This is a genomic window from Streptococcus sp. 544, from assembly GCF_013277385.1.
GTDB classification, from domain to species: domain Bacteria; phylum Bacillota; class Bacilli; order Lactobacillales; family Streptococcaceae; genus Streptococcus; species Streptococcus mitis_BA.
In genome coordinates this window covers 45,883-103,553 of the sequence record NZ_VMMU01000002.1, presented here as the reverse complement: position 1 = coordinate 103,553, position 57,671 = coordinate 45,883, and the positions used below count along the sequence as shown (strand labels likewise).

Annotated in this window: 56 protein-coding genes, 1 tRNA gene, 4 pseudogenes and 1 other annotated feature (1 of these 62 running past the window's edge); of the genes and pseudogenes, 11 read left to right on the top strand and 50 right to left on the bottom strand. The window is 40.8% G+C overall.

Going from position 1 to position 57,671, the window contains the following annotated elements:
- Both HT728_RS01535 and yidA read left to right on the top strand, forming a co-directional pair.
- Positions 1–153: the final stretch of an HD domain-containing protein gene (locus HT728_RS01535; protein WP_173226992.1), read on the top strand. The gene continues 1,152 nt to the left of window position 1, outside the view; the window shows 153 of its 1,305 coding nt (coding positions 1,153–1,305); its start codon lies off the left edge, out of view; the stop codon is at positions 151–153.
- 12 nt (positions 154–165) lie between these two features.
- Positions 166–972, top strand: coding sequence for a sugar-phosphatase (yidA, locus tag HT728_RS01530; protein ID WP_173226990.1), 807 nt, complete (start codon positions 166–168; stop codon positions 970–972).
- A 55-nt stretch (positions 973–1,027) separates the two neighbouring features.
- Here the strand turns inward: yidA and HT728_RS01525 are convergent.
- The 6 genes from HT728_RS01525 to HT728_RS01500 form a co-directional block, all read right to left on the bottom strand.
- Positions 1,028–1,099, bottom strand: a tRNA-Arg gene (locus HT728_RS01525).
- A 42-nt stretch (positions 1,100–1,141) separates the two neighbouring features.
- Entirely contained in the window at positions 1,142–1,489 is a 348-nt protein-coding gene (gene rplS / locus HT728_RS01520; RefSeq protein ID WP_001068669.1) for a 50S ribosomal protein L19, read from the bottom strand.
- A gap of 118 nt (positions 1,490–1,607) precedes the next feature.
- Positions 1,608–1,937, bottom strand: coding sequence for a fluoride efflux transporter CrcB (gene crcB / locus HT728_RS01515; RefSeq protein WP_173226988.1), 330 nt, complete (start codon positions 1,935–1,937; stop codon positions 1,608–1,610).
- Positions 1,931–2,305, bottom strand: coding sequence for a fluoride efflux transporter CrcB (gene crcB, locus HT728_RS01510; RefSeq protein WP_173226986.1), 375 nt, complete (start codon positions 2,303–2,305; stop codon positions 1,931–1,933). The genes crcB (HT728_RS01515) and crcB (HT728_RS01510) overlap by 7 nt, the downstream gene beginning before the upstream one ends.
- The gene (locus HT728_RS01505) at positions 2,302–2,568 is read right to left on the bottom strand and encodes a chorismate mutase (RefSeq protein WP_173226983.1); all 267 of its coding nucleotides are present in this window, start codon (positions 2,566–2,568) and stop codon (positions 2,302–2,304) included. Before HT728_RS01505 ends, crcB (HT728_RS01510) begins: the two co-directional genes overlap by 4 nt.
- A 115-nt stretch (positions 2,569–2,683) precedes the next feature.
- Positions 2,684–3,127 carry a flavodoxin gene (locus HT728_RS01500; protein ID WP_001162128.1) on the bottom strand — a complete coding sequence of 148 codons (444 nt, stop codon included), beginning with the start codon at positions 3,125–3,127 and terminating at the stop codon, positions 2,684–2,686.
- 103 nt (positions 3,128–3,230) lie between these two features.
- Between HT728_RS01500 and HT728_RS01495 the strand changes: the two genes are divergently transcribed.
- From HT728_RS01495 to HT728_RS01480, 4 genes are all read left to right on the top strand, one after another.
- Entirely contained in the window at positions 3,231–4,166 is a 936-nt protein-coding gene (locus HT728_RS01495) for a bifunctional oligoribonuclease/PAP phosphatase NrnA (protein ID WP_173233399.1), read from the top strand.
- Between the two features lie 95 nt (positions 4,167–4,261).
- Positions 4,262–4,504, top strand: coding sequence for a type B 50S ribosomal protein L31 (locus HT728_RS01490; RefSeq protein WP_000710764.1), 243 nt, complete (start codon positions 4,262–4,264; stop codon positions 4,502–4,504).
- A gap of 177 nt (positions 4,505–4,681) precedes the next feature.
- Entirely contained in the window at positions 4,682–4,966 is a 285-nt protein-coding gene (locus tag HT728_RS01485) for a type II toxin-antitoxin system RelB/DinJ family antitoxin (RefSeq protein ID WP_173214141.1), read from the top strand.
- Positions 4,956–5,309, top strand: a complete 354-nt coding sequence (locus HT728_RS01480) for a type II toxin-antitoxin system RelE/ParE family toxin (RefSeq protein WP_173233397.1) — start codon at positions 4,956–4,958, stop codon at positions 5,307–5,309. Before HT728_RS01485 ends, HT728_RS01480 begins: the two co-directional genes overlap by 11 nt.
- Before the next feature lie 341 nt (positions 5,310–5,650).
- Here the strand turns inward: HT728_RS01480 and HT728_RS01475 are convergent.
- Together HT728_RS01475 and HT728_RS01470 are read right to left on the bottom strand one after the other, a co-directional pair.
- Positions 5,651–6,094: pseudogene (locus tag HT728_RS01475) on the bottom strand (EfeM/EfeO family lipoprotein); the annotation flags it as partial.
- 167 nt (positions 6,095–6,261) lie between these two features.
- On the bottom strand, positions 6,262–7,659 hold the full coding sequence (locus HT728_RS01470; RefSeq protein ID WP_173233395.1) for an N-acetylmuramoyl-L-alanine amidase: 1,398 nt from the start codon (positions 7,657–7,659) through the stop codon (positions 6,262–6,264).
- Between the two features lie 382 nt (positions 7,660–8,041).
- On the opposite strand from HT728_RS01470, the gene HT728_RS01465 reads away from it, so the two are divergent.
- Positions 8,042–9,301: a CAP domain-containing protein gene (locus HT728_RS01465; RefSeq protein ID WP_173233393.1), complete on the top strand. Its 1,260-nt coding sequence runs from the start codon at positions 8,042–8,044 to the stop codon at positions 9,299–9,301.
- Positions 9,302–9,465: 164 nt separating this feature from the next.
- Here HT728_RS01465 and HT728_RS01460 read toward each other — a convergent pair.
- Positions 9,466–9,946 (bottom strand): annotated as a pseudogene (locus HT728_RS01460) (transposase); the annotation flags it as partial.
- Between the two features lie 169 nt (positions 9,947–10,115).
- On the opposite strand from HT728_RS01460, the pseudogene HT728_RS01455 reads away from it, so the two are divergent.
- A pseudogene (locus HT728_RS01455) lies at positions 10,116–11,422 on the top strand (transposase).
- A 55-nt stretch (positions 11,423–11,477) separates the two neighbouring features.
- Here the strand turns inward: HT728_RS01455 and HT728_RS10555 are convergent.
- A pseudogene (locus tag HT728_RS10555) lies at positions 11,478–11,658 on the bottom strand (hypothetical protein); the annotation flags it as partial.
- 203 nt (positions 11,659–11,861) lie between these two features.
- Here HT728_RS10555 and gdhA point away from each other — a divergent pair.
- A complete protein-coding gene (gene gdhA, locus HT728_RS01450; protein WP_173233391.1) occupies positions 11,862–13,208 on the top strand; it encodes an NADP-specific glutamate dehydrogenase in 1,347 nt (448 codons plus the stop codon).
- A 172-nt stretch (positions 13,209–13,380) separates the two neighbouring features.
- Here the strand turns inward: gdhA and rplL are convergent, their stop codons facing one another.
- The 27 genes from rplL to HT728_RS01315 form a co-directional block, all read right to left on the bottom strand.
- Positions 13,381–13,749, bottom strand: coding sequence for a 50S ribosomal protein L7/L12 (rplL, locus tag HT728_RS01445; protein WP_001196965.1), 369 nt, complete (start codon positions 13,747–13,749; stop codon positions 13,381–13,383).
- A gap of 72 nt (positions 13,750–13,821) precedes the next feature.
- Positions 13,822–14,322, bottom strand: a complete 501-nt coding sequence (gene rplJ / locus HT728_RS01440) for a 50S ribosomal protein L10 (RefSeq protein ID WP_001287278.1) — start codon at positions 14,320–14,322, stop codon at positions 13,822–13,824.
- A 38-nt stretch (positions 14,323–14,360) separates the two neighbouring features.
- Positions 14,361–14,496, bottom strand: a sequence feature (ribosomal protein L10 leader region).
- A gap of 75 nt (positions 14,497–14,571) precedes the next feature.
- The gene (locus tag HT728_RS01435; RefSeq protein ID WP_173233389.1) at positions 14,572–15,831 is read right to left on the bottom strand and encodes a TRZ/ATZ family protein; all 1,260 of its coding nucleotides are present in this window, start codon (positions 15,829–15,831) and stop codon (positions 14,572–14,574) included.
- A 114-nt stretch (positions 15,832–15,945) separates the two neighbouring features.
- On the bottom strand, positions 15,946–17,694 hold the full coding sequence (locus tag HT728_RS01430) for an ABC transporter ATP-binding protein (RefSeq protein WP_173233386.1): 1,749 nt from the start codon (positions 17,692–17,694) through the stop codon (positions 15,946–15,948).
- 1 nt (position 17,695) lies between these two features.
- Positions 17,696–19,420, bottom strand: a complete 1,725-nt coding sequence (locus tag HT728_RS01425) for an ABC transporter ATP-binding protein (protein WP_173233384.1) — start codon at positions 19,418–19,420, stop codon at positions 17,696–17,698.
- 60 nt (positions 19,421–19,480) lie between these two features.
- A complete protein-coding gene (msrB, locus tag HT728_RS01420; RefSeq protein ID WP_173233382.1) occupies positions 19,481–20,419 on the bottom strand; it encodes a peptide-methionine (R)-S-oxide reductase MsrB in 939 nt (312 codons plus the stop codon).
- Positions 20,420–20,632: 213 nt separating this feature from the next.
- The gene (thrB, locus tag HT728_RS01415; RefSeq protein WP_173233380.1) at positions 20,633–21,502 is read right to left on the bottom strand and encodes a homoserine kinase; all 870 of its coding nucleotides are present in this window, start codon (positions 21,500–21,502) and stop codon (positions 20,633–20,635) included.
- Position 21,503: 1 nt separating this feature from the next.
- Positions 21,504–22,790 (bottom strand): homoserine dehydrogenase, encoded by a 1,287-nt coding sequence (locus HT728_RS01410; protein WP_112444064.1) that lies wholly within the window; start codon positions 22,788–22,790, stop codon positions 21,504–21,506.
- A 150-nt stretch (positions 22,791–22,940) separates the two neighbouring features.
- Positions 22,941–23,678, bottom strand: coding sequence for an adaptor protein MecA (gene mecA / locus HT728_RS01405; protein ID WP_173233377.1), 738 nt, complete (start codon positions 23,676–23,678; stop codon positions 22,941–22,943).
- 199 nt (positions 23,679–23,877) lie between these two features.
- Complete coding sequence (locus HT728_RS01400) at positions 23,878–24,912, bottom strand: prephenate dehydratase (protein ID WP_173233375.1); 1,035 nt, start codon at positions 24,910–24,912, stop codon at positions 23,878–23,880.
- Positions 24,905–26,374: an O-antigen polysaccharide polymerase Wzy family protein gene (locus HT728_RS01395; RefSeq protein WP_173214126.1), complete on the bottom strand. Its 1,470-nt coding sequence runs from the start codon at positions 26,372–26,374 to the stop codon at positions 24,905–24,907. The genes HT728_RS01400 and HT728_RS01395 overlap by 8 nt, the downstream gene beginning before the upstream one ends.
- A gap of 15 nt (positions 26,375–26,389) precedes the next feature.
- On the bottom strand, positions 26,390–27,376 hold the full coding sequence (locus tag HT728_RS01390) for a glycosyltransferase family 2 protein (protein ID WP_164226464.1): 987 nt from the start codon (positions 27,374–27,376) through the stop codon (positions 26,390–26,392).
- Between the two features lies 1 nt (position 27,377).
- Positions 27,378–28,481, bottom strand: coding sequence for a glycosyltransferase (locus HT728_RS01385; RefSeq protein ID WP_173214124.1), 1,104 nt, complete (start codon positions 28,479–28,481; stop codon positions 27,378–27,380).
- Positions 28,471–29,316 carry a phosphorylcholine transferase LicD gene (locus HT728_RS01380; RefSeq protein ID WP_173233373.1) on the bottom strand — a complete coding sequence of 282 codons (846 nt, stop codon included), beginning with the start codon at positions 29,314–29,316 and terminating at the stop codon, positions 28,471–28,473. Before HT728_RS01380 ends, HT728_RS01385 begins: the two co-directional genes overlap by 11 nt.
- 128 nt (positions 29,317–29,444) lie before the next feature.
- Entirely contained in the window at positions 29,445–30,719 is a 1,275-nt protein-coding gene (gene psr / locus HT728_RS01375) for a polyisoprenyl-teichoic acid--peptidoglycan teichoic acid transferase Psr (protein WP_164226467.1), read from the bottom strand.
- Complete coding sequence (gene pheA / locus HT728_RS01370) at positions 30,716–31,564, bottom strand: prephenate dehydratase (protein WP_173214122.1); 849 nt, start codon at positions 31,562–31,564, stop codon at positions 30,716–30,718. The genes psr and pheA overlap by 4 nt, the downstream gene beginning before the upstream one ends.
- Complete coding sequence (locus HT728_RS01365; protein ID WP_173214120.1) at positions 31,561–32,037, bottom strand: shikimate kinase; 477 nt, start codon at positions 32,035–32,037, stop codon at positions 31,561–31,563. Before HT728_RS01365 ends, pheA begins: the two co-directional genes overlap by 4 nt.
- Positions 32,030–33,313, bottom strand: a complete 1,284-nt coding sequence (gene aroA, locus HT728_RS01360) for a 3-phosphoshikimate 1-carboxyvinyltransferase (protein ID WP_173214118.1) — start codon at positions 33,311–33,313, stop codon at positions 32,030–32,032. The genes HT728_RS01365 and aroA overlap by 8 nt, the downstream gene beginning before the upstream one ends.
- Before the next feature lie 91 nt (positions 33,314–33,404).
- Positions 33,405–33,743 carry a YlbF/YmcA family competence regulator gene (locus HT728_RS01355; protein WP_000065980.1) on the bottom strand — a complete coding sequence of 113 codons (339 nt, stop codon included), beginning with the start codon at positions 33,741–33,743 and terminating at the stop codon, positions 33,405–33,407.
- A 53-nt stretch (positions 33,744–33,796) separates the two neighbouring features.
- Positions 33,797–34,084, bottom strand: a complete 288-nt coding sequence (locus tag HT728_RS01350) for a hypothetical protein (protein WP_173214116.1) — start codon at positions 34,082–34,084, stop codon at positions 33,797–33,799.
- Positions 34,085–34,228: 144 nt separating this feature from the next.
- A complete protein-coding gene (locus tag HT728_RS01345) occupies positions 34,229–34,378 on the bottom strand; it encodes a hypothetical protein (protein WP_173214114.1) in 150 nt (49 codons plus the stop codon).
- 10 nt (positions 34,379–34,388) lie between these two features.
- Positions 34,389–35,492 carry a prephenate dehydrogenase gene (locus HT728_RS01340; protein ID WP_112444086.1) on the bottom strand — a complete coding sequence of 368 codons (1,104 nt, stop codon included), beginning with the start codon at positions 35,490–35,492 and terminating at the stop codon, positions 34,389–34,391.
- A gap of 9 nt (positions 35,493–35,501) precedes the next feature.
- Entirely contained in the window at positions 35,502–36,668 is a 1,167-nt protein-coding gene (aroC, locus tag HT728_RS01335; protein WP_173233371.1) for a chorismate synthase, read from the bottom strand.
- 9 nt (positions 36,669–36,677) lie between these two features.
- A complete protein-coding gene (gene aroB / locus HT728_RS01330) occupies positions 36,678–37,745 on the bottom strand; it encodes a 3-dehydroquinate synthase (protein ID WP_173233369.1) in 1,068 nt (355 codons plus the stop codon).
- A gap of 18 nt (positions 37,746–37,763) precedes the next feature.
- Entirely contained in the window at positions 37,764–38,618 is an 855-nt protein-coding gene (locus HT728_RS01325) for a shikimate dehydrogenase (protein WP_173233366.1), read from the bottom strand.
- The gene (aroD, locus tag HT728_RS01320; protein ID WP_173233364.1) at positions 38,608–39,285 is read right to left on the bottom strand and encodes a type I 3-dehydroquinate dehydratase; all 678 of its coding nucleotides are present in this window, start codon (positions 39,283–39,285) and stop codon (positions 38,608–38,610) included. Before aroD ends, HT728_RS01325 begins: the two co-directional genes overlap by 11 nt.
- The gene (locus HT728_RS01315; protein WP_173233362.1) at positions 39,282–40,445 is read right to left on the bottom strand and encodes a class I SAM-dependent rRNA methyltransferase; all 1,164 of its coding nucleotides are present in this window, start codon (positions 40,443–40,445) and stop codon (positions 39,282–39,284) included. Before HT728_RS01315 ends, aroD begins: the two co-directional genes overlap by 4 nt.
- Positions 40,446–40,594: 149 nt before the next feature.
- On the opposite strand from HT728_RS01315, the gene HT728_RS01310 reads away from it, so the two are divergent.
- Complete coding sequence (locus tag HT728_RS01310; RefSeq protein WP_173233425.1) at positions 40,595–42,712, top strand: LTA synthase family protein; 2,118 nt, start codon at positions 40,595–40,597, stop codon at positions 42,710–42,712.
- A gap of 223 nt (positions 42,713–42,935) precedes the next feature.
- On the opposite strand, the gene HT728_RS10755 is transcribed toward HT728_RS01310, so the two are convergent.
- The 3 genes from HT728_RS10755 to HT728_RS01300 all read right to left on the bottom strand — a co-directional run bounded on the left by HT728_RS10755 (position 42,936) and on the right by HT728_RS01300 (position 45,632).
- Positions 42,936–43,196, bottom strand: a complete 261-nt coding sequence (locus tag HT728_RS10755; protein ID WP_316043869.1) for a hypothetical protein — start codon at positions 43,194–43,196, stop codon at positions 42,936–42,938.
- Between the two features lie 71 nt (positions 43,197–43,267).
- Positions 43,268–44,902 carry a hypothetical protein gene (locus tag HT728_RS01305; protein ID WP_112444099.1) on the bottom strand — a complete coding sequence of 545 codons (1,635 nt, stop codon included), beginning with the start codon at positions 44,900–44,902 and terminating at the stop codon, positions 43,268–43,270.
- Positions 44,883–45,632 (bottom strand): ABC transporter ATP-binding protein, encoded by a 750-nt coding sequence (locus HT728_RS01300; RefSeq protein ID WP_173214098.1) that lies wholly within the window; start codon positions 45,630–45,632, stop codon positions 44,883–44,885. Before HT728_RS01300 ends, HT728_RS01305 begins: the two co-directional genes overlap by 20 nt.
- A 179-nt stretch (positions 45,633–45,811) precedes the next feature.
- Here HT728_RS01300 and HT728_RS01295 point away from each other — a divergent pair, with 179 nt between their 5' ends.
- Positions 45,812–47,266 (top strand): alpha-amylase, encoded by a 1,455-nt coding sequence (locus HT728_RS01295; protein ID WP_112444103.1) that lies wholly within the window; start codon positions 45,812–45,814, stop codon positions 47,264–47,266.
- Between the two features lie 89 nt (positions 47,267–47,355).
- Here HT728_RS01295 and alaS read toward each other — a convergent pair whose 3' ends face one another.
- From alaS to budA, 10 genes are all read right to left on the bottom strand, one after another.
- A complete protein-coding gene (gene alaS, locus HT728_RS01290; protein ID WP_112444107.1) occupies positions 47,356–49,974 on the bottom strand; it encodes an alanine--tRNA ligase in 2,619 nt (872 codons plus the stop codon).
- A gap of 21 nt (positions 49,975–49,995) precedes the next feature.
- Complete coding sequence (locus HT728_RS01285; protein WP_173233360.1) at positions 49,996–50,481, bottom strand: LURP-one-related/scramblase family protein; 486 nt, start codon at positions 50,479–50,481, stop codon at positions 49,996–49,998.
- A 274-nt stretch (positions 50,482–50,755) separates the two neighbouring features.
- Positions 50,756–51,007, bottom strand: coding sequence for a hypothetical protein (locus HT728_RS01280; protein ID WP_173233358.1), 252 nt, complete (start codon positions 51,005–51,007; stop codon positions 50,756–50,758).
- 140 nt (positions 51,008–51,147) lie between these two features.
- The gene (locus tag HT728_RS01275; protein WP_000737952.1) at positions 51,148–52,218 is read right to left on the bottom strand and encodes an ABC transporter substrate-binding protein; all 1,071 of its coding nucleotides are present in this window, start codon (positions 52,216–52,218) and stop codon (positions 51,148–51,150) included.
- A complete protein-coding gene (locus HT728_RS01270) occupies positions 52,215–52,988 on the bottom strand; it encodes an ABC transporter permease subunit (protein ID WP_000712740.1) in 774 nt (257 codons plus the stop codon). The genes HT728_RS01275 and HT728_RS01270 overlap by 4 nt, the downstream gene beginning before the upstream one ends.
- Positions 52,985–53,791: an ABC transporter permease gene (locus tag HT728_RS01265; RefSeq protein WP_000753801.1), complete on the bottom strand. Its 807-nt coding sequence runs from the start codon at positions 53,789–53,791 to the stop codon at positions 52,985–52,987. Before HT728_RS01265 ends, HT728_RS01270 begins: the two co-directional genes overlap by 4 nt.
- On the bottom strand, positions 53,772–54,929 hold the full coding sequence (locus tag HT728_RS01260) for an ABC transporter ATP-binding protein (protein WP_173233355.1): 1,158 nt from the start codon (positions 54,927–54,929) through the stop codon (positions 53,772–53,774). The genes HT728_RS01265 and HT728_RS01260 overlap by 20 nt, the downstream gene beginning before the upstream one ends.
- Positions 54,930–55,088: 159 nt before the next feature.
- Entirely contained in the window at positions 55,089–55,994 is a 906-nt protein-coding gene (gene murB / locus HT728_RS01255) for a UDP-N-acetylmuramate dehydrogenase (RefSeq protein WP_173233353.1), read from the bottom strand.
- Between the two features lie 113 nt (positions 55,995–56,107).
- The gene (locus tag HT728_RS01250; protein ID WP_173233351.1) at positions 56,108–56,860 is read right to left on the bottom strand and encodes a YhfC family glutamic-type intramembrane protease; all 753 of its coding nucleotides are present in this window, start codon (positions 56,858–56,860) and stop codon (positions 56,108–56,110) included.
- 9 nt (positions 56,861–56,869) lie between these two features.
- Positions 56,870–57,601, bottom strand: coding sequence for an acetolactate decarboxylase (gene budA / locus HT728_RS01245; RefSeq protein ID WP_000360295.1), 732 nt, complete (start codon positions 57,599–57,601; stop codon positions 56,870–56,872).
- Positions 57,602–57,671: the final 70 nt, after the last annotated feature.

The following is a 57,671-nucleotide window of genomic DNA, read 5'->3' as shown; positions in this document are numbered from 1 at the left end:
CCTATTGTCCAATCCCTTGCTGGTAGCCGTCACGGAGATAATCGTTTTTATTTCCCGAAAGAAATGTTGGACCAAAACAGTATCTTCGCAAGCATTACCCAACAATTTCTACACTTGATTGAGAACGATCATTTTAACTCAAATAAAAACTAGAAGAGGAAATTTATGAGTATTAAACTAATCGCCGTCGATATTGACGGAACCCTAGTCAATAGCCAAAAGGAAATTACTCCTGAAGTCTTTTCTGCCATCCAAGATGCCAAAGAATCTGGTGTCAAAGTCGTCATTGCAACTGGCCGCCCTATCGCAGGTGTTGCCAAACTTCTGGACGACTTACAGTTGAGAGACGAGGGTGACTATGTTGTGACCTTCAATGGTGCCCTTGTCCAAGAAACTGCTACAGGGCATGAGATTATCAGCGAATCCTTGACTTATGAGGATTATCTTGATATGGAATTTCTCAGTCGTAAGCTCGGTGTCCACATGCACGCTATTACCAAGGACGGCATCTACACAGCCAATCGCAATATCGGAAAATACACAGTGCACGAATCAACCCTCGTCAGCATGCCAATTTTCTACCGTACACCTGAAGAAATGGCTGACAAAGAAATTGTCAAGTGTATGTTCATAGATGAGCCAGAAATCCTCGATGCTGCGATTGAAAAAATCCCAGCCGAATTTTACGAACGCTACTCTATCAACAAATCTGCTCCTTTCTACCTCGAACTCCTTAAAAAGAATGTTGACAAGGGTTCAGCCATTACTCACTTAGCTGAAAAACTCGGATTGACCAAAGATGAAACTATGGCGATCGGGGACGAAGAAAATGACCGTGCCATGCTGGAAGTCGTTGGCAACCCCGTTGTCATGGAAAATGGAAATCCAGAAATCAAAAAAATCGCCAAATACATCACTAAATCTAATGATGAATCTGGCGTTGCCCATGCCATCCGTACATGGGTACTGTAAAAGGGAAAAATATACGAAAACCGCTCAGCTGAGCGGTTTTTAGTATCTAATTACATGCCCCCTGCCGGAATCGAACCAGCAACTACTCCTTAGGAGGGAGTTGTTATATCCATTGAACTAAGGGAGCTAGATAAAAACTCTGCTAAATGAGCAGAGTTTTTTAGTCGAATTAACGACGGATTTCTTTGATACGAGCTGCCTTACCTTGAAGAGCACGCAAGTAGTACAATTTCGCACGACGTACTTTACCGTAACGAACAACTTCGATCTTTTCAACACGTGGAGTGTGGATTGGGAAGATACGCTCAACACCTACACCGTTAGAGATTTTACGAACTGTGTAGTTTTCAGAAATGCCAGCACCTTTACGTGCGATAACAACACCTTCAAAAATCTGGATACGTTCACGGTTACCTTCGACAACTTTCGCGTGTACACGAACAGTGTCACCAGGACGGAATGATGGGATATCAGTACGAAGTTGACCTTCAGTCAAGCTTTGGATTAATGGATTCATTTTATTCTCCTATCTTTGTCAATCTTGAGGAATCTTCCTCAGCGGATAAACTGTATTTTTGTGCGTCCATTACACACAAGATACAGTTTACCAAATTTCCACAAAAAAGTAAAGAAATTTATAGCAGAATTCCTAAAAAAATCGCAACTAAACCACCTAGGTAAGTCAAAGTCAGGTAAGAATAAAAAACCTTCTTATCACTTAGCAACCTTTGGAGTTCGTCATTCAAGGTCGAAAAAGTTGTCAAACCTCCGCAAAATCCTGTTGCTAGAATAGCATAGACTTCCTTAGACTCCACATGATTGTAGAATAATCCAATCAAAAAACACCCTAAAAGATTTGCTATAAGCGTTCCAAGTGGCAATTTAGAAGATTGATTATAGCGGGAAAAGAAATAGCGCACTAAAGCTCCGCAACCACAAGCAATTGCAAGATAGACCATTACCATTTCTTCCTCCCCAGACAATAGGCTAAGAGCAGGCCACCACCAATGCTTAAAATGAGATACAAGACTAAGCTAACATAGCGCCCTGTATCAAGCAGTTTTACAACATCAAGCATGAGACTGGAAAAGGTTGTTAGACCTCCGCAAAAACCTGTACCTAGTGCTAAAACCAAGCCCTTACTGGTTCCTTTATAGACCAGATAGCCCTTGACAAGATAAACCAAGCAGAAAATACCTAGATAGTTAACAAGAAGGGTTCCCCAAGGAAAATCTGGACTGGCTGGTAACCAAGTGGAAACTAGATAGCGGACAAGTCCGCCCAACATAGCAGCTAGAAAAATCCCTAGCGGATAAAATTGTTCTTTTTTCATTTGATATTTTTATCCTGATAATCACGCGAACGTTTGAGTATGTCCGAAAAAGTCGCGACAATAGTCTCCTGATAGCGCTTGTCCTCTACACGACTTCTAACCTTTTCAAAAATAACCGCTTCTCTCTTAGTATCTAAAATCGGTTTACCTGAAGCTTTCTTATAGGCAACTACACCCTCAACCAAATGCATTCGTTCTTCTAAGAGCTTGACGATTTGGTCGTCGATTTGATCAATTTCTTGACGAATACTATCTAAATCCATACAGTCTCCTCCTTTATTTGAATTATTGTATCAAAAAGCCACTAAATAGGCTAGTAAAATCCCAAGTCACGATAAGAAAAATGCACTGATTGATTGCATCAGCGCACGTTTATGCTTATCCTACTTTAGCAGCCAATTCTTCTGCGAATTGTTCTAAGCGTTCAATATCTTCCTCCTCGGCAGAAAGATCAACTTTAACACACTCTGAACCTTTTTCTGCTCCTGTTGACACAAAGACACGATCAAAGTCATCAACAGCCTTACAGAATTCATCGTAGAAGGTGTCACCTGAACCAACCACTCCGTAGATTTTACCATTCAAATTGAGATCAGCTAGGTCTTCGTAGAAGTCCATCATCTCATCTGGCAATTCTCCATCACCATAAGTATAGGTCGCAACGATAGCGATGTCTGCTTCCAAGAAGTCTGAAGCGTCAACAGTTGTACATTCATCAACATCGACATCCAAGCCCAAGTCACGTAATTTGTCTGCTACAATATCTGCAATTTCTTCGGTATTACCGGTCATACTGGCAAATACAATTTTTGCTAATGCCATATCGTCCTCCTCAATTTATCTTTCTCCATTATATCACATCTTTTTCATTTTAAAAATAAAAATTCTTGTGCTACAATGAAATGAGAAAGAATTGAGGTTATTTATGGACATTTGCCATCAAATTTTAGAAAAAATTAAAGAATACGACACGATTATCATTCATCGTCATATGAAACCAGACCCTGATGCCTTGGGAAGTCAGGTGGGATTGAAAGCTCTTCTCAAACATCATTTCCCAGAAAAAACCATCAAAGCAGTTGGTTTTGATGAACCAACTCTTACTTGGATGGCTGAGATGGATCTTGTTGAAGATAGTGCCTACCAGGGAGCACTTGTCATCGTCTGTGATACGGCGAATACTGCTCGTATTGATGATAAACGCTATATTCAAGGTGATTTTCTCATTAAAATTGACCACCATCCAAATGATGATGTATACGGTGACCTATCATGGGTGGATACTAGTTCAAGTAGCGCTAGTGAGATGATTACCTTATTTGCAGAAACAACTCAACTGTCCTTGTCAGATCGCGCTGCTGAGTTGCTCTTTGCAGGAATTGTTGGTGATACAGGTCGCTTCCTCTACCCTTCTACGACTGCACGGACTCTTCGCCTGGCTGCTTATTTGAGAGAACATAACTTTGACTTTGCAGCTCTCACTCGCAAAATGGACACTATGAGCTACAAAATTGCAAAACTTCAAGGCTACATCTACGACCATCTGGAAGTGGATGAAAATGGTGCTGCTCGCGTTATCCTGAGTCAGGAAATCTTAAAACGGTTCAATGTCACCGATGCTGAAACTGCGGCCATTGTTGGAGCTCCTGGTCGGATTGACAGCGTCAGTCTCTGGGGAATTTTTGTAGAACAGGCTGATGGCCACTACCGTGTTCGCTTACGCAGTAAAATCCATCCTATCAATGAAATTGCCAAGGAACATGATGGTGGAGGCCACCCTCTAGCAAGTGGTGCTAATTCCTATAGCCTAGAAGAAAACGAAATCATCTACCAAAAGTTAAAAAACTTGCTTAAAAACTGATAAAATACTTGCCAAACTTTTCAGAATCTGATAGACTAGTATGGTAACAATCTATGGCTCGCAAAGAGACCATGGCAGAAAGGAAATATTGCAAAATGAAAAAAGATATCCATCCAGAATATCGCCCAGTTGTCTTCATGGACACAACTACTGGTTACCAATTCCTTAGCGGTTCAACAAAACGCTCTAACGAAACAGTTGAGTTCGAAGGCGAAACTTACCCATTGATCCGTGTGGAAATTTCATCAGACTCACACCCATTCTACACTGGACGTCAAAAGTTCACTCAAGCAGATGGACGCGTGGATCGTTTCAACAAAAAATACGGTCTCAAATAATGATAAAAAGACAGCTTCGGCTGTTCTTTTTTGTTTCTTGAAATTAACTGCTGTTTTCATGTTCCAAACTCAAAAAACTTTGCACTCTCGGTAGTTTCTAGAGTACAAAGTTTTCTCTTGCCTAAAAAATATAAAAGATATATACTAGCTATATATAGTATAGATTGGAGATATACCATGACGACATCACTTACTAAACAGTACAATTTTAAAATCAATGAGTCATCAATGGAACAAGCTAGAGCTATCATCAAGGAAAAAGGAATGACTATGACGGATGCTATTAGTCTTTTTATCGAGCAGATTGTTCTCGAACAAGATTTGCCAATAAAAACTGCAGAAGATTTACACCGTGAACGATTGATTCAGGAGCTACAAGCCCAATCTGAACGCGCCTTAAGAGAATATGAATCCGGACAAGGAACTCCCCTAGATGACATGAGGCTACGATATGATTTATAAAGTGATTCTATCTACTGAAGTGAGTCAGGCAATTGACAGTATCCATAACTACATCAGCACTGTTCTTTTATCACCCCAGTCGGCTAAGAATACTGTAGCCAAAATTTTAGACGGCTTAAAAAGTTTAGAAACTTTTCCTGAAGCTGGCTTTGATGCAGATGAAAAAATAGGACTAAAAATCAACAGTAAGTACCCTACGCGAGGAAAAATTATCGGTCAGTATATCTTGCTTTACTTTATCGACCAAACTCAAAGAACTGTTTTTCTTTCCCACTTATTCCACACAAAGAGCGACTACGTCACTTTGCTACAAAAATGCAATAAAAAAAGCTCAACTGATTGAGACAACTTTCATTATTTTATAAGCTCTGAAACCTTAATTTTTGGTACCTTTTTGGTACCGTCTTGGTTTAACAATACGGTATATATATAATATTTTACAGCTATATCCCCTTTAGAAACGTTGATTTAATAAGGATTTAAACACTATAGAGTATATCTTTGTAAAATACGGTCTCAAATAATGATAAAAAGAACAGTTTCGGCTGTTCTTTTTTCTTTCTTGAAATCAACTGCTGTTTTCATGTTCCAAACTCAAAAAAACTTTGCACTCTCGATAGCCACACAATGGTTTCTAGAGAACAAAGTTTTTTTATTAGAGCAGATTTACTCTTTCTTATCTTGATTTTCAGTTCCTTTAGTTGTATTGTCTTCCCAAAGGATACGCTCGATACGGTGGAAACCAGACCATCCTTCTTCAGTCTTGTTTTCGTCCATGTAGTCTGCCAAACGGAAGTCAATCTTGACATCTGACTCACCAAAACTTTCAGCAATCGGTTCTGAACGCTCATAAGACATACGAATCAGTGGATAAACCTTTTTGGCTTCTTCTAACTTACCTTCTTTCAACAGTTTGACAAAGCCTTCCGTATCTGTCAAGAGTTTATCGATTTGCTCTTGCACAAAAGTCTTATAGTCAGCAGTGGCCTTATCAAGCATTTTCTGCTTGTCTTCAGACAAGGCTGTCACCTTAGATGAATCATTTGTCTCGGTTGATTTTTCAAACCTAACAGCACAAGCTGTCAATAGCAAGACTGAAGATAAAAGGACAAAACCTAGTTTTTTCATTGTATACTCCTATCGGTTCAGGAAACCTGAATTAATTTTACCTTTCATTATACCATGTTTTCACTCATTTTTCAATAAATTTTCAGACAATTTAATGTTATGAATAGCATTACAAATGTAAAAAACTAAGCCTAGGACAATCTCCAAAGCTTAGTTTGATGTAATTCTTAATTTCCAGCGTAATATTTTTGAATTCCTTTAATAATGCCTTCAACTAACTTATCTTGGTATTGATCACTACGGATTCGTTGGTTTTCTTCTGGATTATCCATATAACCCAACTCCAATAACACAGCAGGTTTCGCAGTCTCACGAAGAACAGCGAAGGTGGCTTGCAGAAGCCCAGCATCTCTAGCACCTGTCTCGGTCAAGAGAGAGGAGTGAAGGTCAGCTGCCAAACGATTACTTTCACTCATTCGGTCTGGATTATTGTGCCAGTACTGGTTAATCTTGCTCGGGTAACCTGCATCTTCCTTATAAGAATAAGTCTGTATTCCCAGATTCAGTGTTGTGTCATTCCCAGTAGCGTTAAAATGAATACTAATAAAGAAGTCTGCATTCGTTTTATTTACCATACGAGAACGCTCTGTCACAAAGTCAACATCCACATCACTATCACGAGATGTTAAAACTGTATAGCCAAGTTCTTCTAAACGTTTCCGTAATTTACGAGAGACCTGTAGATTCAAATCTTTTTCAGCTATTCCATAATAGTAAGCGCCCGAATCACGTCCACCATGCCCAGGATCTAGGAAAATAGTCTTACTATAGCGCCCCTTTTCAAATCCTTTTGGAAGTTCTTGCACCCATTTACCATTATCTTTGAAAAAATGACTACTTCCATCAATAGTATAAGTTCCAGTGACATAAACGCCATCTTCTTTAAGATAATACCAAACTTTATAATCTTGATCATAAATCCACTCTTTGTGAGCCATGTAGCCATCAGATTTTAGATAGTAAGAGCCAACCCATTGCTGTTCAGCATAGTGCCCACCTGACTTGAGATAAAACCAGCTAGAGTAGTTAGGATCGTACACCCATTCTTTGTCTGCCATAGCCCCACTGGATTTCAGGTAATAATTTCCCTTCCAGGTATTAGCCATCATGACACCATTTTGATCAAATGCATACCATTTACCATTGATTTGACTCCATTGGTTAGACAGATATTTTCCTGAGCCATTGGCGTAGTACCACTTGTTAGCCATCTGATACCAGCTATTTTCAAGTAAGTAACCATTCTTATCAAATAGGTAGCCCTCATAGAGAGTATCTGTAAATTTGACACCCGTTTGACTATAATAAGTCCACTTCCCATCTTCTTTTACCCAACCAGTTTGTAGCTTAGACTCAGTAGGAAGAGTTGGCTTTGTCTCCTGCTTACTCGAACTAGGGGTCGTTGGCTGGTTTTCTGTAACTGCTTGAGAAGCATTTGCAGAGCTAGTAGTTGAACTACCGATAGAGTTATTCGTAGGATGACTAGTATCATTAGCTAGAACTGTTTGGCTAGTAAATCCAAGAAGAGCTAGAGCAAGAATCGTAAATTTCTTATATGATTTCATTTATTTAACCTTTCTAGGGGAATGGAATCCCTGTATTATTGAGTTATTTTACTTCCTTGATGAAAGAAGAGTTGTTCTACATCCTCTAAACTATAATTTATATGATGTCATGGAGTGTTTAGCTTATTTAAATATGTAAAACCTAAAAAGCATGGCTAAGTGGGAACCTTAAAAATTCAATCTCTGAACACCTAATCTCGCTTCAGATAGTTATCGAACAAGTCGAGTAGATTCATTAAAATCATCTATTTATATTATACACCAAATTTAAGAAAAATTTTTGCAAACATCTAAATTTAAAATAAATCTAGTCCCTAGCTATACCGAATTTTAGTTTACTCTGCCCAGTAGAGATGTTATAATAAAAATAGGAGGACACAAAATGAACAATAAAACTAAAAAGTTCACACTTGCTACAGTTTTAGTACTTTCCTTGTTAGGAGCTGGAACTCTTACATCACAATCAGTAGCTGCTAATGATAGGCTGGTTTCCACTCAAGCAATCAATGGTCAATCCTACAATATCTTAAACTCTGAGGTCACTAGTGCTTCTTCTGGTACTACTCTAGTTGGGATTGAAGGGACTTTCTTAACGCCAGATAAACAGGCTATCTTAGACCGTATCAATGCCATTCGAAAAGAGGCAGCAGATGAAGGTCTAGTTACTAGCTATGTTCCTATCAAATGGTCAACTGCACTAGAAAAAACAGCCTTCGTTCGTGCAGCAGAAGCTTCTATCACTATTGATCACACACGCTTGTCTAGTAAGGACATTTGGAGCGCTTGGCCTACAGGAAATTTCTCCCTAGCAGAAAACTTGGCTTGGAACTATGACGGATTTATGACAGCTATTAATCAATGGTATAAGGAAAAAGCAGATTACGTCAAATCTCGTAGTGGTGTCAGTGTTACAGGTCAAACTGGACACTATAAATCCTTAATTAACCCAAAATTGACCTATATGGGGCTTGCAGCTTTTGAAAATCCTGTCACCCAAAATGGATGGGTTACCGTTGCACAAAGTTTCGGAACATCATCTGGTGGCTCTGAAGAACTAGCTGGTAGTTATGGAAAGGCTATTCAATACACAGAAGCAAATTCTTCTCAGACTCAAACATTTGCGACTAAGGCGAATCTTTTTGACAAAGACTTGAAGGCAATCGGAAATCATAAAACCAAAAATGAAAATACAAATTCAAGTCAGAAACTAGACGATGAGACCAATGATCCTGCCGAATTTCTTAATCGACTAAGAAGTTGGTTCAATCATTCCCAATACTTCGGAAGTTGGATTCAATCAAACGGACGTTGGTGGTTTAAACACAATGACGGCTCATACACGAGTAATGGATGGGAAAAAATAAATAGAACTTGGTATCGCTTTGACAACTCTGGCTGGATGCAAACAGGCTGGGTGAAAGACGGTAGCTGGTACTATCTCGACGGTTCAGGCGCTATGAAGACTGGTTGGCTCAAAGATAATGGTAGCTGGTACTACCTTCAAGATTCAGGTGCTATGAAAACAGGCTGGATGAAAGTATCTGGCAAATGGTACTATGCCTATAATTCAGGTGCACTCGCAATCAATACGACTACACCTGACGGTTACCGTGTTAATTACAATGGGGAATGGGTAGGATAATTTAACACACCAAAAAGACTCTATACTATCTCACAGTGAGTAATCTTCACTTTCAGATAGTATAGAGATTTTTATTTACCTAGTATAACTCTTATCTTAGACGTTTATAACAAACTGAAACAAGAACAAGACAAAAGCACCTCGTAAAAAGTACTGCAAGTTGCTCATACCTTTTTGAGGTGCTTTTTGATATGAGCCCATGTTTTTCAATAGGATTGTACTCAGGTGAGTAGAGAGGAAGAGGTAAAAATTTATGCCCAAACTCTTCACATAAAAGTTCTAGCTTCCCCATTCTATGGAATCTTGCATTATCCATAATAATAATAACTGATGGTGTATTTAATGTTGGTAAGAGAAACTTCTGAAACCAAGCTTCAAAAAAGTCGTTCGTCATCGTCTCTTCGTAGGTCATTGGAGCGATTAACTCACCATTCATTTGTTAACCCTGCAACCAAAGAAAATCCTCTGATATCTTCTTCCAGATACTTTACCTCTTATTAACTGACCTTTTAATGAGAGACCATATTCTGGATAAAAATAAGTATCGAATCCTGTTTCATCAATATAAACAGGTGCTAGGTGCTTTAAATTATTAAATTTTTTAAGAAATAAAGCTACTTTTTCTGGGTCTTGTTCATGGATAGTATAGTACTTTATGGTTACCGAACAAGTGTCTAATGAAAAAATTCCGGCTCTATAATATTTGTAGTGGGTAAATCCCCTATAGATATTATGGAGCCTATTTTGTTGTAGAAAAAAAGTCCCATATGACCTATAATGAAAAGCGATCAAACAACTCATTAGAAAGAATCATATGGAACAATTACATTTTATCACAAAACTACTAGACATCAAAGACCCTAATATTCAAATTATAGATATCATCAATAGGGATACACACAAAGAAATCATCGCCAAACTGGACTACGATGCTCCATCTTGTCCTTATTGTGGAAGTCAAATGAAAAAATATGACTTTCAAAAACCTTCTAAGATTCCTTACCTCAAAACGACTGGTATGCCTACTAGAATTCTATTTAGAAAGCGTCGTTTCAAGTGCTATCATTGCTCGAAAATGATGGTCGCCGAGACCTCACTCGTCAAGAAGAATCATCAAATTCCTCGTATTATCAACCAAAAGATTGCGCAAAAGTTAATTGAAAAGACTTCTATGACCGATATTGCCCATCAGCTTTCCATTTCAACTTCAACTGTCATTCGAAAGCTCAATGATTTCCACTTTAAGCATGATTTTTCTCGTCTTCCTGAGATTATGTCCTGGGACGAGTATGCCTTTACTAAGGGAAAGATGAGTTTTATTGCACAAGATTTTGATAATCTCAACATCATCACTGTTCTTGAGGGTAGAACACAAGCTGTCATTCGTGATCACTTTCTTAAATATGATAGAGCCGTCCGATGTCGAGTGAAAATCATTACTATGGATATGTTTAGTCCCTACTATGCCTTAGCTAAACAGCTTCGCTTTCGAATTTCTAGGCTCAGGCTGAAACAGTCTCCCAGACTGTTTCACTCCCATGTGCTAAAATCGTTCTAGATCGTTTCCATATTATCCAACATCTCAGCCGTGCTATAAGTCGTGTACGTGTTCAAATCATGAATCAGTTCGATCGAAAATCCCATGAATACAAAGCCATCAAACGTTACTGGAAGCTCATTCAACACGATAGTCGTAAACTCAGTGATAAGCGATTTTATCGCCCTACTTTTCGTATGCACTTAACCAATAAAGAGATTCTTGACAAGCTTTTGAGCTATTCAGAAGACTTGAAACACCACTATAATCTCTATCAGCTCTTGCTTTTTCACTTTCAGAATAAGGAACCAGAGAAATTTTTCGGACTTATTGAGGACAATCTTAAGCTGGTTCATCCTCTTTTTCAGACTGTTTTTAAAACCTTTATCAAGGACAAAGAGAAAATTGTCAACGCTCTTCAACTACCCTATTCTAACGCAAAATTGGAAGCCACTAATAATCTCATCAAGCTTATCAAGCGCAATGCCTTTGGTTTTCGGAACTTTGAAAACTTCAAAAAACGGATTTTTATCGCTCTGAACATCAAAAAAGAAAGGACGAAATTTGTCCTTTCTCGAGCTTAGCTTTTCTTCAACCCACTACAGTTGACAAAGAGCCAAAATTCCGATGATAGTTCTAAATCTCAATAACCGCTTGGGTTCCATGATCCAACTCCAGCAAGACATCTATACTTGTATAGAAAATCCTGCCCTGAATAAGGAGATGTAAATATTTCTTTCCTCCAAAATGGTCATAGTTTTGCTGGCAAATCTAACATATCATGGATAAATTAACAAGTGATTTCTGAATTGCTAAACATTTTCTTTTCTTATAGCATATTTTCAGATTTTCTCTTTGAGAAAGATATTTACAAGAAAAAGGTTCGTTTTTTGTCTATTTTCAAAAAGTCTTAAAACTAAATTGAAAGAATTTTTAGAAAATTTTTGCTTTTCTCTTTACAGTTTAAAAAAATTCTGCTATAATAGCTCATGTAATAAAATATGACAACAAAAGGAGAACGATATGACATCTGCTAAAGAATATATCCAAAGCGTGTTTGAAACTGTAAAAGCTCGTAATGGGCACGAGGCTGAATTCCTCCAAGCTGTTGAAGAATTTTTCAACACTTTGGAACCTGTATTTGAAAAACACCCTGAGTATATCGAAGAAAATATCTTGGCACGTATTACTGAGCCTGAGCGCGTAATTTCTTTCCGTGTTCCTTGGGTTGACCGTGATGGAAAAATTCAAGTAAACCGTGGTTACCGTGTTCAATTCAACTCAGCTGTTGGACCATACAAAGGAGGACTTCGTTTCCACCCAACTGTAAACCAAGGGATTTTGAAATTCCTCGGATTTGAACAAATCTTCAAAAACGTCTTGACTGGACTTCCAATCGGTGGAGGTAAAGGTGGATCAGACTTCGATCCTAAAGGTAAAACAGATGCTGAAGTGATGCGCTTCTGCCAAAGCTTCATGACTGAGTTGCAAAAACACATCGGACCATCACTTGACGTACCTGCTGGTGATATCGGCGTAGGTGGACGTGAAATTGGTTACCTTTATGGTCAATACAAGCGTCTTAACCAATTTGATGCTGGTGTCTTGACTGGTAAGCCTCTTGAATTTGGTGGTAGCTTGATTCGTCCAGAAGCAACTGGTTACGGTTTGGTTTACTATACTGAAGAAATGCTGAAAGCTAACGGTAATAGCTTTGCTGGTAAGAAAGTGGTTATTTCAGGTTCTGGGAACGTTGCTCAATACGCTCTTCAAAAAGCGACTGAACTTGGTGCAACTGTTATCTCTGTATCTGACTCAAATGGTTATGTCATTGATGAAAATGGTATCGACTTCGATCTTTTGGTTGATATTAAAGAAAAACGTCGCGCTCGTTTGACTGAGTATGCAGCTGAGAAAGCAACTGCTACTTATCATGAAGGTTCAGTATGGACTTATGCTGGAAACTATGACATCGCTCTTCCATGTGCGACTCAAAACGAAATCAATGGTGAAGCCGCTAAACGTTTGGTTGCTCAAGGAGTTATCTGTGTATCTGAAGGCGCCAACATGCCAAGCGATCTTGATGCCATCAAAGTCTACAAAGAAAATGGTATCTTTTACGGACCTGCCAAAGCTGCCAACGCTGGTGGTGTAGCCGTTTCAGCCCTTGAAATGAGCCAAAACAGTCTTCGCCTTTCATGGACTCGTGAAGAAGTTGATGGCCGTCTCAAAGACATCATGACAAATATCTTCAACACAGCTAAAACAACTTCAGAAACATACGGTCTTGATAAAGACTACCTTGCAGGAGCTAACATTGCTGCCTTTGAAAATGTAGCAAACGCTATGATTGCCCAAGGTATTGTTTAAGATTTATTTGCTCAATCCTCAATCACTACGATTGGGGATTTTTATGTTGAGTTAAACAGTTGGATAATTACTTACTTACCCCATTTTATCCCATTTCGGAGAAAAAAGAAAAACCGCTACTCCCAAGAATAGCGGTTTAATCATGTTTTAAGCTACTAATGTAGTCACTCTATTATTTAAGAGTAACTGAAGCTCCAGCTTCTTCCAATTTAGCTTTGATTTCTTCAGCTTCTGCAGTTGCAACGCCTTCTTTAACAAGTGCTGGTGCACCGTCAACAAGTTCCTTAGCTTCTTTAAGACCAAGACCTGTGATTTCACGTACAACTTTGATAACGCCAACTTTTTTGTCGCCTGCAGATGTCAATTCAACGTCGAATGAATCTTTAGCAGCACCAGCGTCAGCAGCACCAGCTGCAGCAACAGCTACAGGAGCAGCTGCAGTTACACCAAATTCTTCTTCGATAGCTTTTACAAGGTCGTTCAATTCAAGGATTGAAGCTTCTTTAATTTCAGCAATAATGTTTTCAATGTTCAATGCCATTGTTATTTCCTCCAAATATGTTTTAAATTTATAATAGATTTTCGTAGCTAGGCTACGCTGCGTAGCTTAAGATTAAGCTGCGTCTTCTTTGCTTTCTGCAACCGCTTTGACTGCAAGAGCAACGTTGCGCACTGGCGCTTGAAGTACAGAAAGGAGCATAGAAAGAAGTCCTTCGCGGTTTGGAAGAGTTGCAAGAGCAAGAATCTCTTCTTTAGATGCGACAGCGCCTTCGATTGCACCACCTTTGATTTCAAGTGCTTCAGCGTTTTTAGAAAAGTCGTTCAAGATTTTCGCTGGTGCGATAACATCTTCGTTAGAAAATGCTACTGCAGATGGTCCAACAAATACTGATGCAAGATCTTCAAGACCAGCTTTTTCAGCTGCACGACGCAAGATTGAGTTTTTAATAACTTTATACTCAACTTCGCTTCCACGAAGCTCACGACGAAGAACTGTATCTTGCTCAACTGTCAAACCACGAGCGTCAACAACGACGATAGATGCAGCAGCTTTCATTTTTTCAGCTACTACGTCAACTAGTTCCGCTTTTTTAGCAATAATTGCTTCACTCATTAGTGTGTTCACCTCCGTAATTATTTTGCTTGGGGAATTTTTCCAAAAGAAAAACGCGCCCAAACCTAGACACGAAAGTACAATACGCTTCTTTTTACATGATACGTTTTGTCCTCGGTAGGATACTTATGAGTCGAGCTCCCCTACTGTCTTAGGCAGTTTTTTCAAACCGTATATAAGTATAACATAGTCAAAAAAAGAATGCAAGATTTTTGCAAACTTTTTTTAAAATTTTTCGTGATTTTTATTCTAAAGTTCTACTGTCAGGACTTGACCTTGTTTAACGACCTGTTCTCCAGCAATATAGACATCATCAACATCACTGGATTTGACAGCATAAACTAGATGGGACAGCATATTTTCTTGAGGTTGGAGATGGATTTTCCCTTGTGGTTTAATAACGAGAAAATCTGCTTGCTTGCCGACTTCTAGACTTCCTATCTGATTTTCCATCCCTAGAACCTTAGCCCCTTCAATTGTCAGTGCCTTGAGGGCTGTTTCGATTGGAAACTGGCTGGCATCTCCGCTCTTCATTTTCTGTAGTAGTGCGGCTGTCCGTCCTTCCTCAAACATATCAAGATTGTTGTTGGAAGCAACTGAATCTGTCGCAATTCCTACTGCCACTCCTGCTTTTTGCAGTTGGATGATGGGAGCAATCCCTGATGCCAGTTTGAGATTACTGATAGGATTGTGGGCGATAGATACTTGAGACATTGCCAAACGTTCAATTTCTTTCTCGTTTAATTCGACCCCATGAGCAAAGACAGACGGATGATCTAAGTAACCCAGTTCTTCTAGAAATGCGAGGGGGCGTTTGCCGTATCGTTTCAGGAGAATGCCTGACTCCTCCTTGGTCTCCGCAACATGGATATGGATGGGGATACCCAACTCTTTTGCCATTTCCAAGCTCGCTTCCAGCAAGTCTCTACTACAGCTGTAAGGAGAATGTGGGGCCACCATAACTTTGAAATTTGGATTTTCATATCCTAAGATTTCCTCTATGATAGATCGTGTTCTGCTTATGGTCTCAACAGTTGTTTCACCCTCTAAAGAAAAGAGGGTCGGTGAGAAATAAGAACGCATCTTGGAATCTTTCACTGCCTGATAAATCCGCTCAATATCCACACCATTGGGATTATACATATCATTAAAGGTTGTTATACCTGACTGGAGCATCTCTGTCAGAGCTTCTTTGACCGCCTTGGTAGTCATGTTGGGAGTAAACTCAGCTTCTGCTGGCCAGATATAGTCATTGAGCCATTCATGGAGATTGCTATCATCTCGAATCCCTCTCAAGCCTGTCATAGCAGAATGGGTGTGGCAATTGACTAATCCAGGCATGATCCAGGCTCCCTGATAGTCTATAATCTGCTCAGCTTGATTTAAAATCTCTTGCTTCTCTTGACCGACATAGACGATTTGAGAATCCTTAACGGCTAAGATTCCATCTAGATAGACATGGAAATCTTGATCACAAGTCACGATATTTACATGCTGAAAGACTTTCATTCTAGGCTCCTTTTCTAAAAAACAATTTACAGTGAATAATTTTTCTAGCTATTGTAACAAAAAAGTCACCCGAAGGCAACTTTTTTCGTCCATAAGATTTCAAAGTAGAAAGGATTATTCAGAGCTAAAAGCTGCAGCTTGCTGCATTTGGTAATACTTGCCCTTCTTAGCCATGAGTTCTTGATGGTTGCCATACTCAACAATATCACCATCCACCAAGACAAGAATCAAATCAGCATCCTGAATGGTTGACAAGCGGTGGGCGATGATAAAGCTTGTTCGCCCCTTCATGAGTTTGGCAAAGGCATCCTGAACCAGTACTTCTGTCCGTGTATCAATGGAAGAGGTTGCCTCGTCTAAGATAAGAATCTTTGGAATAGCTAGAAAGACTCGGGCTATGGTCAAGAGCTGAGCCTGACCGACAGAAAGAGATTCTCCCGCATTTTCCAACTTGGTATCATAACCTTGAGGTAACTGTTGGATGAAAAAGTCTGCATTGGCTGCTTTGGCAGCAGCAACCACTTGCTCCCGACTAGCATCAGGAGTGCCAAAGGCAATATTGTCATGAATGGTCCCTTGCTTGAGCCAGGTTTCTTGGAGCACCATGCCAAACTGTTGTCTCAATGATGCCCGGGTATAGTCGTAAATGGAACGACCATCTAACAATATATCTCCTGAGTTAATGGAATAAAAACGCATAAGGAGATTAATAAGAGTTGATTTTCCAGCACCTGTCGGACCAACGATGGCTACCTTGCTACCAGCTGGGATATCAATAGATAAATCCTTAATCAAAATCTTTTCAGGATGGTAGCCAAAAGAGACATGTTTAAAGGAAATAGCTCCCTTAACTTGGTTACTAGTCAAGACTTCCTTGCCACTTTCAGCCACCTCAGGACTCCCTAAGACAGCATAAACACGCTCTGCGCAAGCGAGAGCACTTTGCAGCTCAGCTAGCACTGAAGAAATATCGTTAAAGGGCTTGGTGTACTGTTGAACATAGTTCAAAAAAGTCACTAAACGGCCGATGGTCAAGGTAGAGCCTATCATGATACGATAAGCTCCCACTCCAGCTAGAAGGGCATAAATAAGCGCATTGACAAAGCGAGTCGAAGGATTGACCGTTGAAGAATAAAAGATAGCTGACTGCGAATAAGCTGCATAGTTGTCATTAGCCTCACGCAGTCTTTGGATAAACTCTTCTTGAGCATTGAAGGACTGGATAATAGTCTGCTGGCTAAGAGATTCTTCAATCAACTGAGTCTGAATCCCCCTTGTCTCTGTTTGCTTTTGGAAGAGATGATAGGATCTCTTGGCAATAAAGCGTGAAATCACCATGGACAGTGGCGTCAACAGCAAAACTAAGAGGGTCATGAGGAGGTGAATTTGGAGCATGGCTAGAATACTAACCAAAATCATCAAAACACCAATGAAAAATTGGTTAAAAATCATGGTCAAACCAGCTGCCAACTGTTCGATGTCCGTGGTTACACGACTGACCATCTCTCCACTGCCTTGCCGATCCACGAAAGCAATCGGTAACCGATGGAGCTTATAGATGATTCGCTCTCGCAAGTCTCTGGTATAAGAGAAAATTAGGCGATTATAGAGGAGAGGATTGACCCACTGCACAAGGGTATTCCCAATCACCACCAAGACCATTTGGAGAAAAATCTGCCAAAAAACTGGTGAAGAACCAGCCACCAGGACTTGGTCGATGACCTGCCCGATTAAGATAGGTAGGTAAATTGATAAGGCAACCTGGACAATAGTTCCTAGAAAGGATAAGAAAAGGAGGAAGGGATGGCTTGCTAAATCTTTGGCCAAACGTGTGAGTGTTTGATTTGCAGTTTGTCGTCTCATGCTAGTCCTCCTTTCCATGTTGGGATTCATTGATTTCACGATAGACGTGACTGGATTTCATCAAGTCCTCGTGCTTACCGATAGCTAGTAACTCACCTTTTTCCAAGAGGAGAATCTGGTCAGCCATCTGGAGTGTCGAAGTTCGTTGAGAAACCAAGATTAAGCTCGTGTTGGGTAAGTTTTCTCGAATTGCTTTCAAAAGTTTGGACTCGGTGATGGTGTCGAGGGCCGAGGTCGCATCATCTAGGATAAGAAATGGAGCTTGGCGCAAAACTGCACGTGCGATAGACAGCCTTTGTTTTTGTCCACCTGAAAAATTTCTCCCTTCTGCCTCAACAGTGGCATCCAAGAGACCTTCCTTTTCACTGACAAAATCCTTAGCTTGCGCGATTTCCAAGGCTTGCCAGAGTTTTTGATCAGTCACTACTTGATTGAAACCCAAAGTCAAGTTGGAACGAATAGTTCCTTTAAAGAGTTCGACTTTTTGAGGCACATAGGAAATCCAAGACCGCCACTGCTCAAGATTACGAGGACTACGTCCATTTCGATAAAGGTCAATGCTTCCCTTGTCTACTAGATAAAGTCCAAGTAAGACTTGCACCAAGCTTGATTTACCAGAACCCGTCCCCCCAATGATACCAAGGATTTGCCCTTGCTTCATATCAAAAGAAATGTCTCTCAGAGAAGGCTGGGCCGCATCAGGATAGGTAAAGGTCAATTCTTGAACTTGTAAAACCTGCTCGCTGGTAGCTTGCTTTTGTTCTAACTCTGAATGGATATCCTCTGGAGATTCTGCAAAGACTTCCTCGATTCGCTTGGCTGAAATATAGGACTGGTTGAGAGAATTTATCAGCATGGCTAGCTTGACCAATTCCACCAAAATTTGCAAGAGATAATTGATAAGGGCAATGAGAGTACCTTGACTGAGCAAGCCTCCTTGAATCGAAATATAGCCTTGCCAGATAATAACGAGGAGAGTTCCATTGACAATCAGATAGGTCAGAGGTGTTAATAAACTAGACCAGAAACCTGTCTTTTCTTGTAATCTAGCGTAAACTTGGTTAAGGGTTTGAAAAATCTGTAACTCTCGTTTTTCTTGTCCAAAAGCACGAATAACCCGCATCCCTTGCAATTGCTGGCGCGTTTCCTGAACCAGTTGATCCGTTTTCTTTTTGAGAACACTGTAGAGAGGATTGACCAATCGAGATAATCCTACAATGACGATTGTCAAAATGGCAACCATGACTAAGAACCAGAAAGTCAGCTTAGCTGAGATTCGATAAGCCCTAAAAATGGCACCAAAAACGATAATGGGCGCTCGCAAAAAGAGGCGCAAGAATTGATTAATACCAGTCTGAATCTGATAGGTGTCCGAAGTCAAACGAGTCACCAAGCTTGAAGTTGTCAGACGGTCTCTGCTATCCTTGGGTAGGGAAAGAATATGACGATAGAGGTCGTTTGTCAATTCTTTGGCAAACCCAACCGCTGCCTTGGCTGAGTAAAACTGGGCTACCAAGGCCACTAAAACGCCAATCACTGCAAAGATAAGGAGCAGGCCAATTTGCATCCAAAGGTGCCCTTGATTTCTCTGAGGCAAGGATTGGTCAACAATCCCAGCAATCACCATGGGAACCAAGAGCTCAAACACAGCTTCTAACAGCTTGAATAAGGGAGCTAAAATCGATTCCTTGATATAGGGTTTGAAGTAAGATAATAGGTGTTTCATAAATCCCTTCTATTCTTATTCTGGAAATGAAGAAAGTGGGAAGCGCCCACCCTCTCTGTTTTATTTGTTTAAGTAAGGCAGTAGATAGCCATATCCTTCCTCTTCCATCTCATCCTTGGATACAAAACTCAAGGATGCCGAATTGATACAGTAACGAAGTCCACCTAACTCCCGAGGCCCATCTGTAAAAACATGACCCAAGTGAGCATTCCCCGACCGAGAACGAACCTCGATTCGCTCCATTCCATGGCTCATATCCTTGTAATAATGAATCAATTCCTTAGAAATCGGACGGCTAAAACTTGGCCAACCACAACCTGAGGCAAACTTATCCTTGGCAAAAAAGAGTGGCTCACCTGTCGTAATATCTACATAAATCCCTTCTTCAAAGGTTTGGTCATAGGCATTGGTAAATGGAGCCTCTGTAGCAGCTTCTTGGGTAACACGATAGGATTCTTCAGATAAACTGCCCTTTAACACCTCTTGACTAGGTTTTTCATAGTTAGAGGCATCAATCAATGGCTTATCAGCATCGGTCACATCGATATGACAGTAACCTGAAGGATTTTTCTTGAGATAGTCTTGGTGGTAATCTTCAGCCAGAATGTAGTGGCGTAGTTTCTCCACCTCTACTGCAATCTTTCGACCCAGCATGCGTTCCTGCTCCTGCACCACTGTGTAGATAGCTGGCAAATCTGCTTCATCCTGGTAATATATACCGGTCCGATACTGACGTCCACGGTCATTCCCTTGTTGATTGACTGATAATGGATCAATAACACGGAAATAATAAAGTAAAATCTCTCTGAGTGACACTGTCTTCTCATCATAAATCACTTGAACCGTTTCTGCATGGTCTGTTTCCTTGAGTAGCTGGTAATTTGTCGTTTCGACTTGTCCATTAGCGTAGCCAACACTGGTTGCTAGCACTCCAGAAATACGTGAAAAATACTCCTCTAAGCCCCAAAAACAACCGCCTGCTAGATAAATTTCTGCCATCTTTATTTCTCCTTTATCCAGTTTTTAACTAATACTCTTCGAAAATCTCTTCAAACCACGTCAGCTCACATCTGCAACCTCAAAGCAGTGCTTTGAGCAACCTGCAGCTAACTTCCTAGTTTGCTCTTTGATTTTCATTGAGTATAAACTTCTTTTCAAAAAAAGGATAGGAAGCCCTCTGGTCGAGAGTTTCCCCATCCTATCATCTATTCTTTATTTTGCTTCGACACGGACACCTTGGGTATCAACCTTCAAGTCATGCAGTTTTCCTTTGAAGGGTTGCTTTTCCAATTCTGCCTTAATCGCCGGCATCTTGTCATGAGAAGCCAAAACCATAACTGTCGGCCCAGCACCAGAGAGGTATGTTGCATAGGCACCATTTTCTTTGGCTACTTGCTTAATCGTCGCAAATTCTCTCACCAAGTCCTGACGATAGCGTTCGTGGAAGAGGTCGCCCTCGATTGCTTGCCCAGCTGTCACCATATCTCCTGCCAACAAGGCCGCAACCGCCACATTGGCGATAGAACTAGCTGCTACAGCTTCCTTGTAAGACAATTTCTTAGGCAAGACGCCACGGCTGTCGCGAGTGCGCAATTCATAGTTTGGAATATAGGCTAGAAAATTACACTCTGGGAAGTCTGCTACGATAGCAGAAACTTGTCCATCAACAGAGCTTGCAATAACGAGATTACCATAAATGGCTGGAGCCACATTATCTGGATGTCCCTCAATCTTGGTCGCTAACTGCAATTTTTCATGGTCTGTCAAGTTGAGCTTGCCCAGTTGGTTGGCCAGTTCAATCCCAGCAACAATAACAGAACTGGAAGAACCCAAACCACGCGCCAAGGGAACATCACTGGTCATTTTCAAGCGTCTTGGTTGCAAGTCTGGTACAATTTGCAAAGCAATTTTGAGCAAGAGATTACGCTCGTCATGAGGAATCCATTTGCCAATCTGGTGTTCAATCAGCCACTCATCTCGTTCTTCGCAGACCTCAATTTGAAGATACTTGGTTACAGCTACACCGACCGAGTCAAAACCCGGCCCGATATTGGCACTAGTTGCAGGTACAATAATCTTCATCTTATTCTCCTAGCACCTTGAAGCTATTCAAGAGGTCGAATTCTGAAACCTTCTTCAATTCAACTGAAACATTTTCAAGCTGGGCTTTATTAATCTTGTGTGTGATGATAACAACACGCGCCTTGTCACCATCTTTTCCATCTTGGAGAATTTGCTTGAAGGAAATATCTTGGGCATTAAAGATTTCAGCCAATTTCAAGACCTGACCTTTTGAGTCTGGAGCCAAGATTGAGAAGTAGTAATTAGCTTTGACATCTTCAGGATTTGCCAAGACCAAGTCACGGCTATATTCGTTGAAGTCTTTGCCAATGGTACCATCATTCAAACGACGAACGATACGGACAATATCTGCTACAACACTTGTTGCAGTTGGTTTTTGACCAGCACCTGGTCCGTAATACATAGACTCACCAATACCGATAGATTCTACAAAGACAGCGTTCATTACCCCATTCACACTGGCAAGTGGATGCGCTTTAGGTAGGAAGGTTGGAGTCACTTCTGCAGCAATACCTGAAGGAGTTTCCTCGATAGAACCAACCAATTTCACTACATAGCCAAGGTCTTGGGCTACAGCCACATCTTCTGGTGTGATATTGCGGATTCCTTTGTGGGCTACATCGTCAAAGGCAACCTTCATACCAAAGGCAAATTGGCTCAAAATAACCATCTTGTAGGCTGCATCAATCCCATCTACATCATTTGTCGGATCGCTTTCTGCAAAACCAAGTCTTTGCGCTTCCGCAAGAGCATCATCATAAGACCAGCCTTCTTCCACCATCTTGGTCATCATGAAGTTGGAAGTTCCGTTGACTACTCCAAGCACACGCGTGATTTTATCAGAAGCCAAGGAATTTGCTAGAGTGCGAAGAATTGGAATCCCACCAGCTACTGCTGCTTCATAGTAAAGTGCTACATTATTCTCTTTAGCGATTTCTAACAATTCTGCACCATGGACAGCCAAAAGGTCCTTGTTAGCAGTAACAACGTGCTTTCCAGCTTCCAAGGCACGAGTGATAAAGGTCTTAGCTGGTTCGATACGCCCCATCAATTCCACTACAATCGTAATGTCTTGGTCTGACAAAATGTCATCCACATTGGTTACAAAATTAAAATCATTCTCTGCTGCAAGCAAGCGATTCTTTTCATCTTCATCCTTGACCAACACCTTAGCAACTTCAATCTCTGAATGTGCTGATTGATTGATTTTTTCTCCATTTTCCTTTAGGAGGAAAGGCACACCACTTGCAACGGTACCAAATCCTAGTAAAGCAATTTTAACTGTCATGTTTGTCTCCTCGAAATTTTCTGATATAGCCATTATAACAGAATTTTGTGAAAATTCCTATTATAGTAAATCACTATTTCAGTATAAAAAGAAAAAACGAATCAGACGATTCGCTCTTCTCGAAATCTAGAAATAGCTTTCCAGAAATGATTATCCAATCTTTTGCAGATTAAGTACTGCATCGTGATTCATCAAGACTTGACCATACTCTTGCAAGACCGAGCGACTGATGTCACTATCGTCCGCAAACTCACGCATACGAGCCAACAGCCAAGCTGGATATGGACTTGGATGATTTTCAATATCCACTAAAATAGTCAAATAATAGCGCTCATTCATCTTGTAGAGTTCAGAAGTTTCCATCTCAAAAGTCACTGTCTTGGCAAAAGCCACCAACTCAGCTAATTTTTCAAAAGAAAGGATGTAATAGATGTAAGGCACTTTCTTACTTTCAACTTCTTGTTCAGCCTGTTCCTGCTCTTCTTCCTTGGCTTCAACTTGCTCTAGAGATTGAATCGCTTCGATATCATCTTTAGTCTTTTCTGCGATGCTTTTTTCCAAGGTTTTGATAAATTCATCTGGAGACATTTGAGCCAATTCTTCCATATCTGGTAAATCCGATAAGTCTTCAAAATCTAGATTTTGGTCAATCTTTGATTTGGTTACAAAGACATCTACCTTATCAGGTTTTGGAGTCACACGGAAGCTCAACATGCCTGTATCCAGAAAGCTATCAGGCATCTCTAACTCATCCAAGATAGCATAAAAGAACTCTTCTGTTTTTTCTTGAGGAACAAGAAAGTCAGCAATCTCCATTCCACGATCCATCAAATCCTCTAAAGACATCGTGATTTTCAAAGTTGTATCACTAATTTGTTTCATTTTCATTGCTAGTAACCTCATACTTTCAGTTCTATCTATTATACTAGATTTTTACGATTTTATCAAAAGAAGGCTCCTCTATACGGATAGATTTTCCCTAGGGTATTTCTATAGGAGACTCCAAAAGAAAATTTCTGCAGACAGATAGAAAAAGCCTTCAAAATCGGCTCTTAGCCGACTTTGAAGACCTTATACATCAGAATACTTATAATTTAAAGGTTGCTACACCGAGGATAGAACGATTTAAGTTTCTGAGAATTTGAAGACTTTGCTCAAATTTCTTATAACGAGTCACTCCGTACTCTTCAACAAGAAGGACTGTATCTCTTTCTAAAAGCGATGGCACATCTTGTAAATCGACAAAATGCATTCCTTTTAAAGACTCTTGATTTTGTTTCAATTTATCTAGGATAGCTTTGTTTGAGCTAACGATAGTCAATTCCTGTCCAGCATTTTTGTATGACAAAACATCTGCTAGGTTAGCAATTGTTGTAATCTCTGTTACAAAATCAATTTGATATTGAGAAAAATCACCTGCTCTATTGATTGTTGGGTTAAAGAGATAAACCAATACATTTCCCATCACAACCAAAATCACACAGACTACTCCAATAACAGCTAAACGGAGAATCAGATTTTTCACATTTAATCCAAGCGCTGTCTCACCATTTGCATTCAATTCTTTAGAGTTGATGGTTTCCAATTTTTCAATTTTTACATTTGCAAAAGTGTGTTTAAATTTCTCAATCAATCCATCAATTTTTCGCTCCAACAAGTCATTAGTATCTTTACTTGGTGTCAAAATTTTCACACCAACCCCTGCATCGTCAATCATATAGTAGACAGTCAGTTTTTTCCACCAATAATCATTCGTAGAATTTTTCAAGGTTGTTTCTGTCGTATCTAATTCACTGGCAATTTTTTTCAACTCACTGGGCTCTACATCATTGAAAAGATAAGCTCCATTCAAATTACCATCAATCAATTTCCCATAAAAATCACTATAACCACCAATTTGATGATTCAAAATCGTTTTAGCTGAATCTTCTGGAGGAGTGATTTTATAGCTAAGATAAGTTGAATAACTTGTTGTGTCTTTGACAGTGTTTTTATTCCTAACTGCTTTAATTGTAAATGGTACAGCAATGAGAGCAAATAAAGCGATAAGAGCTAAAATATTTGCTTTTCGTTTTTTGTAAAGATTTGCAAATAAATCAGCTACTGAATAATGTTCAAACATGATTTTTTTCTCCTTTGTTTAGTAGATACTGGTTTTCTTTTGTAAGCATTTTTGCTACAAATATAATCACAAGAACAATTCCCCAGAATTGCATTGTAAATAGATTGAAGAAACTTTCTGAAAAGCTACTTCTTGGCATAAAGAATAGATTATTCAAGATGAGTAGGGACAAAGCAAATAGGATTGTTCTTGAACGATAGGCTACTTGCAGCATGGCTATGAATAGCATACCGAGCAAGAGACTAAGTAGAAAGACTCCTATCATACCATAGTCGGTATACAACTCCATAATATAGCTACTTCCGATACCATGTCCTTTTAAATATTCCTTGTTCAAAACAAGATAGGACAAATTGTGGGCATAACTATTACTATCAATAGCTAGCTCCACACTATTGGTTGTATGTTCAAAGGCTTTTCCTCCGAAAATGGCCCCCAAACTTCCCCTTGCAAAATAATCAAGGACAGGACCAAAAGTAAAATTACGGAAATCTCTGTAAGGTAGGCTACTGTTAAATAGAAAACCTCGAGCCAGAACTCCAAAACTAGTCCCTTGTTTATAGATAAAGTCAAGCAGGATATCCCAGAAACCTGTATGGGAAACTTGAACATTATCCCGTACATAATTGAGCACTCCCATCGCTAACATGAGAATAGGAGAACCTACAAAAATCGCTAACTTTTCTTTAAACCCAATCCATTTTCCCTTTTCTGTTTGCTCCCGCATAAAGTAATAAACAAAAGCAAATAGAATACTTAAAATAAAGGGATTTCGTGTCCCGATTGCCAAATGAATGATATTAGCTGCAATAAAGGAGACAAGCACTGCTGTTGCCTGCAATTTCTTTGGCTTGGTTGCCAGATACATACACATTGCATAGACTGTAAAGGTAGACAAAATGTAGGTAAAATAAGGCAGTTTACTTTCAAAATTTGCATAGTAGGCATAGTAGGAAGTCTGCAAGCGATACAGGAGTCGTTCAAATAACCGAATGAAATAGAAAGGATAGGTTAGAAGAAAAACTCCTAGCGATACAAAGCGCAACCGCTTGATATAGACCTCTTTTAGAGAATTTCCTATCTTGGGTACTTTTATTTTCTTCCTAGCTATAAAATAACGAGCCAGGACGCCTCCTGTTGTCAAGCCCAGAATCGAAACCATGACGACTATAAAGGCAAAACGATAGGCTATTGGATGATAGGTATCTAAAGCACCATCCCTAAAATAATCAATGGTCGGTCTTGATACTAGAAAGATAAAAATAGTTAAAAAGAAAATAAAATGGATTAAGTAATACTTGATATCATTCCAACAAGCAATTAAGCTACTAACCAGTAAGAACAATAAAGTAGAAAGCAAGCTAACATTGTTATTATTAAACAGATACACAATTCCACTTACTAGCGTCAAGGCATAGCTGACTATGGTCAAACTAAATAATAATCGTTTTCCATCAATCACTTGTTCACCCCCGTTCTAATGTAATTTTTTAGATTTTTCAATATTTTTCAGTAATAAGAATCGGTATAAGGAAATATTTATGAATAGGGCTAAAGCACTAATTCTTCTCCCCTTACGGAAAATTGAATTCCTAGAAATATCAAAGGCACTGCCTTTTAAAAAACGATGAATCTGGGAATAGGCTTCAAACTGTTTATACTGATCATCTAGCAACATCTTATCCAGAATAAAGAAGTGGGCATAGGCCAATCTGAAAAAAGCGACCTCTTTCAAGTCAGGATAGTTTTTCACAACTTCATTATAAAACTTTTGGTAGATATCAATATAGGCTAAATCCTTCTCTGCATAGGGTTTGGTTGTAATACTATCCCCTCTATGGAAATAGTAATAATAGGGTTTAGTATTAACCACATACTTCTTGGCCAACTTGATTAAATCAAAATGGTAATAGGCATCTTCGTAAATCAATCCCTTTGGAAAGGATAGGGCAGTTGCAATCTGTCTCTTGATTAGCTTATTGCAAATAGTCCCAGGTATTTTTTCACCTATGAGGTATTCCCTCAGAAATGTTTGGGAATCACAGACAAAATAGTCATCCTGATTGGCTGACTGTGGGCTTTCATCATTAGCATAGACATTCATGACACCACAGCTCGAAACATCGGCATCTTCTTGCATTATTTGCTCATATAAGCTCTGAATCATTTCTGGATGGATATAATCATCTGAATCAATAAAAATCAGATAATCCCCATGAGCCTGCTTCATTCCATCATTTCGTGCTTGTGACAATCCTTCATTCTTTTTATGAAGCACTGACACCCTATCATCTTGTTCAGCGATTGAATCACACAAGCGACCACTTTCATCTGTTGCACCATCATCAACAAGAATGATTTCCAGATTTTGATAGGTCTGCTTCTGAATGGAAGCTATCGATTTTTCTAGGTACTGCGCCACATTATAGACTGGCACAATGACACTAATTAATGCAGTTTCCATGCTACTCCTCTAATAGTTTTTCTACTTGTTCGATTTGTTTGGCAATTGTAAATTGTTGAATGAATTGACTAGCCTCATCGACATCAAAGTTTGAGGCAGAAGTCATATAGTTCGTAATTGCCTGAGCTGCCTCTTGATTGCTCTCAATGATTTGTCCAAATCTTCCTTCTTGGGATAGTTCCTCAGCACCTCCAACATCCGTAGAGACAAAAGGGATTCCAAGGCTCAAGGCCTCCACATACACCCCAGGAAAACCTTCTTGTTTAGACATAGACAAGAGGATCTTCATCTGAGACAAATACTGGTATGGATTTTTTTGATAACCAAGGAAATGCACATAGTCTTCAAGCTCATACTCTTTAACTCGTTTTTTCAGTTCCTCTTCCATATCACCAGCCCCGATAAAATAGAGATGATAGTTTTTCCCCTCTTGGTGCAATAACCGTATCACTTCCACCACACGGTCAGAACCCTTATTTTCCTCAATCCGTCCGATGGTACAGATACTTTGAGGAGCAATCTCGATATCGATCTTCTCTTGAGATTTTTCTAAAATAGTCTTAAAATCATATCCATTGTAGACTGTCTGTAATTTAGAAGCATAATCTGGATAGACTTCCTTGATAGAATTGCTGGTCTTTTTTGAAATTCCTACAATGGTATTCGCAGCATCCAACTGGCGTCTATGTGATTCTCTTTTGGAGCTATCCTTAAGAAATTCTTCGATACTTCCATGAATCCAAGAGATTTTCTTGACTTCTTTTCTTTTAGAGAACAACAGTGGTGGATTCATAATGGTAAAGGAAACTTCAACATCATAATCATCTTCTACAAGCAAACGACGAGTCAGTCTTGGAAAATAAATTCTCATTCTCCACAAAAAAGCTCGTAACCATCTAGCTTGGCGATAATCTTGAAGAGATTTTAAAATGCCTACATGCTTGGGAACAGATTCGTATCCCTTGTCAAAGTGCTCCATTTCAAGAATATCAATATCATACTTTTCTGGATCCAGATTTGAAACAATGGTAGACAGAATCTTTTCTGCACCGCCTCCGAGAGAAAAAGACCACATAAAAAATAAGATTTTTTTCTTAGCCACCATATTCTCCCTTGTATTCTGTATAAGACTTATCCATATCAGCGATGACAGCATCATGATGCGGCATCTGCTTGTCTGCTGGCGGAGGCGTCATATAATCCCCAAAAGCAGTGCTGAGATAGGCATCATAGCCGATTGGAATAGGCATCTCTGTTCCTCCAAATGGCAAGAAAAGATTGTCTTCAAAAGATGCGATTGGGTACTTGTTTCTCATATAGCCAGGACCTGAGCATAATTCTGTAACGCCATCACTCTCAGACAAATCATACTTGGTCATTTCTTTCTCAGCTTTTTTCCAAATGCGATAACGGAGAGATTTTGGAGTCACACCCAGTAAAATACGGCTTCCCCATTTTATAAGTGTACCATGCTTTTCTGGGACAGTTTGCGCACAAAAAAGAGAATAAATCAAGGCCCAGCGAACCTGTTTCTTCCGCTCAGCTGGATTTTTCGGATAATAATCCAAAGGCAAAACGTCCAAGGCCAAACCATGTGGCAATTCTAAATCCTGCTGATAAGGCTTGATACAGGTGGTTTCCTTGTCACGAATGGTAATAAAAAGATTGCGGTCAACAAAATCCTTGTGACTCTTTGACAAGAAATAACGTTCATCTGCATAACGAGGCCATAATTCTGCTAATTTCTCATAATCTTTACGAGGCATAAAAAAGTCTAGGTCGTCATCCCAAGGAATGAAACCCTTGTTTCGAAGGGCACCAATAGCACCCCCTCCACAGAGATAACAAAGTAAATCATGCTCCTTGCAAAAGGCCACAAAGTATTCAGCCATCTCCAGACTACGAGCCTGAATTGCTTTTAAATCAGTCATATTATTCATTATTCTTTCTATCGTATCGTTTCATTATACCACAAATAGGGGGTGAAAATCTATTGCAGACTGTAAAAAATCAAAGCCTGATTGCTATCCAAATAGCTATCAAACTTTGATTTTCATTGAGTATTATCTTATCTCAAGCCCATCTGAGCTAATTTATTCTGATACTTGTTTTGATCGACCAGCAAGCCTAAGCCTCCATAAACATCGTAGGCATCTACCCAGTCACCCAGTTCTGGAATCGTCAATTTTTCAATACCATTTTTTGCTCCATCCAAAACAGATAAACCGTTTGTTAGGAGGAAAGTATAGGGTGCATTGGTTGAGGTCATAGCAAAAACCTTTCCAAGAGCTTCAGAACCAGTGAAAAGTTTAGTAGGATCTTTAATTTGCTCTAAAATTGCTGTTAAAACTTGCTGCTGTCTTTTTGTACGGCCGTAATCCGCCTCATCATCATCACGAAAGCGTGCATAATTGAGCAGGGTCGAGCCGTTCATCTGCTGTTTTCCGACTTTGATGGTTTGGGTTGGAGACTCAGTCTCAGTAGCGTGTAAATCATCTCCGACTGTAGCTTCTGTTAGTGGACGCCCATTTAATGTTGAAAATTGGGCATCAATTGTCACCCCATCAGGGAAAAGGGTGTCAATCGCTGTGGCAAAGGCCTGAAAATCGACCAAGGCATAGTACTTAATGTCCAAGTCAAAATTATCTTTCAAGACTTGACGAACCATTTCTGCCCCTTTTTGTCCTTCTTGTTCCCCTAGTTCATAGGCTACGTTTAACTTGTTATCCGTCTGTTTTCTACCGTTAATGACTTGGCTGTAACCGTCTATATAAACCAAATTGTCACGCATGAAACTGACTAGCTTAATTTTCTTATCTGAACCTCCGACATTTAATACCATAATAGAATCAGTCCGCGTCTCAGCACTATTTTGGCCGATTCGACCATCCGTCCCCATAATCAAAATATTAACACCATCTCTGGTATCTTGACCATTAAAGACTTGAACCTGTGCTGCCTTGGCATCAGCAGTTTTCTTTGCACTAGCATCTTGGTAACCACGTAAAAACATGAATACCATGGCCAAAGCCACACAGACCAAAAGTGAAAAAATCACCATAAAAATGCGTTTAAGACGGAGCTTCCGTCTTTTCTTTTTGGGAGGAGCAGAGAGTGCTTGTGATTTGTATTGTGAGCGACTCCGGTTCGCATAGCTTGGTAAGTCAACCTGCTCTTCTCTTTCTTGTTCCAAGCTGGAACTACTATTTACCCTAGCAATAGTTAGCTTTTCTTGCAAATAGGCAAACTCATTTTTTTCTCTCTCATTGAGATAGTGAATATTTTTTAGCAAATAATCATAACGTAATTTTTCATGATGACTGAGAGGATTTTCTTTACTCATCTTCTCTCCTTTCCATGGTCTGATATTGGATAAATAGGATAGGCACCCAGAACTTTATACTGGATTCCGATGGCTTCTAGTTCTTTTTGGGCAAAGTGAACCAAGTCCTTATCAGTATAGTCCACATCGATAATGAAAAAGTATTCGCCTAGCGCTGTCTTGAGTGGACGACTTTCAATTTTTGTCAGGTCAATTCCTCGCCAAGCAAAGGTCGAAAGAGCCTTGTAGAGTGCACCTGGAAGGTTGTCAGGTAAGGTCAGGGCCAAACTCATTTTCTCAGTTTGTGCTTGCAAGGGAATACTAGGCTTTTCAGCTCCCAGAACCCAGAAGCGTGTGAAATTGGCTTCCATTTCCTGAATATCCTCGGCAATCAGTTCTAAGCCATATTCTTCAGCAGAACTTCTAGGTGCAATTGCTGCAAAGGGCTGATCTGGATGTTCGGAAATAAAGCGGGCCGCATAAGCTGTACTAGCAGTCACCTCTATTTGAGCCTCTGGATACTGTTCATCGATGAATTTCTTTCCTTGAGCCAAGGCCTGTGGATGTGAAAAAATCTTTTCAATCTTAGTATGGCCTGGAACCACCATCAACTGCTGATGAATAGGCTGAACGATTTCTGCAACTGCTTGAATGCGAGCCTGATGAAAAAGGTAGTCCAAGGTTTCATGAACACTACCCTCAATAGAATTTTCAACTGGCACCACAGAATAGTCCACTAATCCTTGCTCATAAGCCTTGATGACATCTGTAATATTGGCAAAGGCCTGCAATTCCTCATGAGGAAAAGCTGTCTGCACAACGTGGTGTGAAAATGATCCCTTGGGACCTAGATAAGCAATTTTCATCTCAGTTCCTCTATAATTTCCTCTGGGCTTAACTTGGTCACATCCAAAACCCGACTAGCCACTTCCTCATACCAAGCCTGTCTTTCTTGGAAAATTGTTGCTAGTTCTTCCTTACTATTATTTAGAAAAAGCGGGCGCTGATTGTCCTTATCAGCTGCGATACGATGGTAGAGGGTTTCAAAATCGGCTTTCAGGTAGATGTTATCTGTATTAGTCTTGAGTAAGTCACGATTTCGCTGAGAAATAACCACTCCCCCACCAGTTGACACAACTTGATCTGTTTGTAGTAACTCAGCTAGAACTTCTGATTCTATCCGACGAAAGGCTGATTCTCCCTTTTCAGCAAAAAAATTCGCAATGGACATACCTAGGCGCTTCTCAATCAGGGCATCCATATCAAGGTAATTAGGATCCAAGCCTCTTGCAATAGTCGATTTGCCAGCCCCCATAAATCCTAGTAATACCTTAGCCATGAATCAAGCTCTCCAAATCATCAAAGAAGCTAGGATAACTGGTATTGATGGCTTCTGCACGGTCAAGCTCCACCTCTCCATCTGCAACCAAAAGGGCTGCAATGGCTGTCATCATTCCGATACGATGGTCTCCAAACGTATTGACTCTAGCACCGTGAAGGGCTGATTTTCCTTTGATAATCATTCCATCTGCTGTAGGAGTAATATCTGCTCCCATGCTATTTAAGGCGTCTGCCACAACCTGAATGCGGTCTGTTTCCTTGACCTTGAGCTCCTCAGCATCCTTGATAACTGTAACACCTTGGGCTTGGGTCGCAAGTAGGGAAATAATAGGCAATTCATCAATCAAACGTGGAATCAAAGCGCCACCAATCTCTGTTCCTTTTAAATCAGAAGACTCAACAGTCAAAGTAGCAGATTTAGCGACTGGATTGATTTCAGTTATTTCCAATTTTCCACCCATGGCGCGAATGACATCAATAATACCGGTGCGCGTTTCGTTGATCCCCACATTCTGCAGCACTAGACGAGAGTTTGGAACAATCAAACCTGCGACCAACCAAAAGGCTGCACTGGAAATATCTCCTGGAACAACCACCTTTTGTCCTGTCAATTTTTGTGGCCCTTGGACTGTGATTTTCTTGCCGTCCACACTTAAATGACCACCAAATTGTTGCAACATATCTTCAGTATGATTACGGGTGCATTCTTTTTCGATAATAACTGACTCCCCCTTAGCTTGTAAAGCTGCAAACATCAAGGCTGACTTAACTTGGGCAGAGGCAATTGGCAACTCATACTGAATAGGTCTTAGGTTTTTCGTCCCTTTTAAGTGAAGGGGAGGCAGGTCTCGCTCAGCTTGCCCAGAAATGTTAACACCCATTTTTTTCAGTGGAATCGTCACACGGTCCATAGGACGTTTGGATAGACTGTCGTCTCCGAACATTTCTACTTCAAAGTCTGCACAAGCAAGAACACCTGAAATCAGACGAATCGAGGTTCCAGAATTTCCCATATCAAGAGCATTTTGCGGAGCTTTTAGGCCGTCCATACCGACACCTTGAATGGTAATAACCCCATCTTTATCCTCAATATCAACACCAAGGTCACGAAAAACCTGCACGGTCGAAAGAACGTCTTCACCTCGCAGAATATCATAAACCTTGGTCTCACCCTCAGCCAAACTTCCAAAGATAATGGAACGGTGGCTGATAGACTTATCACCTGGAACGCGGATACTGCCATGTAAGTGGCGAATGTTTGTTTTTAGTTTCATACTGGACCTCATACTTGCAATACTTTTACTTATTTTATCATAAAAAGTCAGAAATTCCTTAAAAATTCCTGACTTTATGATAGTTATTTTCTTATTTTAGCAATTCTGAAACTGGTTCAAAAACAATTTTTTCAATGTCAGAAAGGTAAATTGCCAATTGTTGTTGCTTAGTAAAGAATTCTGACAAGAGGCTATTTCCTTGAATCTGTTTACCAAAGCCTTCCATTTTCGCTTGGAAGGATGCATCTGGCATTTGACCTGTCTGCGCTAATCTTTGAATTTCCTCTTGGAAAGCAACATATTCTGTAAAGATTTTGCTTGCCTCAGCATCTGCTGAAATCGCATCTTTAGCCGCTTTGACAGCCTTGTATTCTGGTAATTCGCGTAGGCCGCGACTGAGTTCGTTTGCACTATCGTAAATATTTGACATGATGTTCTCCTTATTCATTTCTTTTAAAATTACTAGTCACTCTGTGGTCTTTATTATTGTGCAATCACTTTTATATGACCTCTTGAATGTCCATTCCTTAATTCCTTATCTGGTATATACTCGATCTTCAAAGTTCCTAAATTAGAACCTGTTTTTATTTCATTTGACATAAGATTATCAAAATAGTTCTCTATCTCATCATCAGATAAGGATGATTCAATCGATTTAACAATATCATGAAATACTTCTTTCATTCCTGCAACACCAGATTCACTATTTTCATTTGTCTGATTTATTGTTACGTTGATTTTAGCAGTATCATTTGCATGTAAAAGTTCCAAGTAGTATCCGTAGCTTGATGCGAAATATTTTATTTTTATATTTCCTTTTTTGATATTTTCCAATGGGCTATTAGAATTTTGATTATAGCTATTGATAAACTCATTAATAATTCTATCGTCTACATACTTTGAATTGGTTTTCTCTTAACTTATTTCCTTGTTGGATGGTTCATTTTTTGTCTCAACACTAGCTTCTGAAGTAGTTTTCACATCTTTTTTAACAGCGTAAGCTCTAAGTAAGATAAAAGAAATAAAGATAATACCAAATATGAATCTAGGCTCTATTTTAGGCATATTTTTCTCCTTATTTGACAACGACTGTGTAGTCGGTATTTTCTGTTATTAGATGCTCAGCTCTTTCCAAGTCTTGAGCATTTTTAAATGAAATTTGTAGAATCCCGTGAATATCCTCACGGTTTTCCTCGTTGATATGAATATTGACCAAGGAAGTTCCACGTAGTAGTTCCAAAATCCTCAAGATGACATCTTCTTCATCGGGAACGTCGACATAGAGGTCGTAAGAACTATCCACACCACCACGCTTATGAATTTCCATGGCCTGACGTTGCTCACGCGCTTGGTTGAAAAAGTTCCAGATTTGGTTTTCATCACCCTTACTGATAGCTTGTCCAATCTCGTCCAAACGCTCCTTGAAATCCCCAATTCTATCTAAAATTGTTTCACGATTGGACAAGAGAATGGAGGTCCACATACCTGGCTCGCTTTCCGCAATTCGGGTCATATCTCGAAAACCACCGGCAGCAAAACGCCTTGCCATCTCATGTTCTTGAGCATAGACCACGGTCTGTTCCATGAGACTAGAAGCCAGAATATGAGGAAAATGGCTAATCTGAGAAGTGACTCGATCGTGCTCCTTGGCATCAATCTCGATAAAACGAGCATGAAGACCTGAAAGTAAGTCCTTCATTTCCTCAAGTGTGTCAGGACTTGTCAGCCTCGAAGGTGTAAAGATATAATAGGCATTTTCAAAAAGATTGACATCCGCAGAAGCAGCCCCTGTCTTGTGACTACCAGCCATGGGATGGGCCCCGACAAAGCGAACAGGCTTACCAGCTAAATAGTTCTCCGCCGCATCTACAATGGCTGACTTGGTCGAACCAGCATCTGAGATAATCACGCCTTCTTTTAAGTCCAAGTTGGCCAACTCCTTAATGAAAGCAATGGTTTGCTTGATTGGCAAGCTGAGAATGATGATATCTGCCAAAGGAGCAAAACTAGCAAAATCATCCGTTGCACGGTCAATCATGCCTTCTTTCAAGGCAATATCTCTCGAAGCTTGACTGCGATTATAACCTAAAATTTCATAATCTGGATGATCGCGTTTGATACCAAGGGCCATCGAGGCACCAATCAATCCAAGGCCCGCGATATAGACTGTTTTTGCCATAGAAACTCCTTAATAGTTCTTTGTATAGTCTCGGTGCTTGACCACTGCTTCTTTTAATTCCTCTAGATTGTCTGATGAGAATTTTTCGAGGATTTCTTGTGCTAAAACCGTTGCCACAACAGCTTCCATAACTACACCTGCAGCTGGAAGAGCAGTCGGATCACTTCTCTCCACAGTTGCCTTGTAGGGTTCATGGGTTTCGATATCCACACTCATGAGTGGTTTGTAGAGAGTAGGAATGGGCTTCATGACGCCACGAACAACAATCGGTTGCCCATTAGTCATACCGCCTTCAAAGCCACCTAGATTGTTTGTACGGCGAGTATAGCCGTCTTCTTTAGACCAGAGAATTTCATCCATGACCTGGCTTCCTTTACAATAACCAGCCTCAAATCCAAGACCAAATTCTACCCCTTTAAAGGCATTTATAGAGACAACAGCTTGGGCTAATCGTGCATCCAATTTTCTGTCCCATTGGACATAGGAACCAAGACCAACTGGAACACCTCCAACGACTGTCTCCACAACCCCACCGATGGTATCACCGTCACGTTTGATTTGGTCAATATAATCCTTGATTTCCTGTTCTCTTTCTTGGTTGACAATAGAAACGTCAGACTGGGCAGCTCTTTCCTTAATCTCAGTGACTGTCAGATTTTCAGGTACATCGATTTCCTTGCCACCAAAGACTACGACATGGTTGGCAATCTCCATATCCAGCTCAGCCAAGAGGCGTTTAGCTACTGCTCCGACTGCCACTCGCATGGTGGTTTCACGAGCTGATGAACGCTCCAAGGAATTACGCAAATCATCAAAACGGTACTTGATGCCCCCAACCAAATCAGCATGACCTGGGCGAGGATGGGTGATTTTTCGTTTGCTTTTAAGACGGTCTTCAATGTCCTCCGCAGACATAATGTCCAGCCATTTTTGGTGGTCCTTATTGATGACATCCATGGTAATGGGAGCCCCTGTCGTCTTCCCATGACGAACGCCTGAAGTAAAGACAACTTGGTCGCTCTCAATCTTCATACGGCCACCACGACCGTAACCACCCTGACGGCGTTTAAGGTCCTCATTGATATCCTCTGCTGTCAAAGGTAGTCCAGCTGGAATTCCCTCAATAATAGCTGTCAGACGGGGACCGTGTGATTCTCCTGCAGTTAAATATCTCATACACTCTCCTTATTTTACCAAGTAGTCTTTCATCTCTTCCAGAGAAACTGGGTGAATAGTCGCTGAACCAAGCTCTGGTACCAAGACCAATTTCAAGGTATTGCCACGCGCTTTCTTATCATGAGTCAAAGCCTGATAAAGCTTGTCAACATCCCAGTTTTCATAGTCAACAGGTAGTCCAAATTTCTGACACATAGCTGTAATAGACTGGGTTATCCCTTCTGGCATAAGGCCTTTTCCCTCAGCTACCTTGGAAATCTGTACCATTCCCATAGCTACAGCCTCTCCATGCATGACCTTGCCATAACCGGCAGTCGCTTCGATGGCATGGCCAATAGTGTGGCCAAAATTGAGGTAAAGGCGAACACCATTGTCCAACTCATCCTCAACCACCATCTTGCGCTTGACCTGACAAGAATGTTCAATCAAAGTCTCCGCATGTTCCAGAATGCTCTCTACAGTACCATCCAGCTCCGTCAAGAGAGCCCACAGTTCTGGATCCTCAATCAAGCCATACTTGATAACCTCACCCATCCCTTCAATCAACTCTCTTTTTCCAAGCGTTTCAAGAACAAGTGGGTCAATCAAAACCCCATCTGGTTGGGCAAAAGTTCCTACCATATTCTTGGCAAATGGAGTGTTAACACCCGTCTTTCCACCAATAGAAGAATCCACCTGGGCTGTTAAGCTAGTCGGTATCTGAACAAAATGAATGCCCCGCATATAGGTAGAGGCTACAAAACCAGCCAAGTCCCCAACGACACCACCACCGAGAGCCACGATTCCATCGCTACGAGTCAACCCCTGCTTAACTAGGAATTCATAGACTTTCTGAACAGTGGTTAAATTCTTTCTTTCTTCCCCTTCTAAAAAGTCAAAAACAGCTACCTGAAAACCAGCATCTTCTAGGCTGAGCTTGACCTTCTCTGCATAAAGAGAAGCTACATGGTTATCTGTCACAATGACTACCTTTTGTGGTTGCCAGAGTTCTCGCAACCATTGACCAGCCTGAGCCAGACAACCTTTTTCAATCTGAATATCATAAGGATGATGAGGAATATCGATTCTGATTTTCATAGGAGAATCTCCTTTTCTTTATTGGTATTTTTCTGTTAAAGACTGCCAAATCTCTTCTGTTGGCATTTCCTTGCCTGTCCACAGTTGAAAAGCTTCTGCAGCTTGATAGAGCAACATTCCCAGACCATTAACCGCTGGTTTGCCCTGACTTCTGGCCCATTTTAAAAATGGCGTTTCAAAGGGTTGATAAATAATATCTGCCACCAAGATAGTTTCTGGCAAATTGATGCTTTCAGGAACTGGGGATGATTGACCATCCATGCCCACACTGGTGGCATTGACCAGTAAATCCGACTCAGCAATCCTTGCTTGCAGTTTAGGAACATCTTCTAAAGCGTACAAGTCCACTTTAAAGCCTGTTTGCTCCTGTAACTTGTCTAGGTAAGGTCTTGTTTTTTCCATAGAAACTGAACGAACAAAGACCGAAATCTGACTGACGCCGTCCAAAATAGCTTGTGCCAAGATAGACTTGGCCGCACCACCTGCACCCAGCAGGGTCATCTTCTTACCTGTAATTGTAAAAGAAGGCAAGCTCTTAAAAAATCCCTTGCCATCTGTATTATATCCAATTAAATTGCCATTCTCATTGACAACCGTATTAACCGCACCAATCAAGCGCGCTTCATCGCTCAATTCATCTAAATAAGAAATCACCTGCTCCTTATAGGGCATGGACAGGTTGATGCCAAACATCTGGTAGCGACGAATATTGGCCACTGTGACTTCCAAGTCAGCCGCTTCAATCTCCCAAGCCACGTAAGCACCATTGGTAGCTGTCGCCTCAAAGGCCCTATTGTGGATGAAGGGAGAAATAGAGTGCTTAATAGGATTGGCAACAACTGCAGCTAAACGTGTATAGCCATCAAGCTTCATCCAAAATCTCCCTGATTTTTTTCATGTTAGCTAGAGAAATCTGACCAGGGGCACTAGCCTCATCCAGACTAGCAAAGGACCAGCTAGAACCTGTCACATCCGCAGTGATACGAGAGACCTTGCCCACCTTGCCCATAGAAATAGTTACATACTCCTGTTCAGGATTGAGGGTTTTAAAGCCTCGTGTATAGTTCATCAAGTCTAAGACATCCTGCTCCGTGTGAGCCATAGCCGCAACTTTAACAAGTTTTGGATTTAAGCTCGTCAACTCTGACAAGATTTCCATCATGTTCTCAGGTGTTTCTTGGAAATTATGGTAACTCAAAACGAGATTTGGGAAGTCCAGCATTTCCTCAAAAACATCCTTGTAGCTATAGTATTCAAAATCAATATAGTCTGGTTGATAGAGTTGCGCCACTTCCTTGATTAGATGGATATATTCTTCTGGAGAAAGGTCGATTTCTCCCCCTTCAGAACGAGTTCTCAGCGTGAAAACCAACTCACGACCTGCGAATTTTTCAAAAATAGCTGGAGCCACCTGCAAAATCGCTTCCTTAGGCAGATAGTCGGCACGCCATTCAATGATGTCGGCATCCAGATACCTCGTGGCATCCAGAGCCTGGGCCTCCTCTAAACTTCTTGGCATTACTGAAACGATCAATTTCATTTACTAACCTTCATACTAATCACCTTGAGGTAATTACTACTTTCATCTTTTTTATTATAGGCGAAATCTGCTGGAAGACCATATTTATTTAAAATCTGATAACTTCTTCCTGCAAAGCCTTTATCAATTTGTTCTGTAAATTTCTGACGGGAAACATTGGCAGCATTGGTACTGGCAATAATAATACCGCCCGGATTTAAAATCTCAAGACTCTGAGAGATCAACTTGTGATAATCCTTGGCCACAGAGAACGTTTGTTTTTTGTTCCGAGCAAAGCTAGGCGGATCTAGGACAATGACATCGTAGGTCAAGCCTTTTCGTTTGGCATATTTGAAATATTCAAAGACATCCATGACTATAAAACGATGGTCGTCTGTGGTGATTCCATTTGCCTGAAAATGCGCTTGAGACAATTCTCGTGAACGTTTAGCTAGGTCAACAGAAGTTGTCTGGCTAGCTCCTCCCATAGCTGCAGCTACTGAAAAGGCTGCTGTGTAGGAAAACATATTGAGCAAGGATTTACCCATAGACAATCCATCCACTAAACTACCGCGAACTTCATGCTGGTCTAGGAAAATCCCTGTCATCAAGCCATCGTTCATAAAGACTTGATACAGAACACCATTTTCCAAAACAGTGAAAAAGTCAGGTGCTTCTTGACCATAAACATGGGCAGATTCATAGTCCAAACCCTTAAAGCGAATCTTCTCATAGGCTCCTAAAACCTCAGGAAAAACCTGTCTAAAAGCTTCTGAGATTGTCTGACGAATCTGATAAACATAAGAGTTATACCAAGAAAAGACGGCATAGTCGCCATAAAGGTCCACTGTCAGACCGCCAAAGCCATCTCCCTCTTGGTTGAAGAGACGAAAGGCAGTTGTCAATTCATCTTGATAGTAGGCGCTTCTCTTTTCTTTAGCTTGTCTAAACAGCGTTTCAAAGAAAGCTTGATTGAAGGCCACCTTGTCCTTACTAACAAACCAGCCCAAGCCCTTGTTTTGCTGGGAAAGGTAGACAGTACCAAGAAAGGTTCCATCTTGACTATGGACTTCTACTTCCTGATCCTTGAGATTGACATTCTCAAGATCACTGGCTTCTAGTAAAACTAGCCCCTTAGCGAGCTTCTTTTCAAGCCTTTTGCTGACTCTTATTCTATTCATAACTACCATTATATCAAACTTTTAGCCAATTCTCAAAAAAGAAACTACCCTTGCTTTTTTACTCTTCTTTTAAAAAATGGTATACTAATACTAATAAAAAATTAGGAAGTAAATGTGTGAAAAGCAATTTTAACAAAATCCAAAAAGCCATGGGTACCAGACTGGGTTTTGTCCTAACCCTTTTAATCCTCTATTGGCTCAAAACCTTATTAGCCTATGCCGTTGACTTTAATTTAGATATTCAAGTGGGCAAGTTGCAGGGAAATTACCTTGCCTTTATCGCCTTTTTCAATCCCCTTCCTTTGGGGCTACTCCTGCTGGCTCTAGCCCTCTATGCTCGCTCAACCAAGATTTTTTATGGCCTGAGTATAGCTATTTATAGCCTTTTATTCATTTGGCTTTATTCCAATGTCTTTTACTATCGAGAATTTAGCGACTTTATCACGGCTAATACCATGAAGGTGGTCAGCAAGGTGTCTGTTGGTACTGCAGAACTAGAGTTACTGCGCTTTTGGGATTTCATCTATTTTATGGATTTCCCATTGCTGGCTTTCCTTTTCTATAAAAAATTCATCCAGCTGGATAGGAGACCTTTCAAATTCCGCTCAAGTGTTGCTATCACTGCACTCTCAGCCCTGCTCTTTTCTGCTAATCTTTTCTTGGCTGAAATTGAGCGTCCCGATCTCCTGTCGCGAGGATTTTCTAATTATTATATTGTTCGTGCCCTTAGTTTGCCCGCCTTTTTAGGTTATAGTGCCAATCAATCCTATAGCGCCAACAAAGAACGTGCTAAGGCCTCTGAGACCGACCTTCAACCTATTACAGATTATATTCAAGAACATTCGGCTAAGCCCAATCCAGACTATTTCGGCTTAGCCAAAGGGAAAAATGTGATTTATCTCCACTTGGAGAGCTTCCAGCAGTTCCTGCTTGACTATAAACTCAACATAGATGGAACTGAGCATGAAGTCACTCCCTTCCTCAACTCCCTCTACCATTCGCAATCAACCCTAGCCTTTTCGAATATCTTTAACCAAGTCAAGGCTGGGAAGACCTCAGATGCGGAAACCATGCTGGAAACTGGTTTGTTTGGACTTGACCAAGGTTCCTTCATGGTCAACTATGGAGGTACCAATACCCAGCAAGCTGCGCCTTTTATCCTATCAAAAAACGGCTACCAATCAAGTGCTGTCTTTCACGGCAATATCGGGACCTTCTGGAACCGAAATACGACCTACAAGCAATGGGGCTACCAATACTTCTTTGATGCTTCCTACTTCACCAAGCAAGACAGTAGCAACTCTTTCCAATATGGTTTAAATGATAAAATCATGATGAAAGATTCTATTCAGTATCTGGAGCATTTACAGCAACCTTTTTATGCTAAGTATATCACGGTGTCCAATCACTATCCCTATGCTAGCAATCTGACAGGCGATGAGCTTGGTTTCCCCTTGGCTAAAACCAAAGATGAAACCATCAATGGCTACTTCCAAACAGCTAACTATCTGGACAGTGCTATCAAGGCCTTCTTTGACTATCTCAAAGAAAGTGGCCTCTATGAAAAATCCATCATCGTCATCTACGGAGACCATTATGGGATTTCCAACTCCCGCAATCCTGAGCTGGCACCCTTGATTGGCAAGACTTCTGAGAACTGGTCGAATTACGACAATGCCATGTTGCAACGAGTGCCTTTTATGGTGGTCATGCCTGGCTATGAAAAAGGACAAATCATCAATACCTACGGTGGACAAATCGATATCTTACCAACTCTCGAACACCTCCTTGGTATTGAGTCCAATTCCTTCCTTCAAGTCGGCCAAGACCTCCTATCACCAGACCACCAAGAAATCGTTGCCTTTCGAACTGCCAATTCCTTCGTCACACCAAAATATACCAACTACGACGGACGAACCTACTATACTGAAAGCGGTCTTGAAATCAGCAATCTTGATGAACAAGCTCAGACCGAACTGGAAAGCGTTCGACAGGCAGCCAGTCAACAGCTGAAAATCAGCGACCAGATTCAAACTGGCGATTTGATACGTTTTTACCAAAAAGATCATCTTGGAAAAGTTGATACTGAAAGTATTTCTTACCTCAATTCTTTACCAATTCTTCAAAAGATTGAGCAGGAAAAAGGTAGTCAATCAAACAGTCTCTTTAGCCAACGACAAGGTAAGACCAGTACTGACCTTTTCAAGGCACCAAGTTACCAAGAACTCCATCCCGAGTCGGCCGAAACCGAATCAAAATCACAATAAAAGATGCTCTTCCATCGTGGAGGAGCATTTCTTTTTATAAAATAAAATTCAATGAAAATCAAATAACAAACTAAGAAACTAACCTGTAAGATTGTAGGTAGAGAGGTTGTACCTGCAATATATGTCTGTCAAGTTTAGTGACGAAGATAGTAGAAGAAATATTAGGATATAAATCAGCTTCAGCAGGTATCTGGAAAATTTGATTTTATAGAAAAGCCTTTTGTTACAAACTAAATATACTATCAATAAATAATATTATAGAAGCAACAATAATTAAAATTTCACCTATTTGCATCATTCTATTTCGAACTTTAAATATATGTTCTATCAAAAATACTTGGATCACACACATTATAGGAATGAACGTTTTTGAAATTGAAAAATATCCCAATAAATAAACTATAAACAACAATAATAGAACTAGATTATATTTCTTATTCAAAACATTCCTCCCTATATATTTTTGATTACCAATCTTAATCATTTACAACTACATTCTAACAAACTATAAAAGCGTTTGTCGAATTAAATTTATCAAGCAAGCGACCAACTATCTCATCTTTTTTCTATTTCTGCCAATATGCGTGACAGGTAGTAATGATAGCCAAAAATAGCAAGACCAAGCAAGAGGATAAGAGCTCCTACTCCCAAGCTAATGGCAAGGATAGGGGAGAGAGACCGAACCAAGAATAAGCTCCCTATTACAAGGGCCATTAAGATAACACTATAAATTAAGAGTAAAACTATTGCTACTATACGATTTGAACGGTTCACCAGGTCCGTAATGTTACTCCAATTGGTTGACAGATTTTTAACGTCCTTAAGGTAATGGTGGCAAGAAAGGATGACACTTGCAAAGATCCAGGCCACAATAAGGTAAATCATCGAAAGGATGGGCAAGCCTAGATATAGAGAAAGACCAAGTAAAGTCAGGACTGGTAAAAAGGACTGGACAGCAAATATAATCCAAAATTTCACTTTCACATAACGAGCAAAGTCAAAGGGTAAACTCTTAAGAAAATCAACATTTTCTCTCTCCAAGGACAAGGCAATTGAATGCAGGCTGGTGATATTGTTATTGACAACTGCTATAAACACTCCTACAAAAAACAAGGGTAACCAGTATGGAGGATGAATGTCTGGAACTATCTGAGAATCTCGGATTTTGGAAATCAGACCAATCATCATGAGATAAGGAAGGAAAGCACTTGTAAAAAGCACTGTAATCACGCCAGTCCCCTGTCCCAAGAGGGTGAGGTGGTAGCGTAAAACCATACGGAAAAATCCTTTTTTAGTAGTTGAAATTCTCTCCTTACTGCGACGTTCTTTCTTGACCTTCTCCTCACTGTTAAGCAGAATCACGTCATAAAAATGAGGAAGAACCTTCTTTTTGGTCAGGTAAAGTAAGAAGACAGTTAGAGTTATCCAAGCGAGCAGACCCAGTATGGCTTCTGTCGAAAAAGGCTCCACTGCTATTTTGTAAAAGATATGAAGAGGATAAAGGAGAAATGGAATGTCTCTAACTTTGTCAACAATACTTCCAAAAGTCGACTGTAGAAAGAGGACAAATATTAAAGGTATGAGAACTCCTATCCCAATCATCACATTCGAAAAAATAGACTGATACTTTCTGAAGACCCTAGTCTGAGCCAAGAAATGTACTGCCACTACCATCACTAAAGTAACAGAGACAAATAATAAGGCCAAGGACAGCAGCATCAAAGGCAAGCCCAGCCAAAGAGAAGGAGCTAGCCTAATATAGAGGACTAGAAAATAAGCTAGGATTGGTACAATTCCAGCTAGAGCTGGCAAGAGAACAGACAGTCCTTTAGCAATTATAATCTCTGATTCTTTAAAGGCATAGGGCCTATACGATGCCAAGTCCTTACTCTCATAAAAGACATTGTAAAATGCAGTGAAAGAAGTTGAAAAGGCAAGCACCAGTAAAATAGCAACCATGCTACTAAAAAAACTTGGTATTTCCTCAAAAGGAAAACGAAAGGCTATATTTATAAACATGAAAAGCATCAAGAGACTAGAAAAAATGTAAGAACTTAGGACTCTAGCGGAAACATTTACTTTTTTCTCAGGATTCTTAGCTTGCTTCTTTCGTAGGTTAGCCAGATTAGCTTCTTGAGATGAATAGAGGATATTGATATCAACTAATTTTTTAATGACCTTGAGACGCATCTGAAACCTCCTCTTTTCTACCAGCAAGGCTAAGATAGATACTTTCTAAAGACTGGTTTGGGTGGTCTTTTCTCAAGTCCTCTACGCTACCACAATAAATCAAATGCCCCTTTTTCAAAATGGCAATCCGATCACAGACTTGCTCTGCCACCTCTAGGACATGGGTTGAAAACAAGACTGTCTTGCCTTTTTGCGCATGCTCCTTCATCATTTGCTTCAAATCAAAGGCAGCCTGGGGATCCAAACCTGTCAAGGGTTCGTCCAAGACCCAAATATCGGGATCGGACAAGAGTGCTCCGATGACAAAGACTTTCTGACGCATTCCGTGAGAAAGGGTTTCAATAACCTGATAGCAGTTTTCAGCAAAATCAAAAACGTTCAATAGCCTAGCTAGACTAGCCTCCAAGTCAGAGCTGCTCAAATCATAGGATGAGGCAATCAATTCCCAAAATTCATTGGCCGTTAAGCGTAAAAATAAGTCAGGCGAGTCTGCAACGTAGCCAATCTTTCGTTTAATAGCCAAGCGATTTTCCGATAAATCCTGACCATCTACCAAAATACGACCACTGCTGGGCGAAATGATACTGACTAGGGATTTTATGGTAGTCGATTTTCCAGCACCGTTATGGCCAATCAAGCCCATAATCTCCCCATTTTCAATCTGCAAATTGAGATTGCTCAAAGCCTCTTTATCACCATACAACTTACTAACATTTTGAAATTCAATCATGGGATGACTCCTATCTTTATCTATATTACATACTATTATACTAGCACTTTGATACAAAAAAATCAACACTTTATTTTAAGTAGATACAATAGTTTCCTTCTATTCTTACGCAAACGTTTGCGCCAAGAGATACTTTATGATAGAATAAAGAACAAGATTGACAAGTAAGAGGAAACATCATGCAAAATCAAACACTCATGCAATACTTTGAATGGTATCTGCCCCACGACGGTCAGCACTGGACGCGTCTGGCTGAAGATGCTCCACACCTAGCTAATCTCGGTATCAGCCATGTCTGGATGCCACCAGCTTTCAAGGCTACCAATGAAAAAGATGTAGGCTATGGGGTCTATGACTTATTCGACCTAGGAGAGTTCAACCAAAAAGGGACAGTCCGTACCAAGTATGGTTTCAAAGAAGACTATCTTCAAGCCATTCAAGCCCTAAAAGCACAGGGAATTCAACCTATGGCCGATGTGGTGCTCAATCACAAGGCGGCGGCTGATCACATGGAAGCCTTTCAGGTCATCGAAGTGGATCCTGTAGACCGTACAGTCGAACTTGGAGAACCTTTCACCATCAATGGCTGGACTAGCTTTACCTTCGATGGTCGCCACGATACCTACAATGACTTCCACTGGCACTGGTACCACTTCACAGGTACTGACTATGATGCAAAACGCCGTAAGTCTGGGATTTATCTCATCCAAGGGGACAACAAGGGCTGGGCAAATGAGGAATTGGTCGATAACGAAAATGGTAACTACGACTACCTCATGTATGCCGACCTAGACTTTAAGCATCCTGAAGTTATCAAAAATATCTATGACTGGACTGACTGGTTCATGGAGACGACTGGTATTGCTGGTTTCCGTTTGGATGCCGTTAAGCACATTGACTCTTTCTTCATGAGCAATTTTATCCGCGATATGAAGGAAAAATACGGTGAGGATTTCTATGTTTTTGGTGAATTTTGGAATCCAGACAAGGAAGCCAATCTGGACTATCTTGAAAAAACGGAAGAACGCTTTGACCTTGTCGATGTTCGTCTCCACCAGAATCTCTTTGATGCTAGCCGAGCAGGTTCCAACTATGACCTTCGTGGTATTTTCACAGATAGCCTGGTTGAACTCAAGCCTGACAAGGCTGTGACTTTTGTCGACAACCACGATACACAACGAGGTCAGGCTCTTGAGTCTACCGTTGAAGAATGGTTTAAACCAGCAGCCTATGCCCTCATTCTGTTACGCCAAAATGGCCTTCCATGTGTCTTTTACGGAGACTACTATGGGATTTCAGGACAATATGCTCAACAAGATTTCAAAGAGGTCCTTGACCGCCTCCTAGCCATCCGAAAAGATTTGGCCTATGGAGAACAAAATGACTACTTTGATGATCCTAACTGTATCGGTTGGGTACGTTCAGGTGCTGAACATCAATCCCCAATCGCAGTCCTTATCTCAAATGACCAAGAAAACAGCAAATCAATGTTTGTCGGCCAAGAATGGGCTAACCAAACTTTCATAGATTTACTTGGAAACCACCAAGATCAAGTTACAATCGATGAGGAAGGTTATGGACAATTCCCAGTCTCAGCTAGATCCGTAAGTGTCTGGGCAGCCAATACAATCTAATAGTGCATAATAATCAAGCCAGGTCCAAACGGATTTGGCTTTTTTGCATTCACAAAAAGACCTACCCAAATGGATAGATCTTTACTTGATTACAATTTACCTGCTACTGCATCCAACAATTCTTGGATCTTAGCTTGGTTGCTTCCCCCTGCCATGGCCATGTCTGGTTTACCACCACCACGTCCATCGACGATTGGTGCTAATTCTTTGACAAGGTTTCCTGCATGAAGGTCTTTTGTCTTGCTTGCTACAAGGACATTGACTTTGTCACCGATAGCGGCAACTAGGACAAGAAGATCAGAGTAGTCTTTTTGTTTCCAGTTATCCGCAAAAGTACGAAGAGCACCGGCATCTGATACAGACACTTGACTAGCAATGTAACGGTGACCGTTGACTTCCTTAACATCCTTGAAGATGTCGCCTGCAGCTGCAGCTGCGGCTTTTTCTTTCAACTCAGCATTTTCTTTTTGCAATTGACGAAGTTGTTCTTGAAGTCCTTCTACTTTATGAGGTACTTCCTTGACTTGAGGTGCTTTCAAGGTTGCTGCGACAGCTTTAAGTGCGTCTTCTTGTTCACGATAGGCTTCAAAGGCTTCCTTACCAGTCACTGCTAAAATACGGCGAGTTCCTGATCCGATACCTTCTTCTTTGACTATCTTGAAGAGACCAATTTCAGAAGTGTTGCCAACGTGGGTACCACCACAAAGCTCGATAGAGTAGTCACCGATTGTAACAACACGGACTTCCTTGCCGTATTTCTCACCAAAGAGGGCCATCGCTCCCATTTCCTTGGCAGTGTCAATATCTGTTTCAACTGTCTTCACTTCAAGTGCTTCCCAGATTTTTTCATTGACTTGCTGTTCAATAGCACGCAATTCTTCTGCAGTTACTGCTTGGAAGTGGGTAAAGTCAAAGCGAAGGAATTCAACTTCGTTAAGAGATCCTGCTTGTGTCGCATGATTTCCAAGGATATTGTGAAGAGCAGCGTGAAGCAAGTGAGTCGCAGTGTGGTTTTTCATAACACGGTGACGACGATTTGTATCAATTGCCAAGGTATATTCTTGGTTCAAGGCAAGCAGTGCAAGGACTTCAACAGTGTGAAGAGCTTGTCCGTTTGGTGCTTTTTGAACATTAGTCACAGTAGCCACGACCTTACCTGACTCATCCAAGATTTGTCCGTGGTCAGCCACCTGTCCACCCATCTCAGCGTAGAATGGAGTTTCCGCAAAGATAAGAGAGGCAGTTCCTTCAGATACAGCTTCTACTTCTGCATTGTCAGCCACGATAGCTACCAATTTAGAAGACAATTGGCTAGCATTGTAGTTGAAGACACTTTCTACAGTGATGTTTTGGAGGGTTTCATTTTGCATACCCATTGAACCACCCTTGACAGCTGACGCACGCGCGCGTTCTTGCTGTTCTTTCATGGCTGCTTCAAAACCTTCACGGTCTACAGTCATACCAGCTTCTTCAGCGATTTCTTCAGTCAATTCAACTGGGAACCCATAAGTATCATAGAGTTTGAAGACATCTGAACCAGCAATGACAGATTGACCTTTTTCTTTCAAGTCTGCTACGATTCCTTGGGCAAAGTGTTGACCTGAGTGAAGGGTACGGGCAAATGACTCTTCCTCGCTCTTAACGATTTTTTCGATAAAGTCACGTTTTTCAAGCACTTCTGGGTAGTAGCTTTCCATGATTTTTCCAACGGTTGGAACGAGTTTGTAAAGGAAAGGCTCGTTGATACCCAATTTTTGACCATGCATAGACGCACGACGAAGGAGACGACGAAGGACATAACCACGACCTTCATTTCCTGGAAGGGCACCATCACCGATGGCAAATGACAAAGAACGAATGTGGTCTGCGATGACCTTGAAGTTCATGTTGTCGCCATCTTGGTCATAGACCTTACCAGACAATTTCTCTACTTCACGAATGATTGGCATGAAGAGGTCTGTTTCAAAGTTGGTCTTAGCCCCTTGGATAACGGCCACCAAACGCTCCAAACCAGCTCCCGTATCAATGTTCTTGTGTGGCAATTCCTTGTATTCGCTACGAGGAACAGCAGGGTCTGCGTTAAATTGTGATAAAACGATGTTCCAGATTTCGATATAACGGTCGTTTTCAATATCTTCTGCAAGCAGGCGAAGACCGATATTTTCTGGGTCAAAGGCTTCCCCACGGTCAAAGAAGATTTCTGTATCTGGTCCAGAAGGTCCCGCACCGATTTCCCAGAAGTTGTCCTCAATTGGAATCAAGTGACTTGGATCCACTCCCACTTCAATCCAGCGGTTGTATGAATCTTTATCAGCTGGATAGTAAGTCATGTAAAGTTTTTCAGCTGGGAAGTCAAACCACTCAGGGCTTGTCAAAAGCTCATAAGCCCAAGTGATCGCTTCGTCACGGAAGTAATCACCGATAGAGAAGTTCCCCAACATTTCAAACATGGTATGGTGACGTGCAGTCTTCCCTACGTTTTCGATGTCGTTGGTACGGATAGCCTTTTGCGCATTGGTAATACGTGGATTTTCTGGGATAATAGTCCCATCAAAGTATTTCTTAAGAGTTGCTACCCCAGAGTTAATCCACAAAAGAGTTGGGTCATTTACAGGAACCAAACTTACTGATGGTTCTACAGAGTGACCTTTGGTCGCCCAGAAGTCAAGCCACATTTGGCGTACTTGTGCACTAGATAGTTGTTTCATATTGTCTCCTTATTTACTTGTTTAATGTGATTGGCTTTCCAGCATTTCCACATAGTCAATCGCGACACAGAGAGAAATGACTAGGTCTGCATAAGCGTCCTCAAGGACTGTTACGTTATAGGTAGAGGTCAGATGGAAGAGTTCCTTTTTAATTTCTGCAATCAACTGATCGCGATCATCCAGCAATTTGAAATTCAAATCCCAGATATTGCCCTCGATACGAAGACCTAAATTATCAAACTCATACTTATCTCGCCAGACGGTCAACTTCTTCCGAATGACAAAACTCGAGCCATCCCGAAGCTGAATCTCAAAACGAGGAAGCAAGGTCAAGATTTCTTTACTGATTTGACTAACCTGTTCACCAGCCGCATCATAGATGGTAAAAGTTTTGGGAATCTTAAAAAATGATCCCTCCACCTGATAGGCGATTTCTCCCCTGTCGTCCTTGATAGCGAAGCGTTCGCCTCCAAGACGAAACTTTTGTTTGACAAGAAATGTTTTCATCAACACCTCCAAAAATCAAAAGACAAGCTCATATCACGAAGGGCGAAAAACCGCGGTACCACCTTCATTCAATGAACTTGTCATTCTCTTATTCTTATGCAATTGTTAAATTGAGTAGCATGATTTCCTAGCTTAGATGGCTTGCAGCACCGCCATTTCTCTGGACTAAGACAAGAGAAAATCAATTCTCAACTTTCTTATTATAACGTTTTTTTAAGCTTGCGTCAACTGGAAATCATCTTCGTTGAATCAGAGCAATTCTCTACATCTCAGATTACTTTTTCAGAATATATTTTTTCTTACTACTATCACTCTTTTTATCCCAACTTTTATCCCAAGTTTTCGAATTGCTAAATATAGCTACGCAAATATTTGCAAATATAAAGTTTCCTATCACCAAATATATAGACTCAGTTGTTAGGTATTGTCGATCCAAACCATCCTTTAGATAAAATAGTATATATGTTTGCTGAACAGTCAAAAAGGTTGGCCAGAAACTTTTTTTGAAAAAAGTAGACATTTTCATTATTTGTTACCGCTTTCTGTAAGGTTAAGCTTAGTATACTACTAGGCAAGCAACTATCATAGAAAAACATACAGTTACAAAAATTGCCTTCTATTAAAAAACGAACCAGCTTAACTGATTCGTTTTCTTACATTCTACTCCTACTTCCGATACATTTTAAATTGTAGGAAGAGGTCGCTATATTTGCCTGTCCATTTATGGTCAAATTTCTCATAAACTTCTAGGTGTTTCATGGTTTCAGCGTCTGGATAGAAGGCTTTGTCTTCTTTTTTCTCCTCTGGGAGCAATTCCTTAGCTGGTAGGTTTGGTGTTGAATAGCCAACATACTCTGCATTTTTGAGAGCATTTTCAGGTTTCAACATAAAATTGATAAAGGCATAGGCTGCATCTTGGTTTTTGACTGTTTTGGGAATGACCATATTGTCAAACCAAAGGTTGCTGGCCTCAGTCGGAACCACATAGCGTAGATTTTCGTTTTTTTCTAGCATTTGGCTGGCTTCACCAGAGAAGGTCACGCCGATAGCAGCATTGTTCTGAATCATGTAGCCCTTCATCTCGTCAGCAACGATAGCCTTGATATTTGGAGTGAGCTTGTAAAGCTTGTCCACTGTCTCTTCCAACTGCTGGGTATCCTTGGAGTTGAGGCTGTAGCCTAGCGAATTGAGTCCTAGTCCCAGTACCTCACGTGCCCCATCAAAGAGCATGATAGAGTTCTTATACTCTGGCTTCCAGAGGTCATCCCAATGCTCAGGCGCCTCATCTACCATGGTTTCATTGTAAACAATTCCTAAGGTACCCCAGAAGTAAGGGATGGAGAATTTATTGCCTGGGTCAAAGGACTGGTTGAGGAACTCTGGTCCGATATTTTCAAGACCTTCAAGTTTTGAATAGTCAAGCGGTACCAAGAGGTCTTCATCCTTCATCTTGTTAATCATGTATTCACTAGGAATGGCAATATCGTAGGTCGTTCCACCCTGCTTGATCTTGGTATACATGGCTTCGTTGGAATCAAAGGTCTCATACTGGACTTGGATTCCTGTTTCTTCTGTGAATTTCTCCAAGAGTTCTGGATCGATATAGTCACCCCAGTTGTAAATGACCAGTTTTTGACTATCTCGACTATTGATTTTACTATCTAGATGAGTCGCAATTCCCCATAAGACGAGGATAATGGCTACAATTCCTGCTAAAAATGAATAGAGTTTTTTCATGCTTGCTCCTCCTTCTCACGTGAGATAAAGTAATATCCAACCACTAGGATAATACTAAAGAGAAAGACAAGGGCAGACAGGGCATTGATTTCTAAGGAAATCCCCTTGCGAGCACGAGAGTAAATCTCGACTGACAGGGTTGAAAAGCCATTTCCCGTTACAAAGAAGGTCACAGCAAAGTCATCTAGCGAATAGGTGAAGGCCATGAAATAACCTGCAATGATAGACGGTGTCAGGTAAGGAAGCATGATTTCCTTGAACATCTGAAATTGACTGGCACCAAGGTCATAAGCCGCATGAATCATGTCCCCATTCATTTCCTTGAGTCGAGGCAAGACCATCAAGACCACGATAGGAATGGAGAAGGCCACGTGACTAGATAGAACGGTCAAAAAGCCAAGTGAAAACTTGAGTTGGGTAAAGAGAATCAAGAAGCTGGCACCAATCATAACGTCAGGCGCAACCATGAGGATATTATTGAGTGAAAGAAAGGCTTCTTGGTATTTCTTACGAGACTGGTAGATGTAAATAGCACCGAAAGTCCCGATAATGGTCGCAATCAAGGCTGACAGAAAGGCCAAGAAAAAGGTCTGAGTCACAATCAACATGAGACGACCATCGCCAAACATGGTTTTAAAATGGCTCAAACTAAAGCCTGTAAAGCTATTCATGTCGTTACCTGCATTAAAGGCATAGCCAATCAGGTAAAAAATGGGAAGATAGAGGACAAGAAAGACCAGTCCCAGATAAAGGTTAGCAAATTTTTTCATCGTTCTCTCCTTTCCTTGGTCACCCACATGGTGATGAACATGGTCAAGATGAGAATCACACCGATGGTTGAACCCATACCGTAGTTGTCATTGGTTAGGAAGTTCTGCTCAATGGCTGTCCCCAAGGTGATAACGCGGTTCCCACCAATCAAACGGGTCAGCATGAAAAGACTCAAACTGGGAATAAAAACCGATTGAACCCCACTTCGCACCCCATTCATCGATAGAGGGAAGATGACATGGCGGAAGGTCTCCCACTTAGTCGCACCGAGGTCGTAGCTGGCATTGATGAGGTTGTTATCCATATCATCCAAGACATTGAAAATGGGCAAAATCATAAAGGGAAGCTCGATATAGCTTGCGACAAAGATAAAGGAGAAATCGGTAAAGAGCAACTGCTGTGAACCGATTCCGATAAATTCCAAAAATTGGTTAATAGAGCCATTTTGACCAAAAATTCCGATAAAGGCATAGGCCTTAAGAAGAAGGTTGATCCAGGTAGGCAGAATAATCAGCATGAGCCAGAGTTGACGATGCTTGAGACGGGTTAAAAAGAGGGCTGTTGGATAGCTGATAAGTAGGGTTACAAAGGTCACAATCCCTGCATAGAGCACAGAGTTGAAGCTCATTTTGAGATAGGTCAAGTTTTGTGACGCAAAGTAAGATTTATAGTTTTCTAAACTGAACTGGCCTTCGATGTTGAAAAAGGATTGTCCAAAAATCAAGACCAAGGGTGCGAGTACAAAGAGGGCAATCCAAAGCATATAAGGCACTACAAAGAGTTTAGAGCTTGTTTTCTTCATCTCTTTCCTCCTCGATTGCATTGATCAGACCTGCTTCTTGCTCTTCGATTTCCACGTATTCTTCGATACGAGCATCGAATTCTTCTTCTGTTTCGTTGAGACGCATGATGTGGATGTCTTCTGGTTCAAAGTCCAGACCGATTTCCTCACCAACGATGGCCTTACGAGTTGAGTGGATCATCCATTCATTTCCGAGTTCGTCATAGGCGATAATCTCATAATGCACCCCACGGAAAAGTTGAGTATCGACCTTAACTTGGAGCTTGCCTTCTTCAGGAAGGGTAATCCGCAAGTCCTCTGGACGAATGACAACCTCGACTGGTTCATTTGGCTTCATCCCACCATCGACCGCTTCAAAGCGTTTGCCGTTAAACTCAACCAAGTAGTCCTCAATCATGGTACCTGGCAAGATATTTGACTCACCGATAAAGGTAGCAACAAAATGGTTAATTGGCTCATCGTAGATGTCTACAGGCGTTCCAGACTGGACAATCTCGCCATCATTTATGACAAAAATCCAGTCACTCATGGCAAGGGCTTCTTCCTGATCGTGTGTAACAAAGACAAAGGTAATGCCCAATCGTTGTTGTAGTTCACGCAGTTCGTACTGCATGTCTGTTCGCAATTTCAAATCCAGCGCTGACAGAGGCTCGTCCAACAAAACCACACGAGGTTGGTTGATGATGGCACGGGCAATAGCTACACGCTGACGTTGTCCTCCAGATAGTTTACGAATGGAACGTTTTTCGTAACCTTCCAACTGAACCATCTTGAGAACTTCCGCTACGCGTTTCTCGATTTCTTTCTTGTCAATCTTACGCAAGCGAAGTGGAAAAGCAACATTTTCAAACACATTCATATGTGGAAACAAGGCATAAGATTGGAAAACGGTATGGACGTCTCGCTTGTTGGTTGGGATGTCGTTGATACGAACACCGTCCAGTAAAATATCTCCAGTCGTCGCATCTAGCAAACCTGCAATGATGTTTAGGATAGTTGATTTCCCTGAACCAGATGCGCCTAGAAGGGTATAGAATTTCCCTTCTTCCAACTCAAAGTTGATGTCTTTGAGAACCTTGGTGTTGCTGTCTTCAAAAACCTTAGAGACGTTTTTGAATTCAATAATTGGTTTTTTCAATTGTCATTTATTCCTTCTTTTTCATAGATTAACAGATCAGGGCTCTGTCAGGCCGCCACTACCTCGTGTAGGAGATTGAACTGCCTACATTCTTCTGCACTAACGATAGGCTTTCACCCCCTTTCCATGACATAGCAGCAGCTTTTCAAATACAGCTTCTTACTTGTTTTCACCTAAAATACGGACTTCTCTTTCAAGCGTGATACCAGAGTGTTCCTTGACTTTTTCAATCACAGACTCAATTAAATCTTCATAGTCTTTAGCCGTTCCATCAGCGACATTGATCATAAATCCTGCGTGCTTTTCAGACACTTCTACGCCACCAATACGATAGCCTTTCAAGCCAGCTTCTGAAATTAACTGACCTGCAAAATGCCCGACTGGACGCTTAAAGACCGAGCCACAAGATGGGTATTCCAAAGGTTGCTTGAGTTCACGTAGGTGCGTCAAGCGGTCCATTTCCTGCTTGATAACCTGATGGGTTCCTGGGGCTAGGGCAAATTTAGCTGACAAGACAACTGCACCAGACTCCTGAATAGCTGAATGGCGGTAACCAAAAGCCAAGTCCTTGGCAGACAGGGTCTCGATTTCCCCATCCTTAGTCAAGACCTTACAAGACTGCAAGATGTGGGCAATCTCGCCACCATAGGCACCCGCATTCATAAAGACAGCACCGCCAACGCTTCCTGGAATGCCACAAGCAAACTCAAAGCCAGTCAAACTATGACGAAGCGCAATGCGAGTTGTTTCAATCAAGTTAGCACCAGCTTCTGCTTCAATGGTATAGCCATCAACTGAAACATTATTGAGCTTGTCACACAAGATAACAAATCCACGAATCCCACCATCACGAACGATAATGTTGCTGGCATTTCCAAGAACCATCCAAGGAATATTTTCTTGATTGGCAAATTTAACAACGCGAGCCAACTCAAAACGATTTCGTGGAAAGACCAAATAATCGGCCTCTCCACCTACTTTTGTATAACTATAGCTATGCAAGGGTTCCTTAAAACGGATATCAATTCCTTCTAAGATTTCAAGCATTTTTTCTCTTACAGACATGTCACTCTTCCTTTTACAAAATTCATTCCATTATACCATTTTTAGAGACATTTGACGACCATAAAAAGACCTTGTTTGGATTTTGCATAAGAAAAAGAGGTTTCCCCCTTTTATTATGATTTTTTACAAAAGATAGCCTTGGTTCCATAGGCAACCAGAACAAGTTCAAGTGCTAGGACAACTTCAACCAAGACTGGATTGGTCAACCAGCCAACTTGGACAAGAGATGGTGCCAGGTCAAAGAAGGCATGTAGTCCATAGGCCGCTAGGAGATAAATCCATTTCTTCTGGCGAACAGCTTGGTAAACCCAAACAGTCAAGAGTAATTGGAAACCTAGCGCCAAGATTCTCTCAAAACCAAGCAAATAAATCTGCCAGACTGATAGCGACTGGATAGTTTTCAACATATTTTCAGACAGTAATTTCATGACCTGTGGATCCTGCGTTTGAACTGCTGAGAGAACGAAGTAGAGATTAAGCAAACTAGTAAGACCTAGGAAAATCAACTCCAAGCCACCATGACCTAACCCATAAGCCAAGGCATCTGCCTTTTCCAAACTTCTCTTTTTCTCCAACCATTTGAAGAAAACAAGACGAGCTGTTTCCTCAAAAAATGCTGCCATGGCGAGGCCATAGATGATATAGACAAGCGGATGGTCTTGCAAGAGGGCAATACTACCATCTTTTTGAGGATGTAAAACCAAGATATGCACCAGTTTTTCTAAAATCTGTGTAGAGACAAAGAAAGCAACGGCACCCAAGCCCAAGACAGCTAGATTAATCTGGTATTTCTTTTTGGCATACCAAATGCTCCCAAACAGAAAAGCTAGCAACAGCACCATGGTAATGATAATATGAATGGTCATTTTCTTCTCCTATTCCGCCTTTTCAATATCTTTTTTCATCTCGTCAACATTGAACTTAGCAAACAAGTATTGACGATCTTGGACCGGGAAACGTTGATCCAATTGGTCAACAGCTCCCACCTCGATAATCCCTTCCTTGATGACAAAGTCCATGACATGCCCACCGAAGGTCAAATCATCTGAAATGAAGTGCAGATGGTAGCCTGCCACACTGACCCCATGGAAAATCTCAGGCGTCCAGAAACCAACAATGGTTCCTGCCACATTGTCACGACTATATTCAGGTTGATGGGTTGCGACATCAGCAAACTTGGTATCTGGTGTCGACTTAGGAATCATGCGCACATGCATATGCGAAAATTCCCCCCGAATCTTGATAGAGCGGAAAAGATTTTCCCCGTCATAATAAGACTCGATTCGCTCTTCCAATTCCTTGTCTGTCATCTCAAAGCGCTGGCGGAAAATGACCTCTGCCTGATGCGGTACCACTGCTGCGTAAGGAATAAGGGCATCTGGTGACACTTCTACAATTTCTGGCTGATCTCCTGATCCCTTAGCTTGATATGCCTTGCCATCTAAGACAATCAATTCTCCATCAATGGAATCCAAGGTTCCCAAACCAAGGTCACCATGTTCTAGCAATTCTCCTACTGTCATAGTACCACCATAAAGGCCTGCCATCAAGGCTCCAAGGGTATTGTATTGAAATAATTTCACTGGTTCCTGCACGTTCTTATCCATTCTCTTTCTTATCTGTTATACTCAATGAAAATCGAAGAACAAACTAGTAAGCGAGCCGCAGGTTGCTCAA

Coding starts and splice junctions, on each gene's coding strand:
- yidA (WP_173226990.1), top strand. CDS start 166: ATGAGTATTAAACTAATCGCCGTCGATATTGACGGAACCCTAGTCAAT.
- rplS (WP_001068669.1), bottom strand. CDS start 1,489: ATGAATCCATTAATCCAAAGCTTGACTGAAGGTCAACTTCGTACTGAT.
- crcB (WP_173226988.1), bottom strand. CDS start 1,937: ATGGTAATGGTCTATCTTGCAATTGCTTGTGGTTGCGGAGCTTTAGTG.
- crcB (WP_173226986.1), bottom strand. CDS start 2,305: ATGAAAAAAGAACAATTTTATCCGCTAGGGATTTTTCTAGCTGCTATG.
- HT728_RS01505 (WP_173226983.1), bottom strand. CDS start 2,568: ATGGATTTAGATAGTATTCGTCAAGAAATTGATCAAATCGACGACCAA.
- HT728_RS01500 (WP_001162128.1), bottom strand. CDS start 3,127: ATGGCATTAGCAAAAATTGTATTTGCCAGTATGACCGGTAATACCGAA.
- HT728_RS01495 (WP_173233399.1), top strand. CDS start 3,231: ATGGACATTTGCCATCAAATTTTAGAAAAAATTAAAGAATACGACACG.
- HT728_RS01490 (WP_000710764.1), top strand. CDS start 4,262: ATGAAAAAAGATATCCATCCAGAATATCGCCCAGTTGTCTTCATGGAC.
- HT728_RS01485 (WP_173214141.1), top strand. CDS start 4,682: ATGACGACATCACTTACTAAACAGTACAATTTTAAAATCAATGAGTCA.
- HT728_RS01480 (WP_173233397.1), top strand. CDS start 4,956: ATGATTTATAAAGTGATTCTATCTACTGAAGTGAGTCAGGCAATTGAC.
- HT728_RS01470 (WP_173233395.1), bottom strand. CDS start 7,659: ATGAAATCATATAAGAAATTTACGATTCTTGCTCTAGCTCTTCTTGGA.
- HT728_RS01465 (WP_173233393.1), top strand. CDS start 8,042: ATGAACAATAAAACTAAAAAGTTCACACTTGCTACAGTTTTAGTACTT.
- gdhA (WP_173233391.1), top strand. CDS start 11,862: ATGACATCTGCTAAAGAATATATCCAAAGCGTGTTTGAAACTGTAAAA.
- rplL (WP_001196965.1), bottom strand. CDS start 13,749: ATGGCATTGAACATTGAAAACATTATTGCTGAAATTAAAGAAGCTTCA.
- rplJ (WP_001287278.1), bottom strand. CDS start 14,322: ATGAGTGAAGCAATTATTGCTAAAAAAGCGGAACTAGTTGACGTAGTA.
- HT728_RS01435 (WP_173233389.1), bottom strand. CDS start 15,831: ATGAAAGTCTTTCAGCATGTAAATATCGTGACTTGTGATCAAGATTTC.
- HT728_RS01430 (WP_173233386.1), bottom strand. CDS start 17,694: ATGAGACGACAAACTGCAAATCAAACACTCACACGTTTGGCCAAAGAT.
- HT728_RS01425 (WP_173233384.1), bottom strand. CDS start 19,420: ATGAAACACCTATTATCTTACTTCAAACCCTATATCAAGGAATCGATT.
- msrB (WP_173233382.1), bottom strand. CDS start 20,419: ATGGCAGAAATTTATCTAGCAGGCGGTTGTTTTTGGGGCTTAGAGGAG.
- thrB (WP_173233380.1), bottom strand. CDS start 21,502: ATGAAGATTATTGTACCTGCAACTAGTGCCAATATCGGGCCGGGTTTT.
- HT728_RS01410 (WP_112444064.1), bottom strand. CDS start 22,790: ATGACAGTTAAAATTGCTTTACTAGGATTTGGTACCGTTGCAAGTGGT.
- mecA (WP_173233377.1), bottom strand. CDS start 23,678: ATGAAAATGAAACAAATTAGTGATACAACTTTGAAAATCACGATGTCT.
- HT728_RS01400 (WP_173233375.1), bottom strand. CDS start 24,912: ATGTTTGAACATTATTCAGTAGCTGATTTATTTGCAAATCTTTACAAA.
- HT728_RS01390 (WP_164226464.1), bottom strand. CDS start 27,376: ATGGAAACTGCATTAATTAGTGTCATTGTGCCAGTCTATAATGTGGCG.
- HT728_RS01385 (WP_173214124.1), bottom strand. CDS start 28,481: ATGGTGGCTAAGAAAAAAATCTTATTTTTTATGTGGTCTTTTTCTCTC.
- HT728_RS01380 (WP_173233373.1), bottom strand. CDS start 29,316: ATGAATAATATGACTGATTTAAAAGCAATTCAGGCTCGTAGTCTGGAG.
- psr (WP_164226467.1), bottom strand. CDS start 30,719: ATGAGTAAAGAAAATCCTCTCAGTCATCATGAAAAATTACGTTATGAT.
- pheA (WP_173214122.1), bottom strand. CDS start 31,564: ATGAAAATTGCTTATCTAGGTCCCAAGGGATCATTTTCACACCACGTT.
- HT728_RS01365 (WP_173214120.1), bottom strand. CDS start 32,037: ATGGCTAAGGTATTACTAGGATTTATGGGGGCTGGCAAATCGACTATT.
- aroA (WP_173214118.1), bottom strand. CDS start 33,313: ATGAAACTAAAAACAAACATTCGCCACTTACATGGCAGTATCCGCGTT.
- HT728_RS01355 (WP_000065980.1), bottom strand. CDS start 33,743: ATGTCAAATATTTACGATAGTGCAAACGAACTCAGTCGCGGCCTACGC.
- HT728_RS01345 (WP_173214114.1), bottom strand. CDS start 34,378: ATGCCTAAAATAGAGCCTAGATTCATATTTGGTATTATCTTTATTTCT.
- HT728_RS01340 (WP_112444086.1), bottom strand. CDS start 35,492: ATGGCAAAAACAGTCTATATCGCGGGCCTTGGATTGATTGGTGCCTCG.
- aroC (WP_173233371.1), bottom strand. CDS start 36,668: ATGAGATATTTAACTGCAGGAGAATCACACGGTCCCCGTCTGACAGCT.
- aroB (WP_173233369.1), bottom strand. CDS start 37,745: ATGAAAATCAGAATCGATATTCCTCATCATCCTTATGATATTCAGATT.
- HT728_RS01325 (WP_173233366.1), bottom strand. CDS start 38,618: ATGAAGCTTGATGGCTATACACGTTTAGCTGCAGTTGTTGCCAATCCT.
- aroD (WP_173233364.1), bottom strand. CDS start 39,285: ATGAAATTGATCGTTTCAGTAATGCCAAGAAGTTTAGAGGAGGCCCAG.
- HT728_RS01315 (WP_173233362.1), bottom strand. CDS start 40,445: ATGAATAGAATAAGAGTCAGCAAAAGGCTTGAAAAGAAGCTCGCTAAG.
- HT728_RS01310 (WP_173233425.1), top strand. CDS start 40,595: ATGGGTACCAGACTGGGTTTTGTCCTAACCCTTTTAATCCTCTATTGG.
- HT728_RS10755 (WP_316043869.1), bottom strand. CDS start 43,196: ATGATTAAGATTGGTAATCAAAAATATATAGGGAGGAATGTTTTGAAT.
- HT728_RS01305 (WP_112444099.1), bottom strand. CDS start 44,902: ATGCGTCTCAAGGTCATTAAAAAATTAGTTGATATCAATATCCTCTAT.
- HT728_RS01300 (WP_173214098.1), bottom strand. CDS start 45,632: ATGATTGAATTTCAAAATGTTAGTAAGTTGTATGGTGATAAAGAGGCT.
- HT728_RS01295 (WP_112444103.1), top strand. CDS start 45,812: ATGCAAAATCAAACACTCATGCAATACTTTGAATGGTATCTGCCCCAC.
- alaS (WP_112444107.1), bottom strand. CDS start 49,974: ATGAAACAACTATCTAGTGCACAAGTACGCCAAATGTGGCTTGACTTC.
- HT728_RS01285 (WP_173233360.1), bottom strand. CDS start 50,481: ATGAAAACATTTCTTGTCAAACAAAAGTTTCGTCTTGGAGGCGAACGC.
- HT728_RS01280 (WP_173233358.1), bottom strand. CDS start 51,007: ATGAAAATGTCTACTTTTTTCAAAAAAAGTTTCTGGCCAACCTTTTTG.
- HT728_RS01275 (WP_000737952.1), bottom strand. CDS start 52,218: ATGAAAAAACTCTATTCATTTTTAGCAGGAATTGTAGCCATTATCCTC.
- HT728_RS01270 (WP_000712740.1), bottom strand. CDS start 52,988: ATGAAAAAATTTGCTAACCTTTATCTGGGACTGGTCTTTCTTGTCCTC.
- HT728_RS01265 (WP_000753801.1), bottom strand. CDS start 53,791: ATGAAGAAAACAAGCTCTAAACTCTTTGTAGTGCCTTATATGCTTTGG.
- murB (WP_173233353.1), bottom strand. CDS start 55,994: ATGTCTGTAAGAGAAAAAATGCTTGAAATCTTAGAAGGAATTGATATC.
- HT728_RS01250 (WP_173233351.1), bottom strand. CDS start 56,860: ATGACCATTCATATTATCATTACCATGGTGCTGTTGCTAGCTTTTCTG.
- budA (WP_000360295.1), bottom strand. CDS start 57,601: ATGGATAAGAACGTGCAGGAACCAGTGAAATTATTTCAATACAATACC.